The sequence below is a fragment of the Aeromonas sp. s12 genome (assembly GCF_040907925.1).
Lineage (GTDB): Bacteria > Pseudomonadota > Gammaproteobacteria > Enterobacterales > Aeromonadaceae > Aeromonas > Aeromonas veronii.
Genome location: NZ_JBFOCT010000022.1, coordinates 57672 through 115342 on the forward strand (window position 1 = coordinate 57672; position 57671 = coordinate 115342).

48 protein-coding genes (2 of these 48 cut by a window edge) are annotated in these 57671 nt (G+C 58.3%); 25 read left to right on the forward strand and 23 right to left on the reverse strand.

The features are described from left to right. The 5 genes in view from AB5Y67_RS10025 to AB5Y67_RS10045 are tightly spaced (each overlapping or abutting the next) and all read right to left on the reverse strand, a layout consistent with a single transcriptional unit that may run on beyond the window. On the reverse strand, positions 1-1025 hold the 5' portion of the coding sequence (locus AB5Y67_RS10025; RefSeq protein ID WP_199428222.1) for a VWA domain-containing protein. It extends 427 nt beyond the left edge of the window; the window shows 1025 of its 1452 coding nt (coding positions 1-1025); it begins with the start codon at positions 1023-1025; the stop codon falls past the left edge of the window. Next, positions 1016-2008 carry a VWA domain-containing protein gene (locus AB5Y67_RS10030; protein WP_199428221.1) on the reverse strand — a complete coding sequence of 331 codons (993 nt, stop codon included), beginning with the start codon at positions 2006-2008 and terminating at the stop codon, positions 1016-1018. The genes AB5Y67_RS10025 and AB5Y67_RS10030 overlap by 10 nt, the downstream gene beginning before the upstream one ends. Next, positions 2005-2544, reverse strand: a complete 540-nt coding sequence (locus tag AB5Y67_RS10035) for a DUF4381 family protein (protein WP_199428220.1) — start codon at positions 2542-2544, stop codon at positions 2005-2007. Before AB5Y67_RS10035 ends, AB5Y67_RS10030 begins: the two co-directional genes overlap by 4 nt. Then, positions 2529-3431, reverse strand: coding sequence for a DUF58 domain-containing protein (locus tag AB5Y67_RS10040; protein ID WP_325793781.1), 903 nt, complete (start codon positions 3429-3431; stop codon positions 2529-2531). The genes AB5Y67_RS10035 and AB5Y67_RS10040 overlap by 16 nt, the downstream gene beginning before the upstream one ends. Beyond that, the gene (locus AB5Y67_RS10045; protein ID WP_199428218.1) at positions 3422-4372 is read right to left on the reverse strand and encodes a MoxR family ATPase; all 951 of its coding nucleotides are present in this window, start codon (positions 4370-4372) and stop codon (positions 3422-3424) included. Before AB5Y67_RS10045 ends, AB5Y67_RS10040 begins: the two co-directional genes overlap by 10 nt. A gap of 182 nt (positions 4373-4554) precedes the next feature. On the opposite strand from AB5Y67_RS10045, the gene fadI reads away from it, so the two are divergent. Both fadI and fadJ read left to right on the forward strand, forming a co-directional pair. Continuing rightward, positions 4555-5865, forward strand: a complete 1311-nt coding sequence (fadI, locus tag AB5Y67_RS10050; protein ID WP_199428217.1) for an acetyl-CoA C-acyltransferase FadI — start codon at positions 4555-4557, stop codon at positions 5863-5865. Then, a complete protein-coding gene (gene fadJ, locus AB5Y67_RS10055) occupies positions 5865-8012 on the forward strand; it encodes a fatty acid oxidation complex subunit alpha FadJ (protein WP_199428238.1) in 2148 nt (715 codons plus the stop codon). Before fadI ends, fadJ begins: the two co-directional genes overlap by 1 nt. A 168-nt stretch (positions 8013-8180) precedes the next feature. Here the strand turns inward: fadJ and AB5Y67_RS10060 are convergent, their stop codons facing one another. The 4 genes from AB5Y67_RS10060 to AB5Y67_RS10075 all read right to left on the reverse strand — a co-directional run bounded on the left by AB5Y67_RS10060 (position 8181) and on the right by AB5Y67_RS10075 (position 15436). Beyond that, complete coding sequence (locus AB5Y67_RS10060) at positions 8181-9701, reverse strand: SpoVR family protein (RefSeq protein ID WP_005333227.1); 1521 nt, start codon at positions 9699-9701, stop codon at positions 8181-8183. 9 nt (positions 9702-9710) lie between these two features. Then, positions 9711-10982, reverse strand: coding sequence for a YeaH/YhbH family protein (locus AB5Y67_RS10065; protein ID WP_005360363.1), 1272 nt, complete (start codon positions 10980-10982; stop codon positions 9711-9713). 23 nt (positions 10983-11005) lie between these two features. Then, positions 11006-12928 carry a PrkA family serine protein kinase gene (locus AB5Y67_RS10070; protein ID WP_005333223.1) on the reverse strand — a complete coding sequence of 641 codons (1923 nt, stop codon included), beginning with the start codon at positions 12926-12928 and terminating at the stop codon, positions 11006-11008. Positions 12929-13519: 591 nt separating this feature from the next. Next, entirely contained in the window at positions 13520-15436 is a 1917-nt protein-coding gene (locus AB5Y67_RS10075; protein WP_199428216.1) for an ATP-dependent DNA helicase RecQ, read from the reverse strand. 355 nt (positions 15437-15791) lie between these two features. Between AB5Y67_RS10075 and sstT the strand changes: the two genes are divergently transcribed. After that, positions 15792-17042, forward strand: a complete 1251-nt coding sequence (sstT, locus tag AB5Y67_RS10080; RefSeq protein ID WP_199428215.1) for a serine/threonine transporter SstT — start codon at positions 15792-15794, stop codon at positions 17040-17042. 207 nt (positions 17043-17249) lie between these two features. After that, a complete protein-coding gene (locus AB5Y67_RS10085) occupies positions 17250-18242 on the forward strand; it encodes a hypothetical protein (protein WP_021230165.1) in 993 nt (330 codons plus the stop codon). A 266-nt stretch (positions 18243-18508) separates the two neighbouring features. On the opposite strand, the gene AB5Y67_RS10090 is transcribed toward AB5Y67_RS10085, so the two are convergent. From AB5Y67_RS10090 to pabB, 3 genes are all read right to left on the reverse strand, one after another. Further along, a complete protein-coding gene (locus tag AB5Y67_RS10090) occupies positions 18509-19807 on the reverse strand; it encodes a serine/threonine transporter (RefSeq protein WP_005351750.1) in 1299 nt (432 codons plus the stop codon). A gap of 216 nt (positions 19808-20023) precedes the next feature. Further along, entirely contained in the window at positions 20024-20590 is a 567-nt protein-coding gene (locus tag AB5Y67_RS10095; protein ID WP_005351753.1) for a CoA pyrophosphatase, read from the reverse strand. 42 nt (positions 20591-20632) lie between these two features. Beyond that, positions 20633-21916 (reverse strand): aminodeoxychorismate synthase component I, encoded by a 1284-nt coding sequence (pabB, locus tag AB5Y67_RS10100; RefSeq protein WP_234915186.1) that lies wholly within the window; start codon positions 21914-21916, stop codon positions 20633-20635. A 294-nt stretch (positions 21917-22210) separates the two neighbouring features. Between pabB and AB5Y67_RS10105 the strand changes: the two genes are divergently transcribed. After that, on the forward strand, positions 22211-23737 hold the full coding sequence (locus AB5Y67_RS10105) for a fumarate hydratase (protein ID WP_005351759.1): 1527 nt from the start codon (positions 22211-22213) through the stop codon (positions 23735-23737). 203 nt (positions 23738-23940) lie between these two features. Here the strand turns inward: AB5Y67_RS10105 and AB5Y67_RS10110 are convergent, their stop codons facing one another. Continuing rightward, entirely contained in the window at positions 23941-24519 is a 579-nt protein-coding gene (locus AB5Y67_RS10110; protein WP_162506318.1) for a PhnA domain-containing protein, read from the reverse strand. 183 nt (positions 24520-24702) lie between these two features. Between AB5Y67_RS10110 and AB5Y67_RS10115 the strand changes: the two genes are divergently transcribed. The 3 genes from AB5Y67_RS10115 to AB5Y67_RS10125 all read left to right on the forward strand — a co-directional run bounded on the left by AB5Y67_RS10115 (position 24703) and on the right by AB5Y67_RS10125 (position 28896). Continuing rightward, the gene (locus tag AB5Y67_RS10115; RefSeq protein WP_199428212.1) at positions 24703-25923 is read left to right on the forward strand and encodes a methyltransferase; all 1221 of its coding nucleotides are present in this window, start codon (positions 24703-24705) and stop codon (positions 25921-25923) included. 308 nt (positions 25924-26231) lie between these two features. Beyond that, a complete protein-coding gene (locus AB5Y67_RS10120; RefSeq protein ID WP_139411750.1) occupies positions 26232-27695 on the forward strand; it encodes a chitinase in 1464 nt (487 codons plus the stop codon). A 592-nt stretch (positions 27696-28287) separates the two neighbouring features. Next, a complete protein-coding gene (locus AB5Y67_RS10125; protein WP_199428558.1) occupies positions 28288-28896 on the forward strand; it encodes a histidine phosphatase family protein in 609 nt (202 codons plus the stop codon). A gap of 133 nt (positions 28897-29029) precedes the next feature. On the opposite strand, the gene AB5Y67_RS10130 is transcribed toward AB5Y67_RS10125, so the two are convergent. Together AB5Y67_RS10130 and smrB are read right to left on the reverse strand one after the other, a co-directional pair. Beyond that, on the reverse strand, positions 29030-30325 hold the full coding sequence (locus AB5Y67_RS10130) for a sensor domain-containing diguanylate cyclase (protein WP_199415851.1): 1296 nt from the start codon (positions 30323-30325) through the stop codon (positions 29030-29032). A gap of 57 nt (positions 30326-30382) precedes the next feature. Beyond that, positions 30383-30907 (reverse strand): endonuclease SmrB, encoded by a 525-nt coding sequence (smrB, locus tag AB5Y67_RS10135; protein WP_005333198.1) that lies wholly within the window; start codon positions 30905-30907, stop codon positions 30383-30385. Between the two features lie 82 nt (positions 30908-30989). Here smrB and prmB point away from each other — a divergent pair, with 82 nt between their 5' ends. After that, positions 30990-31925, forward strand: coding sequence for a 50S ribosomal protein L3 N(5)-glutamine methyltransferase (gene prmB / locus AB5Y67_RS10140; RefSeq protein WP_005360393.1), 936 nt, complete (start codon positions 30990-30992; stop codon positions 31923-31925). Between the two features lie 12 nt (positions 31926-31937). Continuing rightward, complete coding sequence (gene aroC / locus AB5Y67_RS10145; RefSeq protein ID WP_139494710.1) at positions 31938-33026, forward strand: chorismate synthase; 1089 nt, start codon at positions 31938-31940, stop codon at positions 33024-33026. Between the two features lie 111 nt (positions 33027-33137). On the opposite strand, the gene AB5Y67_RS10150 is transcribed toward aroC, so the two are convergent. After that, a complete protein-coding gene (locus AB5Y67_RS10150) occupies positions 33138-33968 on the reverse strand; it encodes an ABC transporter substrate-binding protein (protein ID WP_199415852.1) in 831 nt (276 codons plus the stop codon). Between the two features lie 348 nt (positions 33969-34316). Between AB5Y67_RS10150 and AB5Y67_RS10155 the strand changes: the two genes are divergently transcribed. Continuing rightward, on the forward strand, positions 34317-35717 hold the full coding sequence (locus tag AB5Y67_RS10155; protein ID WP_005333194.1) for a DEAD/DEAH box helicase: 1401 nt from the start codon (positions 34317-34319) through the stop codon (positions 35715-35717). Positions 35718-35836: 119 nt separating this feature from the next. On the opposite strand, the gene AB5Y67_RS10160 is transcribed toward AB5Y67_RS10155, so the two are convergent. From AB5Y67_RS10160 to cra, 5 genes are all read right to left on the reverse strand, one after another. Continuing rightward, entirely contained in the window at positions 35837-36487 is a 651-nt protein-coding gene (locus AB5Y67_RS10160; protein WP_150389131.1) for a hypothetical protein, read from the reverse strand. Between the two features lie 116 nt (positions 36488-36603). Then, positions 36604-36990 carry an MAPEG family protein gene (locus AB5Y67_RS10165; RefSeq protein ID WP_150389130.1) on the reverse strand — a complete coding sequence of 129 codons (387 nt, stop codon included), beginning with the start codon at positions 36988-36990 and terminating at the stop codon, positions 36604-36606. 218 nt (positions 36991-37208) lie between these two features. Then, positions 37209-37766: a hypothetical protein gene (locus AB5Y67_RS10170; RefSeq protein ID WP_058057663.1), complete on the reverse strand. Its 558-nt coding sequence runs from the start codon at positions 37764-37766 to the stop codon at positions 37209-37211. A gap of 253 nt (positions 37767-38019) precedes the next feature. Further along, positions 38020-39213 (reverse strand): aromatic amino acid transport family protein, encoded by a 1194-nt coding sequence (locus AB5Y67_RS10175; protein ID WP_325793777.1) that lies wholly within the window; start codon positions 39211-39213, stop codon positions 38020-38022. 552 nt (positions 39214-39765) lie between these two features. Next, positions 39766-40752 (reverse strand): catabolite repressor/activator, encoded by a 987-nt coding sequence (cra, locus tag AB5Y67_RS10180; protein ID WP_325793776.1) that lies wholly within the window; start codon positions 40750-40752, stop codon positions 39766-39768. 296 nt (positions 40753-41048) lie between these two features. Between cra and fruB the strand changes: the two genes are divergently transcribed. From fruB to fruA, 3 genes are read left to right on the forward strand one after another with little or no spacing between them, the layout of a single operon-like run. After that, positions 41049-42149 (forward strand): fused PTS fructose transporter subunit IIA/HPr protein, encoded by a 1101-nt coding sequence (gene fruB, locus AB5Y67_RS10185; protein WP_181224128.1) that lies wholly within the window; start codon positions 41049-41051, stop codon positions 42147-42149. Next, a complete protein-coding gene (pfkB, locus tag AB5Y67_RS10190) occupies positions 42149-43138 on the forward strand; it encodes a 1-phosphofructokinase (RefSeq protein ID WP_325793775.1) in 990 nt (329 codons plus the stop codon). Before fruB ends, pfkB begins: the two co-directional genes overlap by 1 nt. Further along, positions 43135-44859 (forward strand): PTS fructose transporter subunit IIBC, encoded by a 1725-nt coding sequence (gene fruA, locus AB5Y67_RS10195; RefSeq protein WP_199428562.1) that lies wholly within the window; start codon positions 43135-43137, stop codon positions 44857-44859. Before pfkB ends, fruA begins: the two co-directional genes overlap by 4 nt. Positions 44860-45586: 727 nt before the next feature. Here the strand turns inward: fruA and rne are convergent. After that, positions 45587-48679 (reverse strand): ribonuclease E, encoded by a 3093-nt coding sequence (rne, locus tag AB5Y67_RS10200; protein WP_199428500.1) that lies wholly within the window; start codon positions 48677-48679, stop codon positions 45587-45589. A 413-nt stretch (positions 48680-49092) separates the two neighbouring features. Between rne and rluC the strand changes: the two genes are divergently transcribed. After that, entirely contained in the window at positions 49093-50037 is a 945-nt protein-coding gene (gene rluC, locus AB5Y67_RS10205; RefSeq protein WP_005351815.1) for a 23S rRNA pseudouridine(955/2504/2580) synthase RluC, read from the forward strand. Continuing rightward, complete coding sequence (locus tag AB5Y67_RS10210) at positions 50037-50600, forward strand: HAD family hydrolase (protein WP_150389125.1); 564 nt, start codon at positions 50037-50039, stop codon at positions 50598-50600. Before rluC ends, AB5Y67_RS10210 begins: the two co-directional genes overlap by 1 nt. Before the next feature lie 100 nt (positions 50601-50700). Here the strand turns inward: AB5Y67_RS10210 and AB5Y67_RS10215 are convergent, their stop codons facing one another. Continuing rightward, entirely contained in the window at positions 50701-51282 is a 582-nt protein-coding gene (locus AB5Y67_RS10215) for a nucleoside triphosphate pyrophosphatase (RefSeq protein ID WP_064340027.1), read from the reverse strand. Between the two features lie 119 nt (positions 51283-51401). Here AB5Y67_RS10215 and yceD point away from each other — a divergent pair, with 119 nt between their 5' ends. The 9 genes from yceD to pabC form a co-directional block, all read left to right on the forward strand. Beyond that, a complete protein-coding gene (gene yceD / locus AB5Y67_RS10220; protein ID WP_013723766.1) occupies positions 51402-51923 on the forward strand; it encodes a 23S rRNA accumulation protein YceD in 522 nt (173 codons plus the stop codon). Between the two features lie 19 nt (positions 51924-51942). Next, on the forward strand, positions 51943-52110 hold the full coding sequence (gene rpmF / locus AB5Y67_RS10225; RefSeq protein ID WP_005300935.1) for a 50S ribosomal protein L32: 168 nt from the start codon (positions 51943-51945) through the stop codon (positions 52108-52110). Positions 52111-52119: 9 nt separating this feature from the next. Further along, positions 52120-53139 carry a phosphate acyltransferase PlsX gene (gene plsX / locus AB5Y67_RS10230; RefSeq protein ID WP_005351844.1) on the forward strand — a complete coding sequence of 340 codons (1020 nt, stop codon included), beginning with the start codon at positions 52120-52122 and terminating at the stop codon, positions 53137-53139. A 7-nt stretch (positions 53140-53146) separates the two neighbouring features. Beyond that, positions 53147-54106 carry a beta-ketoacyl-ACP synthase III gene (locus tag AB5Y67_RS10235; RefSeq protein ID WP_064337923.1) on the forward strand — a complete coding sequence of 320 codons (960 nt, stop codon included), beginning with the start codon at positions 53147-53149 and terminating at the stop codon, positions 54104-54106. Positions 54107-54177: 71 nt separating this feature from the next. Then, positions 54178-55113, forward strand: coding sequence for an ACP S-malonyltransferase (gene fabD, locus AB5Y67_RS10240; protein WP_150390525.1), 936 nt, complete (start codon positions 54178-54180; stop codon positions 55111-55113). A 13-nt stretch (positions 55114-55126) separates the two neighbouring features. After that, positions 55127-55861 carry a 3-oxoacyl-ACP reductase FabG gene (fabG, locus tag AB5Y67_RS10245; RefSeq protein WP_005351850.1) on the forward strand — a complete coding sequence of 245 codons (735 nt, stop codon included), beginning with the start codon at positions 55127-55129 and terminating at the stop codon, positions 55859-55861. A 158-nt stretch (positions 55862-56019) separates the two neighbouring features. Beyond that, complete coding sequence (acpP, locus tag AB5Y67_RS10250) at positions 56020-56256, forward strand: acyl carrier protein (protein ID WP_005300909.1); 237 nt, start codon at positions 56020-56022, stop codon at positions 56254-56256. Positions 56257-56338: 82 nt separating this feature from the next. Then, complete coding sequence (gene fabF / locus AB5Y67_RS10255) at positions 56339-57580, forward strand: beta-ketoacyl-ACP synthase II (protein WP_005360452.1); 1242 nt, start codon at positions 56339-56341, stop codon at positions 57578-57580. Between the two features lie 68 nt (positions 57581-57648). Then, positions 57649-57671 carry the 5' portion of an aminodeoxychorismate lyase gene (gene pabC, locus AB5Y67_RS10260; protein WP_150389124.1) on the forward strand. It continues 784 nt past the right edge of the window, so 23 of the gene's 807 nt are visible here — the first part of the coding sequence; its start codon is at positions 57649-57651; the stop codon falls past the right edge of the window.

Consider the following 57671-nt stretch of genomic DNA (forward strand, 5'->3'; position numbering starts at 1 on the left):
TGATAAGCCTGCATCGCTTGCAGATCTCCCTTCTCTGCTGCTTGCAGATCTTGCGGCGCAAGCAGCTGTGCTCCCACCATCAGTGCGATCATCAACCGAGCGCCGACTCTGGCCAGCAAGGCGAGCGGTAACAAGGGGATTAGCAACCAGGGGCCAAGATCAAGTGGCGCCGGGGTGAGGGCCGAGGTGGTGGTGGGCAGCGGTGCAAAGTGAGGGACATCGCTATCAAGCCATTGCAGCTCACCGCCGAGGCGATTGGCCATGGCGGCAATGGCCTGACTATCGGGGGCGGGCAACTGCGCGGGCATGCGGGCGGCAAACCCCAACTCATTGGCCGGAATGGCGGGCATGGGGGCCGGTTGACCACTGCTGGCAAGCAGAATATCGAGGCGTGCCGACTGGGTGTCGCGGCAAAGAAGGCGTTGCTGGCAGGGCCACAGGGTGGCGATTTGGGTCATCTGATTCTGGGTGAGGTCGTCGGTGATCAGCAGTAGACGCGCTTGTTCTCCAGGGGCCAGCTGCTTCATGGCAAGTTCCACCGCCCGTGCCGGATTGCTGCCCTGCAGCGGCATGATATCGGGGCGCAAATCGGGCAGCAGTAACGCGAGGGCCTGATGATCCCGGGTTGGCGGCATGGCGAGGTAGGCATCGCCTGCGTAGAGGATCAGCGCAATGCGCTCGCCCTTGGCGTGGCTCAGCAGCTGCTGCAACTGCCATCTGACCCGGGTCGCCCGATCTGGTTTGAGGTCGGTGGCGGTCATCGAGCGTGACAAGTCCAGCAGCCAGATATCGAGCGGCGCCGCAGGCTGCTGTTGCAGCTCACCGCGCAGTGCGGGACCACTCAGGGCCAAAATCACGGGCAGGGTTGCCAGCCAGAGCCAGGGGCGCTGAGGACGGGAGGCTGGCAGCAGATAAGCCTGCATCGCAGGTGCGAGCAGCGGGGGCTGGCGACGCTGGCGCCACCCTTGCCAGAGCCAGGGGATGAGTGCGATCAGCCACAGGGGGCGGAGCAAGATCAGATCCATCTGCGTGCACCTCGTGTCAGCCAGCTACGCACCATGCGAAACTCCAGCCTGCCGTGCCCTGACGGCAGAAGCAACAAGCCACAAAGCAGTCCCAACGGCCAGGGGTAGAGCTCGATCACCGGCTGGTACTGGGCAATCGGCATGGGGGCAGGTTCAAGGGCATTGAGGGTCACGTTGATGGCATCGAGATCGCTCTGGGTGCGTGCCCGAAAGTAACGCCCTTGGCCTGTCTGTGCCAGCTCTTTCAGGAGCGGCTCGTCCAGTTCGCTGCTGGGATCGGCCTGACCGCTGCCCGCCTCATCGTAGGGTTGAATAAAGGTATCGGGATCGGCCCCGACCCCCAGCGTGTAGATCCTTATTCCCTGTGCCGCGGCGAGTTTGGCCTCCTGCAGCGGGTCGGCATTGCCTGCGGTATTGCGGCCATCAGTGACCAGCAGCAGGGCGGTGGGGCGACCCGGATCCCCATGCTGACGTGCCAGCTGGATGGCTTCGCCAAGGGCGGTGGTTCGGCCGACCAGATCAAAATCGAGCTCGTCGCTCAAGGTCAACAGCGCCGGGATCTCCTGAGTGAGGGGAGAGAGCAGATAGGCGTGATCGGCAAAGACGATAAGGCCCACCCTGTCTCCGGCCCGTTTGGCGATCAGCGCCTTGATCTGCTGGCGCACCGCCGTCAGCCGTGCTTGCTGCTCGCCGTTATCGAGCATATCAGGGGTGCGCATGCTGTCTGACAGATCCACCGCCAGCAGCAGATCCCGACTCCCTTCATATTGGATCACCGGTTCCCCCCACCACTGGGGGCGGCAGAGGGCGAGGATAAGGGCGCACCAGAGCAGCATGGCGCGCCAGAGCGACAATCCGGCCTGAGGACGCAGCAGCGCAAACCCGGGGTGAGCCAGATAGCCGTGGCGCAGGGGCGGCAAGCCGAAGCGCACCAGCAAGGGGAGCACCAGCGCCAGCGCAAACCAGGGCCAGGCCAGGATCATGGATGCCTCAGTGCGGCTTTACGCCCCGAGCGGGGAGATCGTTGCAAGAAGAGGGTTTGACCCCAACGGCGATAATGTTGCCGAAGCTGTTCGCACTGCTCGCGAGTCGGGTTCTGGCTGCCATAGAGCCAACTGCTCCAGTTAGACGAGAACTGGCTAAAATCGCTGCCACCGTGACGATCAACGAAGGCGAGCCACGCCTCTCCCTGAAGCTGGCGCGCCTCGGGCCAGCGTTGCAATGCTTCATGACGTAGGGCCTCCTGTATGCGTGCCACCAGCAGTGCCGGATCTCCCTCCAGCTGACGACACCAGTGGCGGTAACGTATCACCCTCTTGGCAATCAGGACGATCAGCAGCAGCAATAACGCTGTGATCAATAGCCACAATAGCGCCAGCACTCTGGGGTCAAGACTCTGTTCAATCAGATCCGGCCCCGGGTGGATGTCTCGCATCAGGGCAGCCAGCGGTGGAGTGATGGCGTCGGAGGCTGGACTGGCGCTGTCGAGTTCTGCGGGCGAAATCATCCCTGATGACATAACCCCTCCTGCCACTGCTGTTGCAGCGTCTGGCTGTTATCGAGCAGATAGAGGCGCTGCACCAATGGCAACAGCAACTGTTTGCCGTGGGCCAGCTGCTGCTCGGCGGCTTGCCGGTAGCGGCGGGAGAAACCGGCATGGCATCCATCCAGCCAGCCCTGATAGTGCTGCCCTGGCCGATCAATAGCCACTGGCAGCTGGCCGTCAGAGGGAAGGGCGGCCTCGAGGGGGTCGCGGATCTGCCAATAGTGAATATCGTGGCGCCGGGAGAGCAGCTGCAATTGCTTACAGAGCGCCGACTCGCAGGGTCTGTGATCGGTGATGATCGTCAGCTTGGCTCCGTGAGGCAACTCCACGCCAGACAAGGTGTCGGCTAGCGAGTGAGAAAGGGGCCGACGTGCCAGCCCTTGCTGGTAGTGATGGCAGAGGGATTCAAGCAGAGGCAGCACGCTGCCGCGCTGGTTCTGGTGATGGGGGGTAAGCCCGTGGCAGATCAGGGTGTTTTGCTGCTTCTCCCCTTGCCAGATCAGGGCTGCTGCCAGCTCGCACCCCAGACGCGCCTTGAGCTGCCGTGTGGAGCCGAAATACATAGCGGGAGAGAGATCGAGCAGCAGCCAGTGCGCCTGATCGAGCTCCTCGCTATAGAGGCGGGTATAGGGACGACCGAGGCGCGCCGTCACTCGCCAGTCGATATGGCGTACCTCGTCACCAGCCTGATAGGCGCGCAGCTCGCGAAACGTGAGTCCGGGAGAGCGGCCCGGTTTGCCGCGTTCGCTGCTGCTTCTGCCTGCGTGAGGTGGCTTCCTGGCCTTGGCCCAGAGCCGGATATTGAGCAACCGTGGCAGCGACAGGGCGATATCGGGATGCAGACTGGGATCTAGGGGCATGGCACCTGATCCAGCAGTTGGGCGATCAGGATATCGTTATCCAGATTGTCGGCCAGTGCCTGATAGCTGGGAATAAGGCGGTGGCGCAACACCGGATAGGCTTGCAGCTGGATATCTTCCGGCAGCACATAATCTCGTCCGGCAAGCCAGGCTCGGGCGCGGGCGGAGCGAGCCAGCCCCAGCGTAGCCCGAGGGCTGGCCCCCACGGCAATCAATGGCTCAAGGGCTGGGCAAAGACCACTGCCCGGGCGAGTGGCGCAGACCAGCTCCACCAGATAGTGCTCCAGTCTGCTTTGCATGGTGACCGCCAGCACTTCGCTGCGAGCACGTTGCAAGGTGGTCTGGCTCAGGGTCACCGGCGCCGCGCCGAGCTGTTCCCCGCTGGCATTGAGCTGCAGGATGGCGAGCTCCATCGTAGGGCTCGGGTAATCCACCATCAGCTTGAGCAGAAAGCGGTCGAGTTGTGCCTCCGGCAGGGTATAGGTTCCTTCCTGCTCGATAGGGTTCTGGGTGGCGGCCACCATAAAGAGAGGTGGCAGCCGCCAGCTCTTTTTGCCCACGGTGATCTGGTGTTCGGCCATGGCCTCCAGCAGCGCTGATTGCACCTTGGCCGGCGCCCGGTTGATCTCGTCCGCCAGCACCAGATGGTTGAAGAGGGGGCCCGGTTGGAATACAAAACTGGCATCCTGCGGATGAAACACCTCGCTGCCGGTGAGATCGGCGGGAAGCAGGTCGGGGGTGAACTGGATACGGGCAAAGCGCCCTTCGACGGCGCCAGCGAGCGCCTTGACGGCGCGGGTTTTGGCCAGCCCGGGAGCCCCTTCGATTAACACATGTCCTTCACATAACAGGGCAATCAGGAGCCCTTCAATTAGCTCCTCCTGCCCCAGGATCTGACTGCCAAGATAGTCCCTAAGCGCTCTGAACTCCGCCGCTGCCATGCGATAAACCCGTTGTTTTTATGGAAGTTGATCTTTTTATACTCCAGTTGCTCCCCAAGGGCGAGCAAAGGGGCCTTGCCGTGCTTAATTTAGTTTCAATCAGCTGTATGAAACTTGTGATTGGATTGTTAAGATGTGGCGCAATGAGGTCAGACCTCTGCCTTTTAAACCAAGGAGCCAGGATGAAACAGCCATTGAAACTGACGACTCGCCAGGGCGAACGGATTGCCGTCGTGGCGGGGCTGCGTACCCCCTTTGCCAAGCAGGCCACCGCCTTTCATGGCGTGCCTGCAGTCGATCTCGGCAAACTGGTGGTGAGCGAAATGCTTGCCCGTACCGATCTCGATCCCAAGCTTATCGACCAGCTGGTGTTTGGTCAGGTGGTTCAGATGCCGGAAGCCCCCAACATTGCTCGCGAGATCGTGCTCGGTACCGGCATGAGCGTCAATACCGATGCCTATAGTGTCTCCCGCGCCTGCGCCACCAGTTTCCAGGCGGTGGCCAACGTCACCGAATCCATCATGGCCGGTACCGTAGACATCGCCATCGCCGGTGGGGCTGACTCCTCCTCCGTGCTGCCCATCGGGGTGAGCAAGAAGCTGGCCCGCGCCCTGGTGGATCTCAACAAGGCGCGCAATCTGCAGCAGCGCTTCAATATTCTGCGGACATTGAGGGTCAAGGATCTGCTGCCTGTACCGCCTGCGGTGGCGGAATACTCTACGGGACTTTCGATGGGGCAAACGGCCGAGCAGATGGCCAAGAGCCACCAGATCAGCCGCGAGGCGCAAGATGCGTTGGCTCATCGCTCTCACACTCTGGCCGCGCAGGCTTGGGCCGATGGCAAGCTCAGTGGCGAGGTGTTTACCGCCCATGTGCCGCCCTACAAGTCGCCGCTCGAGCGGGACAACAATATCCGTGAAAGCGCGGATCTCGCGAGCTACGCCAAGCTCAAGCCGGTGTTTGACCGAGTCCATGGCACAGTCACTGCTGCCAATGCCACCCCGCTCACTGACGGCGCCGCTGCCGTGTTGCTGATGCGGGAAGGTCGTGCGAAAGAGCTGGGACTCGAACCGTTGGGTTATATCCGCAGCTTCGCCTTCTCGGCCATCGATGTCTGGCAAGACATGCTGATGGGCCCCTCCTATGCCACGCCGCTGGCGCTGGACAGAGCCGGCATTACGCTCAGCGATCTGACCCTGATCGACATGCACGAAGCCTTTGCCGCCCAGACTCTGGCCAACCTCAAGATGTTTGCCAGCCACGATTTTGCCCGTGACAAGCTGGGCCGCGATCAGGCCATCGGCGAGGTGGACATGGAGAAGTTCAACGTCCTCGGTGGTTCGCTGGCCTATGGCCACCCCTTTGCCGCGACCGGTGCGCGGATGATCACCCAGACCCTGCACGAGCTGCGTCGTCGCGGCGGGGGACTGGGGCTCAACACCGCCTGTGCGGCGGGTGGATTGGGCGTGGCTATGGTGTTGGAGGTTGAATGATGAGCGCTAAGACTTTTTCCCTGGATGTTCGCAAAGATGGCATCGGCATCCTCACCATGGATGTGCCGGGCGAGAGCATGAATACCCTGAAGGCCGCCTTTGTGGAGGAGATCCGCACCGTGTTGGCCGAAGTGAAACGCAACAAGGATTTGATCGGTCTGGTGATCACCTCCGGCAAGAAGGACTCCTTCATCGCCGGCGCTGACATTACCATGCTGGCCGCCTGCACCAGTGCCAAGGATGCCGAGACCCTGTCGCGAGAAGGGCAGGAGATCTTTGCCGAGATCGAGGGGCTGACCATTCCGGTGATCGCCGCCATTCACGGCCCCTGCCTCGGTGGCGGGCTGGAGCTGGCGCTGGCCTGCCATGGTCGGGTGGTGACCGATCACGGAAAATCTTTGCTGGGATTGCCGGAAGTTCAGCTCGGTCTGCTGCCGGGTTCTGGCGGTACCCAGCGTCTGCCGCGCCTCATCGGGGTGGCCAAGGCGCTGGATCTGATGCTGACCGGCAAGCAGGTGCGGGCCAAACAAGCCAAGAAATTGGGGCTGGTGGACGATGTGGTGCCGCCGTCAATCTTGCTGGATGCTGCCATCAAGCTGGCCAAGAAGGGCAAACCGCGCCATCAGTTGAAACGGGATCTGCAGGGCAAGGTGCTGGAGACCAACAAACTGGGTCGCAAGGTGCTGTTCGATCAGGCTAGCAAGGGGGTTAAAGCCAAGACCCGTGGCAACTACCCGGCGCCGGAGCGGATCCTGGATGTTGTGCGCATTGGCGTGGAGGAGGGAATGAAGGCCGGTCTGGCCGCCGAGTCCCGCCACTTTGGCGAGCTGGTGATGACTGCTGAGTCTGCCGCCCTGCGTTCCATCTTCTTTGCCACCACCGAGATGAAGAAAGAGGTCACCTATCAGGGGGCCGAGCCGCGCAAGGTGGCCCATGCCGCCGTGCTGGGCGGTGGTCTGATGGGGGGCGGCATTGCGTTCGTCACCGCTACTAAGGCGGGAGTGCCGGTGCGGATCAAGGATGTGGCAAGCGCCGGGATCGGCAATGCCATGCGCTACAGCTATGACATTCTGGCCAAGAAGCTCAAGCGCCGTCACATCCTGCGCAGCGAGCTGGAAAAGCAGATGAGCTTGCTGACCGGCACCCTCGACTACTCCGGTTTTCACCGGGTGGACATAGTGGTGGAGGCGGTGTTTGAAGATCTCAATCTCAAACACCAGATGGTGAAAGACGTGGAGCGCGAGTGTGGTGAGCACACAGTGTTTGCCTCCAACACCTCTTCCTTGCCCATCAACCAGATTGCGGCAGAGGCGGCGCACCCGGAGCGAGTTGTGGGGCTGCACTACTTCAGCCCGGTGGACAAGATGCCGCTGGCGGAGATCATCCCCCACGCTGGCACCAGTGCCGAGACAGTCGCCACCACTCTGGCCTTTGCCCGTGCTCAGGGTAAAACGCCTATCGTGGTGAAGGACGAAGCCGGTTTCTATGTCAACCGCATCCTGGCGCCCTACATGAACGAAGCGGCGCGACTGGTGCTGGAAGGGGAGCCGGTGGAGGTGCTGGATAGCGCACTGCTGGACTTTGGTTTCCCGGTTGGCCCCATCACCTTGCTCGATGAGGTGGGGATCGATGTAGGGGCCAAGATCTCCCCTATTCTCGAAAAAGAGCTGGGCGGCGAGCAGTTCCAGGCGCCCAAGGCGTTCGACAAGCTGCTGCAAAATGATCGCAAGGGACGCAAGAACGGCAAGGGCTTCTACCTCTATGGCAAGGCGGCACCGCGCAACAAGCTGACTGGCAAAGAGGGCAAGAAGACGGTGGACGAGAGCGTCTATGGCGTGCTCGGCATCAAGCCGTCTGCCAAGCTGGCCCGTCAGGAGATCGCCGAGCGCTGCGTGCTGCTGATGCTCAACGAAGCGGCCATGGCGCTGGATAGCGGTGTGGTGGCCTCGGCTCGTGATGGTGATATCGGCGCCATCTTCGGCATCGGTTTCCCGCCCTTCCTCGGCGGCCCGTTCCGTTATATGGACACGCTCGGGATCGATCATCTGGTTGGCCGTCTGGAGTATTACCAGAAGCGCCACGGCGATCGGTTTGCCCCCTGTGCCCGCCTCAAGGCAATGGCCGCAGAGCAGCAGACCTTCTACTGATAACCGCTGCAGATTGACCGCAAGACAAAGAGGCCCGCACCCCATGCGGGCCTCTTTCTATGTTGTGGTTTGTTCGGGTTGTACTGCTTGGGCTGCGCTCATGCTGGCAGAAACAACCGATTAAAAAACGGCCCACCGAAGTGGGCCGTAGAGATATCTGATTGCGGGTCAGATCCCAGGTTTGCGCTCCGGGCAGCGGCCGATGATATCTGCAGGCAGATCGCCGTTATCCTGTTCCAGCACCACGTCGAATCCCCACAGCTGATGCAGGTGTTTGAGCACCTCATGGCGTGAGTCGCCAAGGGGTATGCGGTTGTGGGGCACATAGCGCAGGGTGAGGGAGCGATCCCCCTTCACGGCGACGTTGTAGACCTGAATATTGGGCTCCAGATTGCTGAGGTTGTACTGAGCCGACAGAGTATTGCGCACCTGACGGTACCCCTCGTCATTGTGGATGGCGGAGACCTTCAGATAGTTCTTCAGATCGTCGTCATCAATGGCGAACAACTTCATGTCCCGCATCACTTTCGGGCTTAAGAACTGGCTGATAAAGCTCTCGTCCTTGAAGTTTTGCATGGCAAAGTGGAGTGTTTCGACCCAGTTGCTACCGGCATAGTCGGGGAACCAATATCTATCTTCCTCGGTCGGGTTCTCGCAGATGCGGCGCAGGTCGGTAAACATGGCAAACCCCAGCGCATAGGGGTTGATCCCCGAGTAGTAGCGGCTGTTGTAGGCCGGTTGATAGACCACGTTGGTGTGGCTGTGCAGCACCTCCATCATGAAGCGATCGCTCAGTTTTCCCTCGTCATAGAGGTGGTTGAGGATGGTGTAGTGCCAGAAGGTGGCCCACCCTTCGTTCATCACCTGGGTCTGCTTTTGCGGATAGAAATACTGGCTGATCTTGCGCACGATGCGCACCACTTCCCGCTGCCAGGGCTCCAGCAAGGGGGCATTCTTCTCGATAAAGTAGAGAATGTTCTCCTGGGGCTCTGCGGGGTAGCGCCTGTCCTCCACGCCAGCCGCTTTATGCTGTTTGGGCAGGGTTCGCCACAGCTCGTTGACCTGAGTTTGCAGATAATCTTCCCGCGCCTTCTGACGCCGCTTCTCCTCGGCCATCGAGATCTTCTGGGGACGCTTGTAGCGATCCACCCCGAAGTTCATCAGGGCATGGCAGGAGTCGAGCAGCTGCTCCACTGCCTCGATGCCATGCTTCTCTTCACACTGGGTGATGTAGTTCTTGGCGAACAGCAGGTAGTCGATGATGGAGGAGGCATCGGTCCAGGCCTTGAACAGGTAGTTGTTTTTGAAGAAGGAGTTGTGGCCGTAGCAGGCGTGTGCCATCACCAGCGCCTGCATCGGCATGGTGTTCTCCTCCATCAGGTAGGCGATGCAGGGATCCGAGTTGATGACGATCTCGTAGGCCAGCCCCATCTGGCCGCGCTTGTAGTTGCGCTCGGTATGGATAAAGCGCTTGCCGAACGACCAGTGTTGATAGCCGATGGGCATGCCGACGCTGGAGTAGGCATCCATCATCTGTTCGGCGGTGATCACCTCGATCTGGTTGGGGTAGGTATCCAGCTTGTAGAAACGGGCGACCCGGGCGATCTCCTGGTGATAGGTCTCCAGCAGATCGAAGTTCCAGTCTGGTCCGTCATCCAGTGGCGCTACACGTTTTTCTGTTTCGATCATGTGACCTCCTCACGCCGCTTGTTTCTTGAACAGCTCGCGGAACACCGGATAGATATCCTCGACCTTGCGAATGTGCTCCATTGCAAAGTGGGGGAACTGGCTGGCTACCGACTCATATTCGTGCCACAGGGTCTGGTGGGCACGGGTGGTGATCTCGATGTAGGAGTAGTACCGCACCCTTGGCATGATGTCCCGCGCCAGAATTTCACGGCACTGCGGTGAGTCATCAGCCCAGTTGTCACCATCCGATGCCTGCGCCGCATAGATGTTCCACTGGTTGGCGGGATAACGCTCATTGATGATGTCATTCATCATCTTGAGGGCGCTGGAGACGATGGTGCCGCCTGTCTCCTGGGAGTAGAAGAACTCGTGCTCGTCCACCTCCTTGGCCTGGGTATGGTGGCGGATATAGACCACCTCGACGTTCTTGTAAGTCCGGCTCAGGAACAGATAGAGCAGGATATAGAAACGCTTGGCCATCTCCTTGGTGGCCTGATCCATGGAACCCGAGACGTCCATCAGACAGAACATCACCGCCTGACTGGAAGGGACGGGCCGTTTGACGAAGTTGTTGAACTTGAGGTCGAAGGTGTCAATAAACGGCACCGCGTCGATCCGCCGCTTCAGCTCGCGGATCTCCTTCTCGAGCAGGGCGATTTCGGCAAAGTGTTCGTTGGGATCGGTGGCCAGCAGGGCCAGCCGATCTTCCAGTTCATGCAATTGGCGTTTCTTGCCTGCTTGCAGCGCCATGCGACGTGCCAGCGAATTTTGCAGGGAACGCACCACGTTGATGTTGGCGGGCACCCCGTTTGAGGTGTAGCCAGCACGGTAGGTTTTGACTTCCATCAGCTGATTGAGCTGGGTTTTCTGCAGCCTGGGCAGCTCCAGGTCTTCAAACAACAGATCGAGATACTCATCCTTGGAAATCTGGAACACGAAATCATCGGCCCCTTCCCCCTGATTGGATGCTTGTCCCTCGCCGGAACCCTGTCCACCGCCCCCTCCTTTGGGGCGGTCAATCTTGTCGCCGGAGACGAACTGATCATTGCCGGGATGCACCATCTCCCGTTTACCGCCGTGCCCCTGATGAAAATGGGGCTCGCCGATATCCTTGGTCGGGATGCTGATGCTCTCACCCTTGTCTACGTCCTGAATGCTGCGCTTGGAGACAGCATCCGAGACCGCTTGTTTTATCTGCTTCTTGTAGCGGCGGATGAAGCGCTGCCGATTGACAGCGCTTTTGTTTTTGCCGTTGAGCCTGCGGTCGATAAAATGCGCCATAACTCCCCCTTGAACAGTCAGGGTCAGGATGACTTGCGTACCCTGAGATACCATTCGGAGAGCAGTCTCACCTGTTTACGGGTGTAGCCTTTCTCCATCATCCGTTCGACAAAGTTATCGTGCTTCTTCTGCTCCTCGGCCGAGGTTTTGCTGTTGAAGGAGATAACCGGCAGCAGCTCTTCCGTGTTGGAGAACATCTTCTTCTCGATCACGGTGCGCAGCTTCTCGTAACTGGTCCAGTTGGGGTTACGGCCTGCATTGTTGGCCCGGGCACGCAGCACGAAGTTGACGATTTCGTTGCGGAAATCTTTCGGGTTGCTGATCCCGGCGGGTTTTTCAATTTTCTCCAGCTCGCTGTTGAGGGATGCTCTGTCAAACAGCTGGCCGGTTTCGGGATCACGGTACTCCTGATCCTGAATCCAGAAGTCGGCGTAGGTGACGTAGCGATCGAAGATGTTCTGACCGTACTCGGAGTAGGACTCGAGATAGGCAGTCTGGATCTCCTTGCCGATGAACTCCACATAGCGCGGGGTCAGATAGCCCTTGATGAACTCAAGGTAGCGATCGTGCAGCTCTTGCGGGAACTGTTCGCGCTCGATCTGCTGCTCCAGCACATAGAAGAGGTGCACCGGGTTGGCGGCCACTTCCGCGTGGTCGAAGTTGAAGACGCGGGAGAGGATCTTGAACGCAAAGCGGGTAGAGAGACCATTCATCCCCTCGTCCACACCGGCGTAGTCGCGATACTCCTGATAGCTCTTCGCCTTGGGATCGGTGTCTTTCAGGCTCTCGCCATCATAGACCCGCATCTTGGAGTAGATGCTGGAGTTTTCCGGCTCTTTCAGCCGTGACAGTACCGAGAACTGTCCCAGCAGCTCGAGGGTGCCCGGGGCGCATTTGGCCTCGGTCAATTCGCTGTTGATCAGCAGTTTCTCGTAGATCTTCACCTCTTCGGAGACGCGCAGGCAGTAAGGCACCTTGACGATGTAGACCCGGTCGAGGAAGGCCTCGTTGTTCTTGTTGTTGCGGAACTGCTGCCACTCGGATTCGTTGGAGTGAGCGAGCAAGATGCCGTCAAAGGGGAGGGCTGAGAGCCCTTCGGTACCGTTGTAGTTACCCTCCTGAGTTGCAGTTAGCAGCGGGTGCAGTACCTTGATAGGCGCCTTGAACATCTCCACAAACTCCATCACCCCCTGGTTCGCTTTACACAGCGCACCTGAGTAGGAGTAAGCATCGGCGTCATCCTGGGCGAAGTGCTCCAGCATGCGGATGTCGACCTTGCCGACCAGTGAGGAGATATCCTGGTTGTTGTCATCGCCCGGTTCCGTTTTGGCGATGGCAATCTGATCGAGGATGGAGGGGTTGACCTTCTCCACCTTGAACTTGGTGATGTCGCCGCCAAACTCGTGCAGGCGTTTGGCCACCCAGGGGGACATGATGGGACGCAGGTAACGGCGCGGGATGCCGTACTCTTTTTCCAGGATCTCCCCATCCTCTTCGATATCGAACAGGCAGAAGGGGTGATCGTTGACCGGTGAGCCCTTGATGCGATAGATGGGCACCTTCTGCATCAGGGATTTGAGTTTCTCTGCCAGCGAGGATTTACCGCCGCCAACGGGGCCCAGCAGATAGAGGATCTGTTTCTTCTCCTCCAGCCCTTGGGCGGAGTGTTTGAGGTAGGAGACGATCTGTTCGATGGCCTCTTCCATCCCGTAGAAATCCTTGAAGGCGGGATAGCGTGCCACGACGCGGTTGGAGAAGAGTCGGCTCAGTCTGGGGTTGGCTGAGGTGTCTACCATCTCCGGCTCACCAATGGCGGTCAGCAGACGTTCGGCTGCGGAGGCGTAGCAGGCTTTGTCCTGCTTACACATATCCAGGAACTCCTGGATGGTATATTCCTCTTCTCTCGCTTTTTCATATCGCTGTTGGTAATGCTCGAATATGCCCATAACTTTGCCCTCGTTATAGTCGCTTACCCTGAAAAAAGTGGATGACTGCTTTTGTGTTGTGCGCTTTTAAAGCCTAGTCAACAGACTCCAGTAATCCATCACGGTTGATAGGTTAAATTCTGAAGAAACCTGCCCGATCCTTGTGCGGGGAGGGTCAGTCAACAACACCGCTATGTTACTGACTGTTAAATTATTTTTGCCACGATAGTGAGGTAAATGTCAAAGACATAAAAAATAAATGTTTATGGGAAAGAGGGAACTTATTGCGAAAAGATTAAGGGGTTTGACGAAAGGCAATGGGGCTGCGGGTTGGCGGGGTTATGAATGAAAACGTCATTACGTGTACGTTAACGTAAATCACTTTGTTTGGAGTTTTGGCTCTAATTTTTACATTGACGCTACATTTCGAGTGCCCTAGATTGGCGATGTGTGAGCAGCAAGACGCTTTAGCAAGAGAGTTGACTGTTGCCTCACCAAGCTCTGTTTAAGCACGTTTCCGTTGGCTTGACCCTCGCAACCGCGAGGGTCTTCTTTTTCTGCGTCTTTAAACGCTTGTTTCTGCTGGTGGCTATTAAAGCCACCAGCACTCATCTAGCAAGGGTAGGCTTGTTGCACTGCCGCCAGGACGCGGGCAAACGGGTGCGCGGCCAACTGGCCTGCGCCCGCCAGCGATTTGGCTTTGATCCGGCTGGTCAGCGGAGTGGCGATACCGCAAAGGAAACGGGCCAGAACACGAGCATCCACGGAACCTGTCTTGGCAATCAGCGGCTCGCACCAGGCGCGGATCCCCGCCTCGTTTGGCATGGCCAGTTGGGGCAGGGGAGGAAGATGTGCCACCTCGCCGCGACAAACCGAACAGTGGCCACAATGAACCGGCGCCACCTCATCGGCAAAATAGCGGGCGAGGCGGTGGCTCAGGCACTCACTTGAGGTGAAAAAGTCGAGCATGGCTTGCAGTCTGGCCAGCTCACTCTGTTCTTTTTGCAAGAAGAGCGCATGGAGCGCGTTAGCCTCCTGCTCGCAGTCCCACCCCTGACGGGTGATCCGGTAGACCTCGGTCATCTGTTTGCTTTCAAGCTCGATCCAGCCTTGCTGCTGCAGGTAGTCGAGCGCCGCAACCGCCCGCTGTCGCTCTCCCTGATAGCCCTGCCAGAGGGCGTCAAAGTCCATGGTGCACCAGCTGCGGGCTTGCGGGGCACAGGCGAACAGCTGCTCCAGAAACTGGCGGCGTTCCGGATTGAAGCGGCTCACTATCTCGCCTTTATCCAGCACAAACTTGAAGCGGTAATCTGCATAGTAGCTGTAGGCCGGGGTGATGATGCCCGCCATCTCCAGATAGACCAGCAGGGTTTTAAGGGGCAACTGGCGGATATTGGTGTCGTTGGATAGGCGCAGCAGGGTGAATTCCCACTCGTTCCCGCTCTGCTTGATGATGGCAAGCAGCTGGAGGATGGCACTCAAATCCGGCGTATCGCCGTAGACGAAGTTCTCCAACACCGGCAGCTGGCTCTGGTTGGCCAGCACGATACAGCGCGATGGTTGGCCATCCCGTCCGGCGCGGCCAATCTCCTGGCTGTAGTTCTCGATAGATTTGGGCAGATCGTAGTGAATGACCCGCCGGATATCCGCTTTGTCGATCCCCATGCCAAAGGCGATGGTGGCGACGATGCAATCCACCTTGCCCGCCATGAAGTCGTGCTGGATCTGGCTGCGCAGCGCCGAGTCGAGCCCGGCATGATAGGCGCGGGCGTTGATCCCTTCTCTAATGAGTTGCTCGGCACAGGCTTCTGCGGTGTGTTGCAAGGTGACGTAGACGATGGTGGGGGCCGCCGGAGCGTTGGCCAGCTCCTGTGCGAGCCAGCTATCCCGCGCGTCGGGCGCCAGGGGAATGACCGCCAGATCAAGATTGGGGCGGTAGAAACCTGTGACCACGACCCCCTCCGGCGCTATGCCGAATTTGGTCTGCATATCCTGAATAACCGCCGGTGTGGCGGTGGCGGTGAGCAGCAGCACCTGCGGGATCTTCAGGTCATGGCGATAGCTCGGCAGCTTGAGGTAGTCGGGGCGAAAGTTGTGGCCCCACTCAGAAATACAGTGGGCTTCGTCAACCACCAGCAGCGAGATCGGCACTTGCTGGATAAAGCGGCGAAAACGCTCGTTCTTGAGTCGCTCTACCGAAATCATCAGGATCTTGAGCTGGCCATCCAGCGCCTGCTGCATCACTCGTCGGCTCTCCTCCGGGCTCTGGCTAGAGTCGAGGGTGGCGGCGCTTATTCCCTTGCTTTTGAGGAAGGCGAGTTGATCGTGCATCAGCGCCAGCAGCGGCGAGATAACCAGGGTCAGGTGAGGTAGGGCGAGGGCAGGCAGTTGATAACAGAGCGACTTGCCGGAGCCGGTGGGAAAGATGGCGGCGGCACTCTGACCAGCCAGTACCCGGCTGATCACCGCTTCCTGACCTGGCCTGAGTGCGGAGAAACCAAAATATTGGTTGAGCAGGGATGGGATCATGGCAAGGCTCCGCGGCAAATGGGGGATGATAGCACAGCGATGCCGGTCACGGGTGACACAGGAATGGTCGTGAGGGTAAGGGCAGAGAGTGTCGATAAAACGTACAAAAATGGGTGGTTGCGCTGTGGTTAAGGTTTTGTTGCGGTTTTTTGTGATGGAAACGGGATATTTTTTGGTGAGTCTCTGGAAAAAAAAGATGGTGAATGGGATATTCCGTCATGCAATCCGGTGACTGGCGGATCGGCCCGACAGAAGGCTGGCCACAGACACCACATCCGGGCGACAGGGGTCTCCCGATGAGTGGTTGCAGACAGGACTCATGATTCATGCACTACGGTGCTTAGGGACTTTTTTGATGACACAACAACACCCCCTCCTTCGGCTGGTCAATAGCACCAGCCTGGTCAGCCAGATCCTGGTTGGTCTGGTATTCGGTATCTTGCTGGCACTGTTTGCGCCCGAGTGGGCGAAAACGGCAGGTCTGCTTGGCAATCTGTTCGTTGGTGCACTGAAAGCGGTAGCCCCGCTGCTGGTATTCGTACTGGTGATGGCGGCCATCATTGGTCACAAGCAGGGTCAGAAGACCAATATTCGCCCGCTGCTGGCGCTCTACCTGTTTGGTACCTTCTCTGCGGCCGTGGTCGCGGTGATTGCCAGCTTCCTGTTTCCCTCCAACCTCCATCTGGTGGCCAATACTGCCGAGATCACCCCGCCGGGCGGGATCACCGAGGTGCTGCAGACCCTGTTGTTCAACGTGGTGACAAACCCGGTCAAGGCGCTGATGGATGCCAACTATATCGGGATCCTGGCGTGGGCTATCGGTCTGGGTATCGCCATGCGCCATGCCAACGAGAGCACCAAGGCGCTTATCACTGACCTGTCTCACGGTGTCTCCGCCATCGTGAAAGCGGTGATCCGCTGTGCTCCGCTCGGGATCCTGGGTCTGGTTGCCTCCACCCTGGCTGAAACCGGCTTTGACGCCCTGTTTGGCTATGCCCAACTGCTGGTGGTGCTGATCGGCTGCATGCTGTTTATCGCCTTCGTGGTCAACCCGTTGATCGTCTTCTGGAAGATCAAGCGCAACCCCTATCCGCTGGTGCTGACCTGCCTCAAAGAGAGCGGCGTGACCGCCTTCTTTACTCGCAGCTCTGCCGCCAACATCCCGGTCAACATGGCGCTGTGTGAAAAACTGCGTCTGCCCAAAGATACCTACGCTGTCTCCATCCCGCTGGGTGCCACCATCAACATGGCGGGTGCGGCCATCACCATTACTGTGCTCGCCATGGCGGCGGTACATACCCTGGGGATGGAAGTGGACATGGCAACGGCTGTGCTGCTCTCCGTGGTCGCCACCATCAGTGCCTGTGGCGCATCCGGTGTCGCCGGTGGTTCCTTGCTGCTGATCCCGCTGGCCTGCAGCCTGTTTGGCATCAGCAACGACATCGCAATGCAGGTGGTTGCTGTCGGCTTTATCATCGGTGTGTTGCAGGATTCTGCCGAGACAGCGCTGAACAGCTCCACCGACGTGCTGTTCACCGCCGCAGCTTGCATGGCCGAAGATGAAACCCTGCTGGAACCTTCCGCGCTGCCCAGCAGCGAGGCGTGAGCCGGTAGCTCGATTTTTCGATTCAGCCCCTCTCTGTGAGGGGCTTTTTATATCAGCGGGCCTAAATGTGTTGAGGAGAGGAGTGCGCAAGAAAACATTCATTTTGATGAAATGTTTGGTTACAAATAGCCGACAGACAGTGCGGGTGCTGCCCCGTTAAAATAGCTGCGGAATAATAAGGTTCAGGCTAAAAAACGAGATTAAATAATGAAAAAAACTACGCTTTCGTGGGCAATTATTGGTGCATTAGGTTTGGTTGGTTGCGGTGGTGGTGGCGGAGATAGTGGTGGTGGTGGTACCACGCCACCGGAGCCGCAACCGAGGGCGCTGCCGGTGGCTGGCGTCTATCTCCCCGTCCTGATGGACGCTCAGGGGCAGTTAATCAACCGTCCGGTCAACGACAGTTATCGTGCGGTCGGTCTTGTCTATCCGGCGTCCACAGAGGGCACGGGTTGGGCGATGAACATTGCTGAGAAAAGAAGTGCCACAGTCAGCACTTATACCTTCCCTCAAGGCTTCTCTTCTCTGAATAAAGGTGAGGGTTACCCACTGACGTTGTCGTTGCTGGTGAACAAAAGCCAACCCAGTACCTTCGACTCGGCTGAGCAAAAGTCCAATACCAATGTCGATGGGTTGGTCAAGGTGGCGTCTGTGCCAGATACGGCGGGAAGCAGCCAGTCACTCTGGGTACTCGATTATCGACCCGTCAAAGCCAAAATCGATTCTGCACTCACTATTCAGAATTGGGGCGGCCAAGTGGCATTGCAGCCGATGGTCACTGCGCCTATCAACGCGGACTCCTGGTACAACCTTGGGGAGAGTGCACTGTTTCAAGATTTCAAAACCGAGCGCAGCAACAATGGCTTGGGGATCAAGCTGACCATCCTGTTTAAAGAAGGGTGTTCTGTAAGCGGTGAGACAGAGGCCAACACTCAAGGTTTGAACAAGCTGACGTTGACTGGTTGGAACAATCGGTCATGCAGTTTCAATACCTTGACAGGGCCTGCTGATATCAAAGAGGGAAAAATTTATGAGGGGCTCTGGGAAAAAAGGATGCGCGAATTTGCCGATCGCAACGCCAGTGTCACTGCATATCTGACCATGAAACCGGGTAGCAATGGTCAGAAAGACACCCTGGTGCTCGGTATTCCGGAAATCACCGGTATCACGCCGTTCCTGTTGGAAGCGCAACCACTCTAATCAGCCAGAGATAGTGCGTGTTTATCAAGAGATGCCAGTCGCTTACCCGACTGGCATTTTTGTTGGTCGAGGTTCGGTGCGAAGCCCTGAAACATCATGATGTGGTTGCCGGATAAGGGTTGTTTCCTTGGTTGTTGTGTGAGTTCAGGTGCTGTGGCTGCAATAACTGCGTGATGAGTGGCAAGACTATTCAGGACGGGACAACGCAATAAAAAAAGCCAGCCGAGTGTTCGGCTGGCTTTTTGCTATCAGCGGCAGGTAGGGGATTAACCGACCAGCTGATAGAGGATGGCGGAGATGGCGATCATCCCCATCACAGCGACAAATACGTTGCTGATATGGCCCTGATATTTCGCCATGGCCGGTACGCGCTTGATGGCGTACATCGGCATGATGAACAGGATGGTGGCGATGATCGGGCCGCCCAAGGATTCAATCATGCCCAGGATGGAGGGGTTGGCAATGGCAGTGCCCCACAGGGTCAGGATGAAGAAGGCGATGATGAACATCTCGACTTTCTTGGCGTTCGGCTCTTTGCCAGACTTGCGCATGTTCTGAACGATCATCCCCTTCAGGCCTTCACGGGCACCCAGATAGTGGCCGAAGAAGGAGGAGACGATGGCGACAAACGCAACCAACGGACCGAAGTAGGAGATGATGGGGCTGGCATGCTGGTTAGCCAGATAGGAGAGCACGGCGATGTTCTGAGCCTTGGCTTCTGCCAGCTGAGCCGGTGTCAGGCTCATAACGCAGGAGAAGACGAAGAACATCACGAAGCCCAGCAGCACCATGGCGGTACGCTTGAGGATGGCATCGGCTTTCTCGACAGCCTGATCACCGTGGTCGCGGCGCTGAGCCAGGGAGAAGCTGGAGATGGCCGGGCTGTGGTTGAATGAGAAGACCAGTACCGGGATGGTCAGCCACAGGGTAGTGGCGAAATCCTTGGCAGAGGGCACTTGCTCCAGCGCAGCACCGGTCCAGTCCGGAATGAGGTACAAAGAGATACCGGCCAGAATGGCGATCAGCGGATAAACCAGCAGCTCGGTCACTTTCAGCATCAGCTTTTCACCGGCCAGCATCACCGACATCATGCCCATGATCAGCACGATGGAGAGGATCCAGCGCGGCGGGGCACTCATCTGCAGCTGGTTGACCATGAAGCTTTCCACGGTGTTGGTGATACCCACGCCGTAGATCAGCACGATGGGGTAGATGGCGAAGAAGTAGAGCAGGGTAATTAATTTACCGGCCCCCACGCCAAAGTGCTCTTCCACCACTTCGGTGATGTCTGCATTTGGCTTTTTGGAGGAGAGCACGAAGCGGGCCAGACCACGGTGTGCCAGATAGGTCATGGGACCTACCAGCAGCGCCATGACGACCAGCGGCCAGAAACCGCCCATACCCGCGTTGATCGGCAGGAACAGGATCCCCGCGCCAACCGCGGTCCCGAACAGACTGATGACCCAGGTAGAGTCGCGTTTTTCCCAACGAGTGGTTTGAGTAGAGCGGATCCCTTGCTCTGTTGACGCCGCAACTCCCTGCGTGCCAGTGACTGTGTTTGACATCTATCTCACCCCGAATGTGTGGTTCTTATTAAGTCGGCGCAAGGATACGGTTTTTCTAATCAAAAATGTTGATCAAATTCATCTTTACGGCACGAAAAACCGCACTTTCTTATGGGAATGTGATCAAAACAAGAAAAATTCAATTATTGTTTATCAATTGGCACGTTATTTTAGTGTTAATGATTAAATCTCGCTCAGCCAAATGTAGGTAAATTGTTATTTTGCGAGATGCTGGGCTAGCTGGTTGATCATGCTGGCGGTAGCCCCCCAGATAAAGTGCTGTTGCCAGGGGATCCAGTAGATGGTGTGTGCTTTCCCCCCTCTGGAAAGGGTCAGGGGGATGTGGTTGCGCCGATCCAGCAGATGGGTCAGCGGCACTTCGAAGGCGTGATCCACCTCATCCGGACTCAGGATGAGGGGATAGTTGCCATCGAGCAGCCCCAGTACCGGCAGTACCTCGAATCGTGACACCGTATTGAGCGGGTTGAGGGTGCCGATCACTTCAATCAGCCGTGCCGGAATGCCGAGCTCCTCTTCGGTCTCCCGCAGCGCCGTGGCAATGAGGTTTTCGTCACCGGGATCCTGTCGCCCGCCGGGAAAGCTGATCTGCCCCCCATGATGACGCAGCCGTGGGCTGCGCCGGGTCAATAACACGCTGAGCCCCTCGTCGCGCATCACCACCGGGATCAACACCGCCGCCGGACTGAGCCCGCCAATGGCGAGGCGATGGGCCGGGGCGGGTCGCTGCAACTGGAAGCGGGTCAGCAGTTCGTGGCGATCCATGGCGGGGAGCTCTCCTGTGCGTTGGCCTGACAGTGGGGAGGATTACAGCGCCGACAGCGGCGGCAGGATGCGGGCAACCTTGTCATAGGTCTCCTGATATTCGCTGTCGGCGTCGGAGTCGGCGATGATGCCGCCACCGGCCCAGCAGTGCAGGCGACCCGCTTCGGCGATCAAAGTGCGAATGCAGATGCTGGTGTCCATCCGACCATGCTGGCTGAGGTAGCCGATGCTGCCGCAATAGGCATTGCGGCGCTGGGGCTCAAGCTCTTCGATGATCTCCATGGCGCGGATCTTGGGGGCGCCGGTGATGGAGCCACCAGGGAAACAGGCGCGCAGCAGATCGACCCCTTGCCAGCGTGCATCCAGCTCACCATGGATGGTGGAGACCAGATGATGTACCGCCGGAAACGACTCCACCGCAAACAGATGAGGCACGCTGACCGAGCCAGGCCGGCTGACCCGACCTATATCGTTGCGCAGCAGATCAACGATCATCAGATTCTCTGATCTGTCCTTGTCCGCCTGCGCCAGCTCCCGCGCGACTTGCCGATCGGTGGCCGGATCGGGGTGGCGAGAGCGAGTGCCCTTGATGGGTTTGGTTTCGATATGACGGCCATCGAGCAGCAGGAACCGCTCGGGGGAGAGGCTCAGCAGCGCGCTCTCCGGCAGGCGGATAAAGGCTGAGAAGGGGGCCTTGTTGGCGGTTGCCAGCAGGCAATAGGCCTGCCACTCATCCCCCTGATAGGGGGCGCTGAAACGCTGGGTCAGGTTGATCTGGTAGCAATCCCCCGCGGCGAGATATTCCTGAATGCGGGCAAACTTCTCGCCATACTCGGCACGGCTCATATTGCTCTGCCACGCCCCCAACAAGGCAAAAGCAGGGGCCGGTTTGGCCTGCTGCTGTTCAAACCAGGCCAGCCGGTTGGCAAGGCCTGCTTCATCCCCCCAGTGCACCAGCTGCCAGTCGCCGGTCGCCACATTGCGCAGCAGCGCCCAGTCGTAGATGCCTACCGCCATGTCCGGCACCGCGATATCGACGGCGGCCTGCACCGGCAGTCGTTCGAAGCGGCGGCCGAGATCATAGCCAAACAGGCCGAGGGCGCCGCCAATAAAGGGTAGGTGAGTGGCACACAGATCCAGCTCCCCCAGCAGCTGTTGCTGGGTATGGGCCAGCAGGGCGAGGGGATCTTCGTGGTGTTGGCTGATATTCGCTCCGACACGCAGAGTGGTCACCTCGCCACGGGTTTCGAGGGTCGCCAGCGGATCGGCAGTGATGATATCAAAGCCGTTATCGGCACCGAGTGGCCCCGCCGACTCCAGCAACATGGCCCACGGCTGATGTTGCAGGCGGGCAAAAAGCTGATGGAGTTCAGCACTATGGTCTAGATGATGGATATGAAGTGTTGGCGTCATTTTATGTTACACAGGCAACAGTTTGGTTCCCGAACCCTAGTCGGTGCTGGTGGGCAAGCGTATCATAGGTGTCGGTGACTTAAGAAAAAACTGCCGTGTCGTTCGTTTTTTGCTGGTTGATAGTTTTTAGCCAGCACGTCAGCACGGCCCATCATATGGAAGCCCTTGCCCTGCTCTGTGGCAGAGACAAGGACCAGTGAGGATGATATGAGCATTATAAAAAAACAGGATTTCATCGATTCTATCGCAGATGCCCTCCAGTACATCTCCTATTACCACCCGTTGGATTTTGTTCAGGCTGCCAAAGCGGCGTATGACCGTGAGGCCAACCCGGCCGCCAAAGATGCGCTGGCCCAGATCTTGATCAACTCCCGCATGTCCGCCGAAGGTCATCGTCCGCTCTGCCAGGACACCGGCATCGTGACCTGTTTCGTCAAAATTGGCATGCAGGTCCAGTGGGACAGCGACATGACAGTGCAGGAGATGGTGGACGAAGGAACCCGTCGTGCCTACACCAATCCTGACAACCCGCTGCGCGCCTCGGTGCTGGCCGATCCGGCCGGCAGTCGCAAAAACACCAAAGACAACGCCCCTGCCGTGGTCCATATCGACATGATCCCCGGCAACAAGGTGGAAGTGAGCATCGCGGCCAAAGGCGGCGGCTCCGAGAACAAATCCAAGATGGTGATGCTCAACCCTTCTGACGATATCGTCGAGTGGGTGCTGAAAACCGTGCCGACCATGGGCGCAGGCTGGTGCCCCCCCGGCATGCTGGGCATCGGCATCGGCGGTACCGCCGAGAAAGCGGCGGTGCTGGCCAAAGAGGCCCTGATGGAGCACATCGACATTCAGGAGCTGATCGCCCGTGGCCCGCAAACCACCGAAGAGAAGCTGCGGGTCGAGCTCTACGACAAGGTCAACAAGCTGGGGATCGGTGCCCAGGGTCTGGGCGGCCTCACTACCGTGCTGGATGTGAAGGTGAAATCTGCGCCGACTCATGCCGCCTCCAAGCCGGTGGTGATGATCCCCAACTGCGCCGCCACCCGTCACGTTCACTTCGAGCTGGATGGCTCAGGGCCCGCCGAGCTGACCCCGCCGAAACTGAGCGACTGGCCGGAGATCACCCGTGAAGCGGGTGGCAACGTGCGCCGCGTCAACGTCGATGGCATCACCAAGGCCGAACTGGCCAGCTGGAAGAGCGGTGATACCGTGCTGCTCTCCGGCAAGATCCTCACCGGTCGCGACGCCGCCCACAAGCGTATCGCCGACATGCTGAAAAATGGCGAAGGGCTGCCTGAAGGGGTCGATTTCACCAACCGCTTCATCTATTACGTTGGCCCGGTTGATGCGGTGCGCGACGAAGTGGTTGGCCCGGCTGGCCCCACCACCTCCACCCGGATGGACAAGTTCACCGACATGATGCTGGGTGAAACCGGCCTGATCGGCATGATCGGCAAATCCGAACGCGGCCCGAAAACCGTCGAGAGCATTAAGCAGCACAAGGCCGTCTATCTGATGGCGGTGGGCGGCGCCGCCTATCTGGTTGCCAAGGCTATCAAGAAGGCGCGCGTGGTGGCCTTTGCCGATCTCGGTATGGAAGCGATCTACGAGTTTGAAGTGGAAGATATGCCGGTGACTGTTGCGGTCGACTCCGAAGGCAACAATATCCACGAAACCGGCCCGGCCTACTGGTCTGCCAAGATTGCAGAGCTGGATGGCAAACTCTCCTCCTGAGTGACCGTTTCCGCTGCCGGTTAACGGCATCGGCTATGTAAACAAGGCGCGTCCATCCGGATGTGCCTTTTTGCTTTGGCTGGCTTGTTATGGGCTCAGGTTGGCCGTTTGCGGCAAGCGGGTATAAAAAAGGATGGCGTGACGCCATCCTTTTTCGTCGTACTTGTGCTCTGGCAGTAGACAGCCGAGCAATCGCCCTTGGCTTAGGCCTTTTTCAGGTAGGCGGCAACCAGTACGATCTGCACGCCGTTGACTTTGCCTTCGATATGAAGCGGGTTGTTGGTCAGACGGATGCCCTTGACCAGGGTGCCGCGCTTGGCGGTGAAACCGGCGCCTTTCACGTCCAGATCCTTGATCAGGGTGACTGAGTCGCCCTCTTGCAGCACGGCGCCGTTGGAGTCAACGGTCGGTACGCTGTCGTCATCTTCGTCAGCAATACCAGCTTCAGCCCAGGCCTTGGCTTCGTCTTCCATGTACATCATGTCCAGCAGATCCTGAGCCCACACTTCACCCTTGCCGGAGAGTGCTTTCAGCTGACGCCATGCCATCACCTGCACCGCAGGCACCTGGCTCCACATGCTGTCGCTCAGGCAACGCCAGTGGTTGACCACCAGAGTATCCGGTTGTTCCAGCTGACCACGGCAGGTGTCACAGATAGCAACGCTGTGATCATCGTCGTTGGCGGGGGAGTGAGGCACCACGAAGGCGGTCAGCGCCTGCTCGGCGCTGCACAGTTCACACTTGGCGCCCGCGCGCGCTTGCAGAATGGCGTTGATGGTCATGTTGTTGGTCCCATAGATAGTGTAAAGCGTCCCGCGTTGGGCGGGGCGCGTGAAAGAGGGGGCGGAATATAGCATAAAACCCCGCACTTTGTCAGGTCTGCCCTGGGTCGCAGGGTCGGCGGTGCTGTTGCGCGGCGCTGATCGTTTGGTATTGAGAGTGCAATTTGAAGCGGGATCGCTAGAATGAGCCTCCTTTTTGACTGCAAGGCAGGGGCATTCGTGCTGGCTCAACGTTTTCAACAACTGGATCGACTGCTCACCTGCTACCGACGCTGGTGGCAATATCAGCCATATCATCATCTGACCATGGCCTTTGCCGATGAGGCGCCCGAACTGGCGGCGTTGCTCAATGGGCTGACGCTCGGCCAGTTGGCAGAGCTCGATGCGGATATGGATGCACTCAGCAGTCTTCTTGCCCCCTGGATTGCCGAGGGCGCCGAGCTGCAGCAACTCAGCCAGCTTGCCCCGTTTACCCCTGAGCCCATCACTTGCAGCAAGGAGATGGCGCTGCATATGCCGGGGCGCAAGCAGGCCCAGATCGAGTCGTTCACCGCCTGTCTGCCGGCCCATCAGGGCCCCTATCTGGAGTGGTGTGCCGGCAAGGGGCATCTTGGGCGGCTGGTGTCACTTCATCGACAGGCTCCGATCCTCAGTCTGGAGTTGCAAGGGCAGCTTTGTGACGAAGGTCGGCTGCTGGCCGAGCGGGATGGCGCCAATATGACCTTTACCTGCGCCGATGCCTTTGCCCCCGAGTCGGCGGTGCTGATCGCCCCCGAACATCATGCCATGGCACTCCATGCCTGCGGCGAGCTGCACACACATCTGCTGGAGCGGGTGGCCGAGCGCGGTGCCCGCGGAGTGACCATCTCTCCCTGTTGTTACCACCTGATCCGCAGCAGCCACTATCGCCCGCTGTCGGCCGCGGCCAATGCCAGCGAGCTGGTGTTGAGCAAGGCGGATCTCAAGTTGCCGCTACAGGAGACGGTGACTGGCGGTGCGCGGATCGCCCGCCTGCGTGAGCAGGAAGTGGTGTGGCGGCTCGGGTTTGACTGCCTGCAGCGTCAGGTGCGCGGTGTGGATGAGTATCTGCCGGTGCCCAATATGCAAAAGAGCCTGTTGACCGGCACGTTTGAGGCATTCTGCGTTTGGGCTGCTGAACGCAAAGGGATTGTGCTGCCCGCCGGGCTGGACTACCCCGCCTGGTTGGAACACGGGGAGCGCCGCTTTGGTGATGTCGCCCGCATGGAACTGGTGCGCCACCTGTTTCGCCGTCCCCTCGAGATCTGGCTGGCGCTGGATCGCGCGCTCTTTTTGCAAGAGCAGGGCTATCGGGTCGAAGTGGGGGAGTTCTGTGCCAAACCCATGACCCCGCGCAATATCCTGATCCGTGCCGTGCGTGCCTGACATCCGGCTATTTTGAGCATTTTTCTTGAACATTGATGATGGCTGACAGGTTGAGCCTGCCAGCCATTTTTTTTCATCACGAACAATGACCGTATGGCTGGTCACCTGGCCGTCTCAACTGTTCTAAAAATGGGCGACAGATCACGCTCTGGTGTTTTCGTTTGGGTTCCTTTTCTTTGTTTCAGCTGCACTGAACATCACAAGGTGAAATGGCTCACAAATTCTGCTTATTTCTTAATTCTCATCGTGAATTTAGTTGTTGAAACACCTACTCTTGGAACGCATTAATTCAAACAAGGACGATAAACATGTTCAAACCCAAGCGTTGTGCCTGGCTGATCGCTGCCGCCTGCGCATTGCCAAGCTATGCCGCAATGAGTGCAGCCATGAATATTCAACCCGACCCGCAAAATGCGGGAGGATATGTGATTGCGGCCCCGGATCTGGCCGCCATGGAAAAAGCCAAGACGGCTAATCCCATGTATGCAATATGGGCCAAGGCATTGGCGACCCGATCCAATAAAATAGTCGATGCCATTGAACCGGGTCTGGCAAGCAATCCTGACAACGTAAAACGGGTTGAACGAGTATTTCCCCAATCTGAATGGGAATATTTAACCCAGATGGCAGCGCCGGAATATACTTATGTCCGCTTCTTGCGAGCCATCGGTAAATTCCCTGCGTTCTGTGGTGAGTATACTGACGGGCGTGATTCTGATGCGATCTGTAAAAAATCCATTGTGACGGCCTTTGCGCACTTCTCTCAGGAGACCGGTGGCCATATTGCCAAGGAGAACGTCTCCGATAACCCGCTGGGGTTGGAGGAGTGGCAGCAGGCGCTGGTGCATGTGCGGGAGATGGGCTGGTCAGAGGGACAGACCGGCTACACCACAGGCTGCGGCCAGAACGACTGGCAGAACAAGAAGTGGCCATGCAGCACGGGTCAGGGGTACTTCGGCCGCGGCGCCAAGCAGCTTTCTTACCACTTTAACTACGGCGCCTTCTCCGAGGCGATGTTTGATGGCGATGCCTCCGTGCTGCTCAACAACCCGGGTCTGGTGGCGGACTCCTGGCTTAACCTCGCTTCTGCCATCTGGTTTTTCCTCACCCCGCAGGCCCCGAAACCGGCCATGCTACACGTGATTGATCGTACCTGGGTACCCTCCAAACGGGAAGCTGACGCCGGTATCGGCTATGGCTTCGGTACCACCATCAACGTCATCAACGGCGGTATCGAGTGTGGTGAACAGAACAAGGACAAGGGGCAGCCTGTCAATCGCATCCGCTACTGGGAAGGGCTGGCCAACCACTACCAGATCCCGATCAAGGCGGATGAGAAGAACACCTGCTGGCAGCAGACTCCCTATGGCAGCCTCAATCTCAACGGTGCTACCGACGTGCTCTACACCAACTGGGATGGCAACTGGAAGTACTATCCGGATCGCCCGGGCGGTTACTCCTTCGAGTGCGAGCTGGTGGGCTTTCAGACCGCTTATTCTGCGCTGGTGCCGGGTGATTACGAGAAGTGCGTGACCAACTTCTACGGCTCCCACGCCAACTGGCCGAAAGTGCGGATCGTCGCCAAGCTCGATCCCGCCCCGGTCGATCCGGTTGACCCGCCGGTTGATGGTCAGCCTGCCTGGGATGCCAGCAAGGTCTATACCGCTGGCAGCAAGGTGAGCTACAAGGGCGCCGTCTATCAGGCAAAATGGTGGACGCAAGGGGATGATCCCGCCAAAGGTGGCCCCTGGGCGTTGGTGACGACCCAATAAAGAGACAGTCCATCCATTGATAAGGAGAGGGGGCTCAGCCCCCTTTTAATATATTTTTTGCGCAGGGGGCAATATGTGCAGCGATTAAAAAAAGAACCGTCAATCTGGAGGGGGAACTGTATTTGTCAGCCAGCTTTTCTTTTCCATTTAAAGTGACGTAAACGATCCATATTAAATTTTATTGATGGCTGGATTTAATGTTTTAACCTTGCTACGCAGCAATATTAAAAAGCGTTGAGTGATGTTTTGCTAAACGATGGGTTCGCAGAGCACACCCATGATGCCATCCTTCTCGTATTTATGATGAGTGTGTCTATTCTTCCCATCTATCAATGCATGGTATCACCTTGGCGACATTTATTTCACAGAGAGAAAAATGAACATATTGGATGTAAAAGTCGTATGTATCTATTTGTTTACGGATGAGAGTATGTAGTTCGGCGGATGTTTTATACTGCGAGCGAGGTAATCTTGCTCGATTTAAAATAGTTGTTAAGGTGCGCAGATGAATGGGGATTGTCGTCTCGTTATCCGAATGGGAAGTCGTATGCGGTTTAATCACTAAGCAGATAGCAGGAAAGAGGAGTGCACCATGGAACTGGTGGTGATCCGCCATGGCGAGACGCAAGCCAATGCGGAAGGACGGTATCAGGGTGCACTGGATATCGGGCTTAATGAGAGTGGCCAGAGGCACATTGCCCGATTGGCTGACGAGGTAGCGGCCACTCAGGCCCCGTTCGATCGGCTGCTGGCGTCCCCTCTGCTGCGAACAAGGGAGAGTGCTGCCATCTTGTCTCGCCAGTTGGGATTGCCTGTGGAGCTTGTGTCAGCCTTTCGTGAGAGGGATGTCGGCCTGTTTGAAGGGCTGACGCAGGCAGAAGCAAGGGATCGCTATCCCGAACTGTGGGCGCGCAATATCACCCGGCGCTGGGCTGAAGCTCCTCCCGGTGGTGAAACCATTGATGAGGTGATTGCCCGGGTCTCACTGGGACTCACGGAACTTGCTTCGACCATGCAAGGGGAGCGGATATTGCTGGTGGCGCACGGTGTGGTCGCCAAGGTGATCCGCGCCGTAACGATTGCCGGTTTTGATGACTTCTTCGAATGGCAATTGCCCAACGGCGGCATGCTGTCGGTGAGGCTATCTCAGGCTGATGGCGGCCCACTGCGCTTTAGCCGTCCTCTTGATGGTGGTGATTGAAAAGTGCACCAAAGGCAGAACGAAAAAAGCAGTGCTACTGAAGAGAGTCGCGCTGCTTTATTGTGTTCGCTGCGGTTGGTTATCTCTGCAGGCACAGGTTAGCAGTGTCACCAGAGGGCAGGGGCGCGCGCCATCAGGTCGGCTCCGGTTCCTCTTTGCGGCAGCAGTTGCGTCCCTGTTTCTTGGCCAGATAGAGGGCGGTGTCGGCTCGTCTAACCATCTTCTCTACAGTGTCATGGCTGCCCTTGCTGGCACTGATACCGATACTGATGGTGAGGGAGATCTCAAGAGCCCCGTCCAGTGCATGGTGCTGGGATTCGATGGCTAGCCTGATCCGCTCGGCGCTGGCCCAGGCGAGCTCGAGGGAGGTTTCCGGCAGCAGCACGATAAACTCTTCGCCACCCCAGCGACCCAGCATGTCCACCTCACGCAGCTGTTTGCTGATCCGTTTCACCAGACTCAGGATCGCCAAATCTCCCTGTTGATGGCCAAAGGTATCGTTTACTTCCTTGAAGTGGTCGATATCGATCAGCAGCAGGCTCATGGTATGGCCGAAACGCTGGCAGCGCTGCATCTCGGCGTTGACCAGCTCGTTGAAGCGGCGCCGGTTGGCAATGCCGGTGAGGGGATCCGTGGTAGCCGCGACCTTCAACTCCTCCACCAGTCGGGCTCGCTCCGAGATATCCCGCAAGATGGCGGTCATCTCGGTGGTCGGGCCCAAATTGATCTTGGCGATGGTCACCTCCAGCGGAAATTCGCTGCCGTCTCGGCGCAGACCCATCACCGAGGCGCGAGCATGCATTGGGCGCGAATTGATGGGGGAGCTGCTGAAGGCTTTGAAATAGGTTTCGTGATTGGCGCGAAAACGCTGGGGAAGCAGGGTTTCCAGCCGCTTGCCGAGATAGCTCTCGTCGATGCCGAACATCTCGCAAGCGGCGGTATTGATAAGCTCGATGCGCGATTCGCTGCTGACACTGATGATGCCGTCATAGGCGGAGTTGACCACTGCCTCGAAGCGGCGGCGACTGGTGGTGAGCGCCTCTTCCAGCTGCATCTTGGCGGTGATGTCGATGGCGGTGACGATGATCCGGTTGATCCGTGCCTGCTCGGGGATGATTGGGGAGAGAATAAAGCGCCACCAACTCGTGCGCGACAGGCTGTCGATGGGCAGCTCGCTCTCGAGCCCGGTCTGCATGCGCACACATTCGTGCATTGGCGGCTCGATGGTATTGGTGATGTAGCGGGGAAACATCTCGCTCAACTGTTTGCCAATGCTGCCAAGGACATCCAGCTCGAACGCCTTGGCAAAGGTATCGTTGGCAGAGACCAGCACAAAGTGATCATCCTTGTCGAGGCTGAACACCGCCACGGCAGCGCCGATGGCGTCGAGAGATGACTTTATGTCGGCATGGGAACCCTGTGTAAACATGCGACCTCCACGGCGAATAACATATTGATATTCAGTATAGTGTGGTCGTTTGGCTAACTACTCTTCGATATCCAGCAAGACCAGAATGGCGCTGTCGCCGCCCCATTCGCGGGGGGCCTGATGGAAGGCGCGCACATTGGGGTGCTGGGCTAGCCAGCTGGGAATGCGCTGCTTGAGAATATGTTTGCCGATGCCGTGCATCACCGAGGCGACGTGAATGTTCTCTTTTTGGCAGAGGGTGAGCAGGGCCGCCAGCTCCTGTTTTGCCTGCTGCTGGTTCATGCCGTGCAGATCCAGGTAGATCTCCGGCGGATAAATCCCCCGCTTGAGCTTTTTCAGCTCAAATTTTGACACATCTTCCCGCACGTAACGGGTCGGCCCATCATCGTCGAGATGGGGCTGATACTCATCGCTGAAATAGTGGTCAACCCCAAGCTTTTCGCGGGTTTCGCGCAATTCGCGTTTCTGCTTGACCGGGCGTAACTCGGCCCTTATGGTATCTTGCTTGATTTTCCGGGTACCTTTTATCGCATCGCGGAACAGCAGGGTTTCCTCGTCTGTCGGTGAGGGCGTTTTTTTCATCAGATGCTCATGTATTAGGTATGCGTCTTGCCCGCAACGTAAACGGGGCTCGGGCCGGATATTACTCGACTTGGAGGTGGATTTGGACAAGATATTTATCGATGAGGTGGTTGCCGAGATGCACACCATCCAGGACATGTTGCGTTGGGCCATGAGTCGTTTCAACGACGCCGGGATTTTTTACGGTCATGGAACCGACAACGCCTGGGATGAAGCTGTGCAGCTGGTACTGCCCGCGTTACATCTGCCACCGGATGTAGACCCGGCCATGCGCCACTCCCGTCTCACCAGCAGCGAGCGTCACCGTATCGCCGAGCTGATTATCCGCCGCGTACAGGAGCGGGTACCGGCCGCCTATCTGACCAACAAGGCCTGGTATGCCGGTTGGGAGTTCTACGTGGACGAGCGGGTGCTCATTCCCCGTTCCCCCATTGCCGAGATGGTGGCCAACCGTTTCGCGCCCTTCCTCAAACATGAACCGACCCGGATCATGGACCTGTGCACCGGCTCCGGCTGTATCGCCATCATCATGGCCCACGAGTTCCCGGAAGCGGAAGTGGATGCCATCGACATCAGCATCGATGCGCTGAACGTGGCCGAGCGCAATATCAACGATCACGGGCTGGAGCAGCAGGTCATTCCGATCCGCTCCGATCTGTTCCGCGATCTGCCGGCGGGCGACAAGTACGATCTCATCGTCTCCAATCCGCCCTATGTGGACTCCGAAGATATGTCGGATCTGCCGGACGAGTTCCGTCACGAGCCCGAGCTGGCGCTGGCGTCCGGCTCCGATGGTCTCAAGCTGACCAAGCGTTTGCTGGCCCATGCGGCAGATTTCCTCAAGGATAACGGCGTGCTGGTGGTCGAAGTGGGCAACAGCATGATCCATCTGGAAGCCCAGTTCCCCGAGATCCCCTTTACCTGGGTTGAATTCGAAAACGGCGGCCACGGCGTCTTTGTGATGACCCGTGACGAGCTGGTGCAGTATCAGGATCATTTCGCCATCTACAAGAACTAAGCAGGAGCGCGCATGGCAGGGAACAGTTTTGGTCAACTCTTTCGGGTCACCACCTTTGGCGAGAGTCACGGCCTGGCGCTGGGCGCCGTGGTTGATGGCTGCCCGCCTGGGCTGGAGATAAGCGAAGCGGATCTGCAGGGGGATCTGGATCGGCGCAAGCCGGGCACTTCCCGCTACACCACGCCGCGCCGCGAGCCGGACGAGGTGAAGATCCTCTCCGGGGTGTTCGAGGGCAAGACCACCGGCACCTCCATCGGGCTGCTCATCGAGAATACCGATCAGCGCTCCAAGGATTACTCCGACATCAAGGATCTGTTCCGCCCGGGCCATGCTGACTACACCTACCACCAGAAGTATGGTCAGCGGGACTATCGCGGCGGTGGTCGCTCCTCGGCACGCGAGACCGCGATGCGGGTAGCGGCGGGGGCGATCGCCAAGAAGTACCTGAAACAGGTGCACGGCATCGAGATCACCGGTTTTCTCTCCCAGCTCGGCCCCATCAAGGCCGAGGCGTTTGACGCGGCGCAGATTGAGCAGAATCCCTTCTTCTTCCCCGATGCGGGCAAGTTGGAAGAGCTCGATCAATACATGCGTGACCTGAAAAAAGAGGGCAACAGTATCGGTGCCAAGGTGCAGGTCATTGCGCGCAATGTGCCGGTGGGTCTCGGTGAGCCGGTATTTGATCGCCTCGACGCCGACATTGCCCACGCCATGATGGGCATCAATGCGGTGAAAGGGGTGGAGATCGGTGACGGCTTCGCCGTGGTGGAGCAAAAAGGTTCCGAGCATCGCGACGAGATGACCCCGGCGGGCTTTGCCAGCAACCATGCGGGCGGCATTCTGGGCGGCATTTCGTCGGGTCAGGATATTGTGGTGAGCATGGCGCTCAAACCGACTTCCAGCATCACTGTGCCGGGCAAGACCATCAATACCGAAGGCGAGGCAATCGAGATGATCACCAAGGGTCGTCACGATCCTTGTGTCGGCATTCGCGCCGTGCCCATCGCCGAAGCCATGCTGGCGCTGGTATTGATGGATCACCTGCTGCGCCATCGTGCCCAGAATCAGGGGGTGTTGACCCAGACGCCGCAGCTGCGCTGATCGCTTTTGCTGCTTATCGACTGATCACCATCAGTCAGGAGATCAAGTTCGACAATACCAAAAAGGCGACCTTCGGGTCGCCTTTGCTATTTCAGGTGGCGGCTTATCCCGTCAATGCTTGCGGAGGGTGCGGGTCAACAGATCCGCGGCGCCCGGATCGGCATTGAGGCGACACCTTGGGGGCGAGAACTTGTTGTGGGGTTTGGGCAAGGCATGAATGGCCTCGTTGACTTTGAGGATCTGTTCTTCGCTCACGCTGTTTTTGGCAAACATCAAGCTGACCGGCTGGTGGTGTAGCAACAGTTGGCAGCTGATAAACTCTTCGGCCCCCAGCTGGGCCAGCCGGTAGCGAGCATATTGCCACTCCATGATGATGCCATCGAGGCGGCGAGCCAGCAGCAGATCGATCATCCGCTCATCGGCGTTGTATTCGGTCGCCATTTTAAGCGCCGGGCAGCTATCCATCTGATGCATGGGGCGAGTGCCGCGCAACTTGCCTATCTTGAGCCCTTTCTCGTTGCACAACGCGGGCAGATTATCGAGCTGCGCCCAGCGATCCTGATGGCCGGGAATCGGGTCATTGCTCAGCAGCACATAGGCACTCTGGCGGTAGGGGGTCGAGAAGCGGGCATAGCTCTGGCGCTCCGGCAGAGGGAGGGCAGCCATCGCCACATCCAGCTGATCGTGTTCTACCAGATGCAGTGCCCGCGCCCAGGGAAGCTCGCGAAACTTGGGGGCAAAGCCCGCCTGGGTGAGGATCTGGCGGGTCAGGCTGACATCCAGCCCATCCAGCTCACCCCGGTTGTTGATTTGGCTGAAGGGGGGCCAGTGACTCCAGGCCACGGTCAGGGTCTGACTGGCCTGCAGCATAGGGCTTAGCAGCAGAAGCAGCAGGCCAATCCTTGCCTGCCAGCTGCCGCGGGGACGATATGGCGTGGTCATAGCTAAACCTCGTTATTGTGTTCTTCTATCCCGTGCTTTTGCCCCGCGAGTCATGCCTGCGAGGGCTGATATTGTGTTGCCAGTTAATAGTGTGGTGCGTGTTACATCAATCAACGGGATTATTCGGGGGGCAGGAGGGGGATTTTCTGTTCGTGCTGGGAGGAACATCACATTTTTCTCGTTTATCCCGGGCAACTCCGTTAGACTGCGCCTCTATTCTTTCCCCTTTGCTCTGCTCCCCGGGGAAATCGTTGTTTTCTCAATAGGCCCAGATCTTGTGAGATGGCATCGGCTCAGCAGAGGAGCCCCACCACAAATCCCCGGCGCCCCTATCTCTAGCAGGTAACTATGAGTTTTACTTCCCTCGGTCTGGCCGAACCCTTGTTGCGTGCCGTTGCCGAACAAGGCTACGACACCCCGTCTCCCATTCAGCAGCAAGCGATCCCTGCCGTTCTGGCTGGCCGCGATCTGATGGCGGCGGCCCAAACAGGGACCGGCAAGACCGCAGGCTTTACCCTGCCGATGCTGCAACGTCTGATGGAGAGCAAGCGCAAGGTTTCTCCGAACCGCATTCGTGCGCTGGTGCTGACCCCGACTCGCGAGCTGGCCGCCCAAGTGGGCGAGAGCGTGCGTAACTACGGCAAACACCTGCCGATGCGCAGCCACGTCGTGTTCGGCGGCGTCAGCATCAATCCGCAGATGATGGCGACTCGCCGTGGTCTGGACGTGCTGGTGGCCTGTCCCGGCCGCCTGATGGATCTTTACAACCAGAACGCCGTCAAGTTCGACGAAGTGGAGATCCTGGTACTGGACGAAGCGGACCGCATGCTCGACATGGGCTTTATCCGCGACATCCGCCGCATCCTGGCCCTGATGCCGAAGAAGCGCCAGAACCTGCTCTTCTCCGCCACCTTCGCCGACGAGATCCGCGAACTGGCCACCGGTCTGCTGGATAACCCGGCGGTGATCGAAGTCGCCCCGCGCAACAGCACTGCCGAGCGTATCGAGCAGCTGGTGCATCCGTGCGACAAGGCCAACAAGATCGCGCTGCTGAGCCATCTGGTCACCAGCAACAACTGGCAGCAGGTACTGGTGTTCACCCGTACCAAGCACATGGCCAACCGCGTTGCCGAAACCCTTGATAAGAACGGCGTCAGCGCCGCCGCCATCCACGGCAACAAGAGCCAGGGTGCCCGTACTCGTGCGCTGGCCGGCTTCAAGGATGGTAGCGTCAAGGTGCTGGTGGCGACCGACATCGCCGCCCGTGGTCTGGACATCGACAAGTTGCCGCAGGTAGTCAACTTCGAGCTGCCGAACGTGGCGGAAGATTACGTTCACCGCATCGGTCGTACCGGCCGTGCCGGTGCTGCCGGTCACGCCATCTCGCTGGTGGCTGCCGATGAAGGCAAGCTTATCAAGGCGATCGAGCGTCTGACCAAGCAGAACATCCCCTGCGAGCAGGTGGCCGGTTTTGAAGCCTCCCGCGAGACCCTCGACAACATCGCCCGTGGTATCGGTGCGCCGCTGCGCAAAGAGCCCCGCGATCCGAGCGAGCAGCGCCGTGCGCCGCGTCCGCAAGGTCAAGGCCAGCGTCAAGGTGCCGGTCGTTCCGCCTCCAATGGCAATGCGGGTGGTGCACGTACCGGTAACGGTGGCAAGCCCAAGCCGCAAGGTGGTCAGCGTCCGGCTGATGGCGCTGGCAAACCGGCTCAGGCCCGTCGTCCACGTCGCTCTACTCACAACCAGTAAGCGGCTCGGGAGTTTGACTCCCCAGCTATGCGGTTGACTGAAAAAGCCCTGCCAATCTGGCAGGGCTTTTTGTTTTTTCAGCCATACAATCGGCTCTGTGTGGTGCAGCGAGAGCAACGCTAGATGGCGGAGAGGTACTGCTTTTGCATCGCCAGCCAGCGGCCGTTATTGATAAACGCCAGCTGTACCTTGAGCAGGGCTGCAATTTCCGCCCGGTGCTTTTTATCGAGATAGAGAAAGACCTGCTCTTTGGTGATCTTCTGCCAGGGGGACGCCAGTGCAGGTTGAGAGGCAGGGCGCATCTTGATGAGCCAGTCCACTTTGCCTCGATGCAGTTGGGCAAGCCCTTGCTTCTCATCGTTCAACCAGATGACCTGATAGTTGCCGAGGAAGCGTTCGCACCACTGGATGCCGCGCAGGCAGCCAATCACGGTACCCTCGGTAGGGGGCCAGCTCGGGTTATCCCTTGGCTGACCATAAATCGCCGCCTCCGAGATGGGGGCACCGATCTGCAGCAAGTGGGGATAGGTCTGATCAAAGCCCTTGATCCTGGCCATATCGCCATCGACGGCATGGTCTGCCTCAATCAACTTTTCGCAGCGGGCATAAGTGCAGGGGATCAACTGAAAGTCGATGCCGGCTCGGCCAAACCAGTCATGAATAAAAGGGCGCAATATCGCAGTGTGTTCGACCGCAGCCGCCAGCTTTAGCGGGGTTGCGTGGGCAACGGGAGTCAGCCCGACAAGCAGTAACCAGCCAATCCACTTCATATCGCACTCCTGAATCGGGCTTGTTTAAGCAGCACTGTTGCGACTATCTGTGCAGTGAAGAATAGCCGATAGGGATGGCTGCCAGACCGTTTCGCCAGCTATTCGTGACGGCCGGGTCAGGGGAGCAGCGCCGTGATCAGGATATGGGCCGCGCTCACCAGGATCACAGTGAAGGTCAGCCCCATTCCCGCCACCCGATAACGGAAGTTCTCCGGCGTGCGGCTCATGCCAAATGCATGGCAGAGGCGGCCAAGCAGCAAGGCAATCCCCAGCAAATGAACCAGCCAGGGGGCATGGCTGCCGGTTTCAACGAAATAGATGAGCAGCAGGGCGAGGGGGACATACTCGGCAAAGTTGGCGTGTACCCGCATGGCGCGCAACATGGCGGGGTCATCCCCATGCCCCAGCGCCACCTTGCGGCTATGGCGGGTGCGAATGGTTCGAATGCTCAGCAACACAAACAGCAGGGCGAGCAGGGCCGCGTAAACAGGCAGTATGGTCATGGTATCTGGCTCCTTGTGTGATGATATCGAGTAGCTGGTGTTGAGACGCGATATTGCTCGGCATCTCAATGGCTTGCCTTGAGGGTAGCAGCAAACTGCTTTAGCACGACCGTCATCCACTCACTTGCCATCTGCCAAGCGCAGGCGCAAAACAAACAGCCCTGCCGAGGTGGCAGGGCTGTATTTTGACCGTGTTGATGGTGGGCTGCGCCCCGTCATTACCCCTCGTAAGGGAGGGAGGAGTGGTGCAGCACGATACGCACCTTGCCATCATCCCCCTTCTTGAAACCCCAGGTCTTGTCGACTGTAGTTTCTTTGTTGTCGCGATCTACCAGATGCACCTTGCCCATGGTCAGCGCCATGTCGCCGTTGATATAGACGGCGGCATTGTCATAGCGATAGCTCTGCCAGTTTTTCAGGGCGAACCCTTTGTCGGTGGGGTAGGCGCTGTTGTTGCCGACAAAGTAGGCCAGCGCCCCCTCGCGGTTGGTGCGAAAGGTCTGCTCGCCACCGGCCAGGGTGGGTTTGAACAGCACCGGCCCCTGCTGGTAGCCATAAGCACTATCGAGCACCGACTCGGCGGTCGCCTTGGCGCGCTCAATCCCACCGGCGCGATAGTCATCGCTGATCTTGATGAGCGCCGCGCCCCAACCATCCTGCGCGGCCTTGATCTCCGCCTCGGTAATATTGTTGTTGGCGATTTCGGCGGCGCTAAGTGCGCCGCTGGCGGCAAGCAGGACGAGGGCAAGGGTGCTCTTCTTGAGGTGCAACATCATTGTTTTCAAACTCCTGAACGCGATAAACGAGCGGGCAGTGTAGCGAAGGGGCATGAACGGTTTTTGAACTGATTATTCAGGGTTGGGTAGTAAAAAGGTCGGTATATAGCTGAAGGTTTGGGTGTTTGTTTGGTAAGGGGCGTTCTCTTAGTTAATGGCGGATGCCTGTATCCAACTTGATTTCTTTTCCAACAAAAAGCCCCGCCAAGTTAATTGGTGGGGCTTGGCTATTTGGGGCATTCAGTATCGGGGATTACAGCGCTGGCAGCATTCCAAGGCTGACGCTGATCTGTACGCCAACAATCAGCACGCCCATGGCGGCGGCCACTCCCAGCGCCACCACGCCACCCGGGGCGCGGTAGTGATGGGCAGGCGCCTGTTTGCGGCTCTGCCATACCAGCGCCACCGGCAGCAGTACCGCGAGGATCGCCAGCGCAATGGCAGCGTAGCCGAGCGCCATGATAAAGCCCTGCGGGAAGTAGAGGGCAAACAGCAATGGCGGCACGAAGGTGATAAGGCCAGTCTGGCTGCGGCCCTGCCAGTTGTCCTTGCGGCGGGTTGCTTTGGCCATAAAGTCGAACAGCCCCAGCGCCACCCCGAGGAAGGAGGTGGCGAGCGCCAGATCGGCAAACAGGTGCATCGCCTGATTAAATGCAGGCCAGCTCACCAGCTTGCCGACGTTGGCCAGCAGGCTGTCCAGCGCGCCACCGGTTTGCAGCAGGGCTTGCTGGCCGAGCAGACCCAGGATCGCTACCTGCCACAGCACGTAGAGGATCAGCGGCAGGGCTGAGCCCCAGACAAAGACACGGCGCAACTGCTTGGGGCAGTCACCGAGGTAGAGCATCACACTCGGAATGGAGCCGTGAAAGCCGAACGAGGTGAAGATGACCGGCAGGCCCGCCAGCAACAGGCCCTGACCCAGCGGCATCGAGAGCAGATGCTGCCCTTCGGTGCGGGGTAGCAGCAACGCCAGCACCACCACCATGATCACCAGTTTGACGGTGAACATCAGCCGGTTGAGGTAATCCACCGAGCGGGTGCCGACACAGACCATGCCGCCAAACAGCAGGGTAAAGGCCCATGCCGCCTGCTCCTGGGTCAGGGTCATGCCCGCATCGGCCAGCGCCTGTGCCAGCAGGCTGCTGCCGCCGCTGATGTAGGCGGAGGCCAGCGAGTAGAACAGCATCAGGATACAGAAGGAGGCGATGCGCTTGCCCCAGGGGCCGAGCAGATGATCCGCCAGCTGGTGCAGGTACCACTTGCCGGTGTTGAGGCTTGCCTCTACTTGCAGCATGGCGGTGAAGGCCATCAGGGCCCAGAGGCCGACCATCAACATCAGGGTGGCGGGGCCGCCGAGGGAGGAGGAGGCCAGCGGCAGGGCCAGCATGCCGGCACCTATGGTGGTGCCGGCAATCAACAGGGTACAACCCAGGGTTTTGGTATTCATGTTATCCATCCGAACGTAGCGGTGTCAGTGCAAACAGGCGATGTCAGCAGTGACGTCAACAAGAGGGGCCGATTGGCGTTATCAGAAGGAGCCTCCGGTGATAGGGCCGGAGGCTAGCAATATCGGAACGAGAACATCTGTACCTAAAACCTGTCAGTTGTAAAAGATGGTTGCCACGTTAGCGGATCAAAATAGCGGAAACAACCCCTTTTATACGGATCTTGTGCTGGCTTGTGGCAACAAGTGGAAATAAATGATGACAGCAGTAGCTAATTGCAGAAAAAAGCACCGAAAAAATGACTGGCAGGGGGCTCATTTATACAGACCAGCCAAGTGGCAACAGTACGGATAAGGGAGCGAGGAGGGGGGCGTTGAGTTGTGCGGCGAACAGGGTGCGGAGGCCGGTTGTTTAGTCGGCCAGGCGGTAGAGAAAGTAAAGCGGGCGGGTAGGGTTGTGGGGGAAAACGATAAGGCTGCCGATGCTGGCAGCCTTATTGTCATCTGTTCGCTTTACCCACCCATTGACAGCAAATCGGGTCTGCAGCGGTCAGGTTAGCGACGGCGCTTGAGGGTGCGGCTCACATAGTGCAGCCCGCTCTGGTAGTCGCCGTTCACCGCCTTGAGCGCTAGCTCCAGCGCCTGGCTCGCCAGGGCATCGTGCTGCTGGGGCAGGGAGTTGATGCCAAAGGGGAGAAAGTCAAGCAGCCGATCGTCCCCGAAGGTGGCCATGGCGAGCTGGCTCATATCGATCTCTTGCTCCAACAGGTAGTCGAGTACCCCCTCCATCAGGATATAGGAGGTAGTGATTAGCGCTTCGGGCAGTTGACCCAGCTGATGGTGCAGATCTTTGATCAGGCGATACCCCTCGGTGCGCGAGAAGTGATCCCCCTCGCACAGGTGGCGAGCCGCGCTGTGACTGGCGACCGCCTGCTCGAAACCGGCTTTGCGCTCCTGACTGATCGTGAGTGCCGGCAGCGCGGTGATCAAGGCGATATGGCGCAGAGTCGGGGTGAGCAGGGAGCTGGTGAGATCAAAGCTCGCTTTCTCGTTTTCACTGGCGACGGTGACGAACTTGTCGGCTGCCATCGCCCGGTCGATGGCGAGGATTTGGCTGCCTTGCGCCTGCAATTTGCCGTAGAAGGGGTCGTCTGGCGGCAGGCAACTGGCCACCAGCAGGGCGTCCACATGGCGGCTCACCAGCATCTGGGCCAGCTCTTTTTCTGTGGCGGGCTCATCTTCCGAGCAGACGATGAGCAGCTGATAGCCCTGCGCCCGGGCCCCCTGTTCCAGCCGTTTGGCCAGCTTGGCGTAACTGGCGTTCTCAAGGTCGGGCAGGATAAAGCCCAGAGTCTTGGTCTGGCCGCCGCGCAGGGAGGCGGCGCGGCTGTCCGGCTGGTAGTTATGGGCGGTGACCACGGCCATCACCTTGTCGCGGGTGGCCTGGCTGATGCGGTATTGGTCGGCCTTGCCATTGATCACATAGCTTGCCGTGGTGCGCGAGACACCGGCGAGGGCGGCGATTTCATCCAGTTTCATCATATTGGCTCTGTTTGAGTTGCAAGGCCCACGGTCACTGCCGGGTGAGGGCACCGAAAAGTGTGCGCGGGATCATATCATTGAAAAGCACTCTTTGTGGGTACTTGATCAATTCGCTGAAACGATTCAGTCTGAGTGTAAGTGAAACGATTCAGCCTGTCAGCAGCGAAGAGACCCAGTGGCCTGAAAATCGGGCCCCGATCACAGTGAACCGTGTTCGGGTCTATTGTCAGCTGGCGAGTTACCCGAATGTTCAATTGTGACGTACCGGCGTGGCCGGAACCTGATGGAGAGTCTCTATGTTGAAGTTGGCGCGAGAGCAGATCTTGCTGGGGCAGTCGGTGGCGACCAAGTCGGATGCCATTGCCCTGCTGGCAGGCAAACTGACCGAAGCCGGTCTGGTGGAAGCGGGCTATGTGGATGGGATGCTGGCCCGTGAAGCGCAGCATGCCACCTATCTTGGCAGCGGCATCGCCATTCCCCACGGCACCACCGATACCCGTCATCTGGTGAAGAGCACCGGCGTCATGGTGGCCCAGTTCCCCAATGGTATCGAGTGGGACGAGGGGCAGATCGCCTATGTCGCCATCGGTATCGCCGCCAAGTCCGACGAGCATCTGGGCATTTTGCGCCAGCTCACCCATGTGCTGGGTGATGAGCAGGCGGCAGCCCAGCTCAAAGAGGCCACCGACGCCGACACCATCATCAACATCCTGACTGGCGCCACTGCCGCCAAAGAGGTGCAATACCTGACCCTGGCTGACTTCCCGGCCGATGATCGCGACCAGCTGTTGCTGGGGGCTGCCGCCCGCGCCAAGTCTGCGGGCTGGGGCGATGCCGCCATGGTGAGCGCGCTGCTGGCAAGCGAACCTGCCTATCTGGGCGAGGGCGTCTGGCTCGCCCGGGCGCAAGCGGTCCAGACTGGCTGGGTGCTGGCAACGCCCAGCAGCGAAATTCGCGCAGGGGAGCTGCCGGTCAGCGCCATGCTGCTACTGTGCGCCGCAGATAGCGGCCATCTGCCGCAGCTGGAGAATCTGGCCAAACTGGCGGCTGCTGGTCAGCTGGCGACGCTGGCGGGCAATGACGCTCTGGCCATGCTGCAAGCTGGTCCTGCGAGTGGTCTTTCCGAAACCTTCACCATCATCAACCCCCACGGCCTGCATGCCCGACCGGGCGCCATGCTGGTCAAGGTGGCCAAAGAGTTTGCATCTGACATCCGGGTTGCCAATCTGGATGGCAGCGGCGAGGCGGTCTCCGCCAAGAGCCTGATGAAGGTGATCGGCCTTGGCGTCAAGTGCGGTCACCGTCTGGCATTTCGCGCCGAAGGGGCAGATGCCGAAGCCGCCCTCAAGGGGATCGGTGAGGCCATTGCCGCTGGTCTCGGTGAGGGGGCGCATTGATGAAGATTGTCACCATTACTCTCAACCCCGCCCTTGATCTCACTACTCGCCTTGAGGCGATGAGCTTGGGTGAGGTGAATCTGGTGAGCGAGGCCAACCTGCGTGCGGCGGGCAAGGGGATCAACGTCGCCATGGTGCTCAAGGACTTGGGCCGTGAAGTGGGTGTGACCGGCTGGCTGGGCGCTGACAATGAGCGGAGCTTTGTCTCCCTGTTTGCAGAGCGGGCGCTGGGGGATCACTTTGTCCGTGTCGCGGGCAGTACCCGCATCAACGTCAAGATCTCCGAGCAATCCGGTCGGGTCACCGATCTCAACCTGCCGGGGCTCACCATCCAGCAAGGGGAAGTGAGTGCGCTGGAGCAGGCCATCGACCAATTGGCACCTCACACCGAGTGGTTCGTGCTGGCGGGCAGCCAGCCCAAAGGGGTGGCTCCCGATTACTGCGCCCATCTGATCCGCCTGCTCAAGGCCAAGGGCAAGCAGGTGATCTTCGATTGTAGCGGTGCGGCCTTAAGTGAAGGGATCAAGGCGGCGCCGACCCTGGTCAAACCCAATCTGGAGGAGCTGAGCCAGTGGGCGGGCCGCCCCATCAAGACTCTGAGCGAGCAGGCCGAGTGTGCCCGCGCGCTGCAGGCAAGCGGCATCCCCAACGTGGTGATCTCCAACGGCGCCGATGGCCTGATCTGGTTTGCCCCGGATGCCGTCTGGCAAGCCATTCCGCCGCGGATGCAGGTGGTCAGCACGGTCGGTGCTGGCGATTCCCTGGTGGCCGGTCTCGCCCATGGTCTGAGCTTTGGCTGGGCGCCGGAGCAGACCCTGCGGCTGGCCACCGCCGTCTCGGCCTTGGCGGTCAGTCAGGTTGCGGTCGGCTTTGACGATATCAATGTGCTCAACCCCTTACTTGAACAGGTGCGCGTAAAGCGTCTGGATGCGCTGGCACCGGTTCAATGCCATACCCCCTCAATGGAAAACTCAGGAGATGCCCAATGAAAGCAATCTTGGTTACGGCTTGCCCGGCGGGCATTGCCACCAGCTTTCTCGCTGCAAAACGGATAGAACAGCAGGCCAAACTGGCTGGCTGGGAGCTCACCCTCGACGTCGGCTCCAGCGTGCAGCCTCGCCAAGTACCGAGCAAGGAGCAGATTGCCGCCGCTGATCTGGTGCTGGTTGTCGCCAGTGCCCCGGTGGATCTCGCCGCCTATGATGGCAAGCGAGTCTATCAGGGCAGCATGGATCTCGCCCTGCAGGATCCCGCAGCCTTGCTGGAGGCAGCAACCAGCGGTGCCAGCGTCTATCGTCATCAAGCCGCTCCCGCAGCAGCTAAACCCGCCGCCGCTGGCAAGCGCATCGTGGCAGTGACAGCGTGCCCGACTGGCGTTGCCCACACCTTTATGTCGGCAGAAGCGCTGGAGACCATGGCCAAACAGCTGGGTTATCAGATCCGCGTCGAGACCCAAGGCTCGGTCGGTGCCCAGAACGCCCTGACTGCCGAGGAGATTGCATCTGCCGATCTGGTATTCCTCGCCACCGATATCGAAGTGGACATGGCCCGCTTTGACGGTAAGCCGGTCTATCGTACCAGCACGGGCGCGGCATTGAAGAAAACCCGCGCCGAACTCGACAAGGCGTGGAACGAGGCGACACTCTATCGCCACAGCGGTGCCAGCCAGCCCAAGAAAGAGGAAAAAGCCGGCCCCTACAAGCACCTGCTGACCGGCGTCTCCTTTATGCTGCCCATGGTGGTGGCGGGCGGTCTTATTATCGCGCTCTCGTTCGTGTTCGGTATCGAGGCGTTCAAGGTGGAAGGCACGCTGGCCGCGGCTCTGATGAAGATCGGTGGTGGCTCCGCCTTCGCCCTGATGATCCCGGTGCTGGCCGGCTACATTGCCTACTCCATCGCTGACCGTCCGGGTCTCGCTCCCGGCATGATCGGCGGCATGCTGGCAAGCTCGCTGGGCGCCGGTTTCCTTGGCGGTATCGTGGCCGGTTTTCTGGCCGGTTACAGCGCCAAGTACCTGAGCGACAAGGTGCGCCTGCCGGTGACCCTGGAAGCGCTCAAGCCGATCCTGATCATTCCGCTCTTTGCCAGCCTCTTTACCGGTCTGGTGATGATCTATGTGGTGGGTGGCCCGGTGGCCGGCATCATGAATGCCATGACCGAGTTCCTCAACAACATGGGCTCTGCCAACGCCGTGCTGCTGGGTGTCATCATCGGTGCCATGATGTGCTTTGACATGGGCGGCCCGGTCAACAAGGCGGCCTACGCCTTCGGTGTCGGCCTGCTGGCCTCCAAAACCTATGCCCCGATGGCTGCGGTGATGGCCGCCGGTATGGTGCCGGCGCTGGGGATGGGGATCGCGACCTTCCTGGCCCGCACCAAGTTCATCAAGGCGGAGCAGGAAGCGGGTAAAGCCTCCTTCGTACTGGGACTGTGCTTTATCTCCGAGGGGGCCATCCCGTTTGCCGCCAAGGATCCGATGCGCGTCATCCCGGCCTGTATGGTTGGTGGCGCCCTGACCGGCGCGTTCTCCATGCTGTTCGGCTGCGAGCTGATGGCACCCCACGGCGGTCTGTTCGTGCTGTTCATCCCGCACGCCATCAGCAACGTCATGATGTATATCGTGGCGATTGCCGCAGGCTCGCTGCTGACCGGCGTCTCCTACGCCATGCTCAAGCGCGGTGAAGAGCAGGCCAAGCTGGCCACGGCCTGATAGCTCATCCTCGATAACAGAAGATGAACAATGCCGCCCGGTTGCAAAACTGGGCGGCATTTTTATATGCCTTTTAAACAAAATCGTTGAGCAGCGGTGACTTAGGTTTCGCATATCAGGGCCAAATACTTAACTCTATGGGGAAGGGCCGTAACCAATATCCCGTGTATAGATTGTGCTGCCGCTAGGATAGGGGGAGCTGGCTAGTTCTCGGAAAGCAAATTTATATCAACCGACTGTTACCTATATGTGCATCTGTGTAGATGCAACCTGAGTTGATCATCAGTTAAACAAGACCTGAGGCAGGTTTGCTTTATGTCGAACCTCCTCATTTCTGCGAAAGGAGGATTCAGGTCTCGGTACAACCGAATGCCCTGGTTGGCAAGTATGCATTGAACCAGAGGGTTCCATATCAAATGGATCTTGAACCCCACACCAGACCATTGTAGATCGTCATATATACAACTTTTTGTATGCCAACAAACAAGATTTTACACAGACAAACTCAATTCACATCATGCTGAACATAGAAGTAGAAAATGGACTTTCTCTGTTACGTCAAAAAGTAAACACGAGTTAGCGCAGTGTTCAATGATAGAGAGATAACAGACAAAGCGGCTTTGCAGAACATGGGTATTAATGTGTCTGTGAGTGCACAGTGGAAAAGAGAAATAAAAAAGCCACACCGGTTGGTGTGGCTTTTGTTTAGGGGGTCAACCCGGGTTGTTTAGGGGCGACCGGCCGGGCATGTGGCCACGTTGACGGCGGCAGTGCTGCCACCATGACGACCTGATGTGCTCACCTCGTTGCGTACCAGCGGCGGGTAGTTAACCGGCTCACGAGCAGGCAGGGCAGGGGCTTCGGCAGGGGTTGCCATCGGGGCGGATGCTTTGCGGGCACGAGCCAGCAGGCCAGCACCGTGAGCTACCTGTTTGGTCACGACCGGAGTCTCTTCCACCGCAACGGCAGCGACAGGAGCCGGGGCTTCGACAACCGCAACTGGCATTTCGACTGCAGCCGGTACAGCTTCCACGACAGGGGGGCTGACAGCAGGGGCTTCTTCAACAACCGGAGCGGTTTCAACCACGGTAGCGGCAGTCTCGTCTACAGCGGGAGCGGCGACAACGGCAACTTCCGGCTCTGCTGCAACCACGACTTTTGCGACAGCTGCAACAACCGGGCTAGCGATCACATCGGCTTGAGTTGCTTCGACCTGGGCAGCAGCCTGCTCGGCAGCTTCTTCAGCAACGACTTCGACAACCACATGCTCGGTCAGTGCCGCAGAGGCTTGCAGGGCTGCAGCGACGGCTTCAGCGCTCGGGATGGTAACAACAGGCACTACCGGCTCTTCAACCTGCGCTTTGGCAATATCTGCCTGGGCTGCGGTGGTCAGAGTGGTGGAATCTTGCTGTTCTTCGTCACGCTGGCTGCGGGCATCTTCATTGATGCGCTTGCGGCGCTGACCTTCGATACGCTGGCTGCGCGGAGTGCGGCGTGAACGGCGCTGGCCTTCACTCTGCTCTTCCTGCTCGTTACCCACGGTAGCATCGATCACTTCAGCTTGCGCTGGTACTTCGTCAACCGGCAGGGCAGGGGTGTCAGCAGCGGCGACATCGACGCGGATCTGCTTGCGCAGTTGGCGACGTTCGCGGCGCTCTGCTACTTTCTGCTCTTTTTCCTGACGTGGCTGGGCGGCAGTTGCATCAACGGCGTCTACCGCTTCAACAACGACTTCGGCGCGCGGCTCACGGGGTGCTCGAGGTTCACGGGCTGGACGTGGTGCACGTTCCTGGCGCGGTTCGCGAGGCTCGCGTTCCTGACGGGATTCACGTTCCATGCGCTGTTCGCTACGTACCTCACCACGGGCTTCACGCTCCTGACGAGGCTCGCGCTCTTTGCGGGGACGGCGATTGCGGTTTTCACCGGCTTCGCGGTTGCCACCTTCACGCTTCTCGCCAGCTTCTGCATTGTTGCGGTTGCCACGATTGTCGTCACGACGAGGACGCTGACCACGGCCACGACCTTCTTCGCGCTGGTGACGTTGACCTTCATCCTTGCGTGCTTCACGAGCAGCAGGTTTCTCGGTGGGCGCTTTCACGTCGGCAGGGGCTGCATCGCTGCTGAACAGGCCGGTAATGCCTTTGATCAGCTTGCTGAAGAAGCCGACTTCGGCAGGGGCCGCAACAACGGGAGCCGCCGGCTGTTGCGGTGCAACAGGGGCCGGTTGTGCCGGTTGGGCAAAACCTTGCAGCAGCGGTTGCTCACGCTCGATCACCTGAGCTTGCTTCGGTTGGTAGACCGGCTTGGCAATCTCGGTTTTCAGCTCGTAGCTGGCCGCTTCCGGGATCTCGTTCTGACGAATGCGGGTTACTTCGTAGTGCGGGGTTTCCAGATGCTGGTTCGGAATGATGTAAACACGCACATCATTGCGCTGTTCCAGACTGGCGATGGCGGCACGCTTCTCGTTAAGCAGATAGGCGGCAACATCCACCGGCACCTGGCCGTGAACCTGCTCGGTGTTGTCCTTCATGGCCTCTTCTTCGATGAGACGCAGGATGGACAAGGCGAGAGATTCGTTGTCACGGATCACACCCTGACCCTGGCAACGGGGGCAGATATGGCTGCTGGATTCGTTGAGCGAGGGGCGCAGACGCTGGCGAGACATCTCCAGCAGACCGAAACGGGAGATCCGGCCCAGCTGGATGCGGGCACGATCCTGATGAACCGCTTCACGCAGACGGTTTTCCACTTCGCGCTGATGGCGAACCGGGGTCATGTCGATGAAGTCGATTACGATCAGGCCACCCAGATCGCGCAGACGCAATTGACGGGCAATTTCGTCGGCCGCTTCCAGGTTGGTTTGCAGCGCCGTCTCTTCGATATCGCCGCCCTTGGTGGCGCGGGAGGAGTTGATATCGATGGAGGTCAGGGCTTCGGTCGGATCGATAACGATGCTGCCACCGGAGGGGAGGCGCACTTCACGCTGGAAGGCTGATTCAATCTGGCTCTCAATCTGGAAGTGGTTGAACAGGGCTACTTCACCCTTGTACAGCTTCACACGGTTGAGGAAATCGGGACGTACCAGCTCGATATGGGCCTTGGCGCGTTCAAAAATCACCGGATTGTCGATCAGGATCTCGCCCACATCGCGACGCAGATAGTCACGGATGGCACGCACGATGACGTTGCTTTCCTGGTGGATCAGCACCGGCGCAGCGCGCTCCTGGGAGGCTTTGTGGATGGAGTCCCAGTGATTAAGCAGGACGTTCAGATCCCACTCCAGCTCTTCCGGAGACTTGCCCACACCGGCGGTGCGCACGATCAGGCCCATGCCTTCCGGCACGGTCAATCCGCTCAGAGCTTCTTTCAGTTCGGTCCGCTCATCACCCTCGATGCGGCGGGAGATACCACCTGCACGGGGGTTGTTGGGCATCAGTACCAGGTAGCTACCTGCCAGGCTGATAAAGGTGGTGAGGGCTGCACCCTTGGTGCCACGCTCTTCCTTGTCGATCTGGACGATAACTTCCTGACCTTCGCGGACCACTTCTTTGATGTTGGGACGACCCTGATAGGAGTAACCGGAGGGGAAGTAATTGCGGGCGATCTCCTTCAACGGCAGGAAACCGTGGCGCTCGGCGCCGTAGTCAACAAAAGCAGCTTCAAGGCTGGGTTCTACGCGGGTGATCTTACCCTTGTAAATGTTCGCTTTCTTCTGCTCGTGTCCCGGACTTTCAATATCCAAATCGTAGAGCTGTTGTCCGTCAACCAGCGCTACGCGCAACTCCTCTTCTTGAGTTGCGTTGATAAGCATTCTTTTCATTGAGTTCTCATTATTGTGTCATTTTGATTTCCTCCATCTGGGTCCTGCCAGCGCCGGCCTCGGGTCTTCAGCATACTGGGGCAACCTCCCGGTTGGGGTATGCATGAGGCGCAAACTAAGGGCGTTCTGGTCATCACTTCTCGAGAAGGAATGAATAAGGATGCCGAAATGGAGACAAATAAACGGTGATGTTTGTGTTCTCCATGCGTTGTACCTCGCACCCGGGAACCGTTATGTTCTTGTATACACGGTGTTTCGGGATTGGGTGGCATACTTTTTGGCCACTTAGTACAAGGCTTGAACACAATGACAAAACCTTGTTTATTATCCCATTTAAACCTCTTTTATAGCAAGGCGCCATTTTTCAACAAACCATGCAGCCAAGGGGCGCTGGCAGTGTTAAAATCCGCGCCATGACACAGATACAACAACAAGTGCAGCTGCTCACCATCGAAGCTGAGCATGACGGGCAGCGCATCGACAATTTTCTCAAGACTCAGCTAAAGGGCGTCCCCAAGAGCCTGATCTATCGCATCCTTCGCAAAGGCGAAGTGCGGGTAAACAAAAAGCGCATCAAACCGGAGTACAAACTCTGCGCAGGTGACGAGGTGCGGGTGCCCCCCGTGCGCGTTGCCGAGAAGAATGAGCTGCCTTCGGCAAACCTCGGGGTTATCCAGCGTCTGGAGAGCCAGATCCTGTTCGAAGACGATGCCATGATCGTGCTGAACAAGCCCTCCGGCATGGCAGTACACGGTGGCAGCGGCCTGAGCTTTGGTGTGATTGAAGGGCTGCGTGCACTGCGGCCGGAAGCCCGCTTCCTCGAATTGGTTCATCGACTGGATCGCGACACCTCCGGTGTATTGCTGGTTGCCAAAAAACGCAGCGCCCTGCGCAGCCTGCATGAGCAGTTGCGCGTCAAGACTATGCGCAAGCAGTATCTGGCGCTGGTTCGCGGCAAATGGCAGGCTCACGTCAAGGTGGTCAATGCGCCGCTGCGCAAAAACGACCTGCAGTCTGGCGAACGGGTGGTGCGGGTCAGTGCCGATGGCAAGCCCTCCGAAACCCGGTTCCGTATCGTGCGTCAATTTGCCGAAGCGACTCTGGTCGAATGTAGCCCGATCACCGGTCGAACTCACCAGATCCGCGTGCACACCCTGCATGCCGGTCATCCGATCGCCTGTGACGATAAGTACGGTGAAGCAGCATTTGACGAGAAAATGCGCAGCCAAGGTCTGAAACGGCTCTTTTTGCATGCCTGGAAGCTCAGCTTCACCCATCCGGCCGATGGTCGCGAGATGCAGGTCGAAGCGCCGCTTGCACCTGAACTCGACAACTTCCTCAACGGCTTGCCACGCTGATGCAGGATATCCGGCTCGCCATTTTCGATTGGGACGGTACCCTGATGGATTCGGTGGGCCGGATTGTGGCCTGTGTGCAAGAGGCCGCCAGATATTGTGAGCTGGCGGTACCTGCACCAGCTCAGATCCGGCAGATCATCGGATTGAGCCTCGATGTCGCCATGTCCCGTCTGTTCCCTTTAAGTAGTGGCTGTGCCTTTGATGAGCGCCAGATTGCCGCACTCATCGATCGCTATCGTCATCACTATCTGCACGATGCCACCCCCAGCCCGCTGTTTGCAGGGGCAGGGGAGTTGCTGCATGATTGGCGGTCACGAGGGCTGCAACTGGCCGTCGCGACCGGCAAATCACGCCGTGGGCTGGATCGGGTATTGGATGAGCTGGGGCTGTCACCCCGGCAGGCCGTCATGATCGGCGACTCTGTTCACGATATGGCGATGGCCGAGGCAATTGCCATGCCGCGCATTGGCGTTACTTGGGGTGTAGATAGCCGCGATGCCCTCAGTCGTCACGGGCCAGTGGCGGTGGTGGATTCTATGGCGGCTCTTCGCGGGCTGTTATAGACGCCTCTCTTTAAGAGACATCGATCTGATTGATAACAGAAGCCCGGTCTATTGACCGGGCTTTTTATATGCTCGATCTAGCTTATCTATTCGTCCGCGATCAGGGCAGGGCAATACCGTGGCGCTCCAGCAGCTCGATCAGGCCGATCAGCGGCAGACCGATCAAGGCGTTAGGATCGCGCCCTTCCAGCCCCTTGAACAGCACGATCCCCATCCCTTCGCATTTGAAACTGCCCGCACAATCGAGGGGCAGTTCAGCCTCTACATAGCGGCGAATGGCGGATTCGTCGAGATCGCGAAAGTGGACCGTAAACGGTTCAATCAATTGATGAATCTCATTGGTTGCAGCGTTAAGTACGCACAGCCCGGTGTAAAAGGTGACGCTGCGACCTTGAGCCGCCATCAGCTGGGCGATGGCATTGTCGATGCTGCCCGGTTTGCCGAGGATGTGATTATCGCAGACACACACCTGATCAGATCCGATGATCAAACCGTGATCACGTTGCCCGGCGATGGCATCAGCCTTGGCACGAGCCAGTCTGGCCACCAGCGTCTCGGCGGATTCGCCAGCCAGTGGTCGCTCATCCACATCGGGGGCGGCACATTCAAAGGGGAGACCGAGCTTCTCCAGCAGGGCTTTGCGATAGCGAGAAGTTGAGGCGAGGATCAGATTCTGTGGCATAATCGAGTTACCGATGAAAGCAGGTACCGGCATTCTAGGGACTTGTGACGTTAAAATCATCGGCGGTAAGGACTTTTTCCTTTGACTATCAGTTGTTGGACCTATATTATTCGCGCCCTATGCAAAAGGTGAAGTTGCCCGTTAAGGTTGATCCAGTCCGTAGTGCCTTGAAGCTGCTCGATTACATCGGGATAGTGGAAAAGTCGCAGATGCCCAGGCTGGAGGAATCAACCGCTGGCTTGCAGAGTGATATCGATGTATCACTGCACTTTGGCAAAGATGTCCAGAAGTTGACCGTTATGAAAGGCACTGCCCATGCCAAGGTTGACCTGGTTTGCCAACGTTGCGGAGAGACATTCGAACACCTCTGTGAAGCTGAATTTATCTACACTCCGCTGTTCGAAAGAACAAACGAGGAAGAACTGCCGGAAGCTTATGAGCCCATTGAGTTGGACGAAAACGGCGAGATAGATCTTCATCAAATCCTGGAGGATGAACTCATCCTCTCGTTGCCTCAAGTCGCTATGCATTCTCTGGATGCATGCCCGAGAGGAAACATGGAGATGACCTGGGGTGAAATCGAACCTGCTGATGAGCGGCCGAATCCCTTTGCAGTTCTTGAAGAGCTTAAACGTAAGTGAATTTAGGAGTTAGCCTACAATGGCCGTACAACAGAACCGTAAAACCCGTGCCAAGCGTGGCATGCGTCGTTCCCACGATGCGCTGACCACCGCTGCCCTGACTGTTGATCAGACCAGTGGCGAAATTCATCGTCGTCACCACGTGACTGCCGATGGTTTCTACCGCGGTAAAAAGGTAATCGCTTAAGGATTGCCTTTGTCTACGCAAACTGTCGCGCTAGACATCATGGGGGGAGATATTGGCCCCTCGGAAACAGTGCCTGCCGCCGTGCAGGCACTGTCTCTTTTACCTCAGCTAAAACTGATCCTGGTCGGCGACCAGCACCAGACCTCCTCTCTGCTGCAGCAACATGGTTTGCTGAATCATCCCCGAGTCCGTTTCGTACATGCATCCCAAGTGGTTGGCATGGGCGATAAACCGATCGTGGCGCTGCGTACTCTGAAAGACTCCTCCATGCGGGTGGTACTCAATCTGGTGAAAGCCGGTGAGGCCGATGCCTGCGTCAGTGCCGGCAATACCGGTGCGTTGATGGCGATGGCCAAGTGCGTGCTCAAATCCCTGCCCGGGGTCGATCGGCCGGCACTTATCAAGGCGCTGCCGACATTGAGCGGCAAACGCACCGTGATGCTGGATCTAGGCGCCAACGTCAGTTGCGATGCGGATACCTTGCTGCAGTTTGCCGTGATGGGCTCCGTCGTGGCCGAAAAGGTAGAAGGCATTGCATCCCCCCGTGTTGCCTTGCTCAACATCGGCGAGGAGGAGATCAAGGGCAACGATCTGGTGCGCCACAGCGCCGAATTGTTGCGTCAGTGCCACGCGCTCAATTATGTCGGGTTCGTCGAAGGGGATCGCATCTTCAGCGGTGACAGCGATGTGATTGTCTGTGACGGTTTTGTCGGCAATGTCGCCCTCAAGACGGCAGAAGGGGTGGTGCGGATGATGGCCCAGCTGGCCGGATATCCCCGCAAGAAACGCACTTTTCTTGGTCGGATCGCCGGATTTATGTTCAAACGGCGTTTTTCTTACCTGAACCCCGACCAGTATAACGGGGCAAGTCTGTTAGGATTGCGCGGCATTGTGGTAAAAAGTCATGGGCGGGCCGAACGGCGCGCCCTGTGTAATGCGATCCTGCTGGCCGCACAAGAGGCCAAACATCAACTTCCACTGCAAATAGCAGATCGCCTTGAAGCTGTCTTCTCTGACAGGGATCTATAAGAACTCTATGCATAGCAAAATTCTGGGTACTGGCAGCTACCTGCCGAGTTCAGTGCGTACCAACGCCGATCTTGAGCAGATGGTTGAGACCAGTGATGAGTGGATCGTGGAACGCACCGGTATCCGTGAGCGCCGTATTGCCGGGGCTGACGAAACCGTTGCCACCCTCTCTTACCAGGCCGCCCTGCGGGCCCTGGAAGCAGCCGGTCTGACCGCTGCCGATCTCGATATGATAGTGCTGGCCACTACCAGTGCTGAAAATGCCTTCCCGGCTGCTGCCTGCGAGCTGCAGGGGCTGCTCGGCGTACCGAGCATTCCTGCCTTTGACGTGGCTGCTGCCTGTGCCGGTTTCACCTACGCACTCTCTATTGCCGATCAGTTCGTCAAATCGGGCGCCGCCCGCCATGTGCTGGTCGTCGGGGCCGATGTACTCTCCCGCATGTGCGATCCACAAGATCGCGGCACCATCATCCTGTTTGGTGACGGGGCAGGGGCTGTGATTGTCGGTGCCAGCGAGACGCCGGGTATCCTCTCTACCCATCTTCATGCCGATGGCCGTTATGGCGAGCTGCTCAAGCTGCCGCACCCTCGTCGCGGCATGCCGGGTGCCGAGCTCGAAGCCTACATGTACATGAAAGGCAACGATGTCTTCAAGGTCGCGGTCACCCGTCTGAGTGAGATCGTCACCGAAACGTTGGCCGCTGCAGGTATCGAGCCGAGCGAGCTGGACTGGCTGGTGCCGCATCAAGCCAACTTCCGCATCATCAGTGCCACCGCCAAGAAGCTCGGTATGAGCCTCGATAAAGTGGTGCTGACCCTCGACAAGCACGGCAATACCTCTGCCGCTTCTGTTCCGGTCGCCTTCGACGAAGGGGTGCGGGATGGCCGGATCAAACCGGGTCAGCTGGTACTGCTGGAAGCCTTTGGTGGCGGTTTTGCCTGGGGCTCGGCGCTGGTTCGCCTCTGATCTTCGGCGGGATGGTGCGCCCATCATCCCGTCACCGATTTCATTTTTGTCTTATCTAAAAGGAATCAATGATGACCCAATTTGCCATTGCCTTCCCGGGACAAGGTTCCCAGTCCGTTGGCATGCTGGCCGAGCTGGCCGAACAACATGCCGTGATCAAGGAGACCTTCGCCGAGGCGAGTCAGGTGCTGGGTTATGACCTGTTTGCCCTGGTGATGAATGGTCCGGTTGAAGATCTGAACAAAACCTGGCACACCCAGCCTGCGCTGCTGACGGCCTCTGTCGCCCTGTGGCGCCTGTGGCAACAGCTGGGTGGGGCAACCCCCGCCGTCATGGCGGGTCACAGCCTGGGTGAGTACTCCGCGCTGGTTTGCAGTGGCGCACTTGATTTTGCCGATGCGGTCAAACTGGTCGAGCTGCGTGGTCTGGCCATGCAGGAAGCGGTACCCGAAGGCACCGGCGCCATGGCTGCTATCATCGGTCTGGATAACGAATCCATCGCCGCCAACTGCGAAAAAGCGGCACAAGGGCAGGTGGTCTCTCCGGTCAACTTCAACTCCCCGGGCCAGGTGGTTATCGCCGGTCACAAAGAGGCCGTTGAGCGCGCCAATGTGCTGATGAAAGAGTCTGGCGCCAAGCGTGCGTTGCCGCTGCCAGTCTCCGTGCCGTCTCATTGCGCGCTGATGAAACCTGCCGCAGAAAAACTGGCAGCTGCGCTGGACGGGATCGAGATCAAGGTTCCAACCATCGCGGTCATCAATAATGTCGACGTATCCTGTGAACAGGATCCGGCCGCCATCAAGCAAGCGCTGGTACGTCAGCTGTTCAGCCCGGTTCGTTGGACCGAGACTGTCGAGCGGATGGCCAATGAGGGTGTTACCCTCGAGATCGAGATGGGACCGGGCAAAGTGCTGACCGGGCTCGCCAAGCGCATCGACAAGCGCGTGGAAGGTATTCACGCCAACGATGCCGCCTCTTTCGAGCAGGCGCTGGCCCAGATCAAGTAAACAGGAGCAAGTGATGAGCTTTACCGATAAGGTTGTGTTGGTGACCGGTGCCAGTCGTGGCATCGGCCGTGCGATTGCCGAAACATTCGTGGCCCGTGGCGCGAAAGTGGTCGGTACCGCGACCAGCGAGAGCGGTGCCGAGGCGATCAGCGCCTATCTGGGTGACAATGGTTGCGGCATGGCACTGAACGTGACCAGCCAGGAATCCATCGAAGCCGTCTTCGCCGCCATCAAGGCGCGCTTTGGCGACATCGACATCCTGATCAACAACGCGGGGATCACCCGTGACAACCTGTTGATGCGGATGAAAGATGACGAGTGGAACGAGATCATCGATACCAATCTGACCTCGCTTTATCGTCTGAGCAAACCGGTGTTGCGTGCCATGATGAAGAAACGTCACGGTCGCATCATCAGCATTGGCTCCGTGGTGGGAACCATGGGCAATGCTGGTCAGGTCAACTATGCTGCCGCCAAGGCCGGTCTGGTTGGTTTTACCAAATCGTTGGCGCGGGAAGTGGCATCCCGTGGTATCACAGTGAACGCGGTTGCTCCCGGTTTCATCGAAACCGACATGACCCGTGCCCTGAATGACGATCAACGTGCCGGCATCATGAGTCAGGTGCCTGCCGCCCGTTTGGGTGATCCAAAAGAAATTGCCGCAGCTGTGGTATTCTTGGCTTCTGATGAAGCAGCCTATATCACCGGCGAAACCCTGCATGTTAATGGCGGGATGTACATGGTGTAATCAATTTGTCGTAAGATCTGTTCAAATTTGCGATAGTACGCCGAAGTTTGGCACATTTCGTGGTTTGACCAGCGGCAAGCTACTTGCAAACTCACGTCAATTGAATAAACTACCCCAACCAGACGCAAATAGCGTATTTTTAAAGGAAAATTCAGGTCATGAGCAACATCGAAGAACGCGTAAAGAAAATCATCATCGAACAACTGGGTGTTAAAGAGGAAGACGTTAAGAACGCTGCCTCCTTCGTCGACGACCTGGGCGCTGACTCTTTGGATACCGTTGAACTGGTAATGGCGCTGGAAGAAGAATTCGATACCGAAATTCCTGATGAAGAAGCCGAGAAGATCACCACTGTTCAAGCGGCTATCGACTACATCACCGCTAATCAGGAATAAGTTCCTGTTCTAAGAGAAGCGGCCCAAGGGCCGCTTCTTTTGTATTTGTTCCCTTTCAAAACACCTCTCGGAGACTACCTCAGTGTCAAAACGCAGAGTCGTGGTGACCGGCTTGGGGATGCTTTCCCCGGTGGGTAACACTGCCGAATCCAGCTGGCAAGCACTGCTCAACGGGCAGAGCGGCATTTCCCTTATCGAACATTTTGATGCCAGCGAGTTTGCAACCCGCTTCGCAGGTCTGGTCAAGGATTTCGATCCCGAGCAGTACGGTATCAACCGTAAAGACGCTCGCAAGATGGATCTCTTCATTCAATACGGCATCGCGGCCGGTATGCAGGCGCTGGATGATTCCGGCCTGACCATCAATGAAGAGAATGCCGAACGTGTCGGCGTGGCGATTGGCTCCGGTATCGGCGGTCTGGGTCTGATTGAACAGAACCACGAAAGCTTGGTCAACGGCGGCCCGCGCAAGATCAGTCCCTTCTTCGTTCCGTCCACCATCATCAATATGGTGTCCGGTCATCTCTCCATCATGAAAGGTCTGCAAGGGCCGAACATCGCCGTGACTACCGCCTGTACCACTGGTACCCATGCCATCGGCATGGCGGGCCGGATGATTGCTTACGGTGATGCCGACGTGATGGTCGCTGGCGGTGCGGAGAAAGCCTCCACCGCGATGGGGATGGGTGGTTTTGCTGCCGCCAAGGCACTCTCCAACCGCAACGACGAGCCGCAAAAAGCGAGCCGTCCGTGGGATAAAGATCGCGATGGTTTCGTGCTGGGTGACGGTGCCGGTGTACTGGTACTGGAAGAGTACGAGCACGCCAAGGCCCGTGGCGCCAAGATCTACGCCGAGCTGGTCGGTTTTGGCATGAGCGGTGACGCGTACCACATGACTGCGCCTCCTGCAGATGGCAACGGTGGCGCTCGTGCCATGAAAAATGCAATCAAGGATGCCGGCATTGCCCCCGAGCAGATTGGTTACATCAACGCGCACGGTACCTCCACCCCGCTGGGTGATGTGGCTGAACTGCGTGGCATGAAGTCGGTGTTTGGTGAGCACGCCAAATCCCTGATGGTCAGCTCCACCAAGTCCATGACCGGTCACCTGTTGGGCGCCGCCGGTGCCATCGAGGCGATCATCACAGTGTTGGCCCTGCGTGATCAGGTGGCTCCGCCCACCATCAACCTGGACAACCCGGATGATGAGTGCGATCTGGATCTGGTACCCCATGTGGCCAAGCCAGGTAGCTTCGAGTACGCCCTTTCCAACTCGTTTGGTTTTGGCGGCACCAATGGCTCACTGATCTTCAAACGCGTATAATTTGCCGCAGGGCAAAGACACAGGCCCGATACTGCCGGTATCGGGCCTTTTTTATCGGAGGGATCCCTTTGCTTATCAATGGAATGAAGCT

Excerpts from the sequence above, each read along its gene's own strand:
- AB5Y67_RS10030 (WP_199428221.1), bottom strand. The coding sequence starts at position 2,008 with ATGATCCTGGCCTGGCCCTGGTTTGCGCTGGCGCTGGTGCTCCCCTTG.
- AB5Y67_RS10035 (WP_199428220.1), bottom strand. The coding sequence starts at position 2,544 with ATGTCATCAGGGATGATTTCGCCCGCAGAACTCGACAGCGCCAGTCCA.
- AB5Y67_RS10040 (WP_325793781.1), bottom strand. The coding sequence starts at position 3,431 with ATGCCCCTAGATCCCAGTCTGCATCCCGATATCGCCCTGTCGCTGCCA.
- AB5Y67_RS10045 (WP_199428218.1), bottom strand. The coding sequence starts at position 4,372 with ATGGCAGCGGCGGAGTTCAGAGCGCTTAGGGACTATCTTGGCAGTCAG.
- fadI (WP_199428217.1), top strand. The coding sequence starts at position 4,555 with ATGAAACAGCCATTGAAACTGACGACTCGCCAGGGCGAACGGATTGCC.
- fadJ (WP_199428238.1), top strand. The coding sequence starts at position 5,865 with ATGAGCGCTAAGACTTTTTCCCTGGATGTTCGCAAAGATGGCATCGGC.
- AB5Y67_RS10060 (WP_005333227.1), bottom strand. The coding sequence starts at position 9,701 with ATGATCGAAACAGAAAAACGTGTAGCGCCACTGGATGACGGACCAGAC.
- AB5Y67_RS10065 (WP_005360363.1), bottom strand. The coding sequence starts at position 10,982 with ATGGCGCATTTTATCGACCGCAGGCTCAACGGCAAAAACAAAAGCGCT.
- AB5Y67_RS10070 (WP_005333223.1), bottom strand. The coding sequence starts at position 12,928 with ATGGGCATATTCGAGCATTACCAACAGCGATATGAAAAAGCGAGAGAA.
- AB5Y67_RS10075 (WP_199428216.1), bottom strand. The coding sequence starts at position 15,436 with ATGATCCCATCCCTGCTCAACCAATATTTTGGTTTCTCCGCACTCAGG.
- sstT (WP_199428215.1), top strand. The coding sequence starts at position 15,792 with ATGACACAACAACACCCCCTCCTTCGGCTGGTCAATAGCACCAGCCTG.
- AB5Y67_RS10085 (WP_021230165.1), top strand. The coding sequence starts at position 17,250 with ATGAAAAAAACTACGCTTTCGTGGGCAATTATTGGTGCATTAGGTTTG.
- AB5Y67_RS10090 (WP_005351750.1), bottom strand. The coding sequence starts at position 19,807 with ATGTCAAACACAGTCACTGGCACGCAGGGAGTTGCGGCGTCAACAGAG.
- AB5Y67_RS10095 (WP_005351753.1), bottom strand. The coding sequence starts at position 20,590 with ATGGATCGCCACGAACTGCTGACCCGCTTCCAGTTGCAGCGACCCGCC.
- pabB (WP_234915186.1), bottom strand. The coding sequence starts at position 21,916 with ATGTTGCTGGAGTCGGCGGGGCCACTCGGTGCCGATAACGGCTTTGAT.
- AB5Y67_RS10105 (WP_005351759.1), top strand. The coding sequence starts at position 22,211 with ATGAGCATTATAAAAAAACAGGATTTCATCGATTCTATCGCAGATGCC.
- AB5Y67_RS10110 (WP_162506318.1), bottom strand. The coding sequence starts at position 24,519 with ATGACCATCAACGCCATTCTGCAAGCGCGCGCGGGCGCCAAGTGTGAA.
- AB5Y67_RS10115 (WP_199428212.1), top strand. The coding sequence starts at position 24,703 with ATGAGCCTCCTTTTTGACTGCAAGGCAGGGGCATTCGTGCTGGCTCAA.
- AB5Y67_RS10120 (WP_139411750.1), top strand. The coding sequence starts at position 26,232 with ATGTTCAAACCCAAGCGTTGTGCCTGGCTGATCGCTGCCGCCTGCGCA.
- AB5Y67_RS10125 (WP_199428558.1), top strand. The coding sequence starts at position 28,288 with ATGGAACTGGTGGTGATCCGCCATGGCGAGACGCAAGCCAATGCGGAA.
- AB5Y67_RS10130 (WP_199415851.1), bottom strand. The coding sequence starts at position 30,325 with ATGTTTACACAGGGTTCCCATGCCGACATAAAGTCATCTCTCGACGCC.
- smrB (WP_005333198.1), bottom strand. The coding sequence starts at position 30,907 with ATGAAAAAAACGCCCTCACCGACAGACGAGGAAACCCTGCTGTTCCGC.
- aroC (WP_139494710.1), top strand. The coding sequence starts at position 31,938 with ATGGCAGGGAACAGTTTTGGTCAACTCTTTCGGGTCACCACCTTTGGC.
- AB5Y67_RS10150 (WP_199415852.1), bottom strand. The coding sequence starts at position 33,968 with ATGACCACGCCATATCGTCCCCGCGGCAGCTGGCAGGCAAGGATTGGC.
- AB5Y67_RS10155 (WP_005333194.1), top strand. The coding sequence starts at position 34,317 with ATGAGTTTTACTTCCCTCGGTCTGGCCGAACCCTTGTTGCGTGCCGTT.
- AB5Y67_RS10160 (WP_150389131.1), bottom strand. The coding sequence starts at position 36,487 with ATGAAGTGGATTGGCTGGTTACTGCTTGTCGGGCTGACTCCCGTTGCC.
- AB5Y67_RS10165 (WP_150389130.1), bottom strand. The coding sequence starts at position 36,990 with ATGACCATACTGCCTGTTTACGCGGCCCTGCTCGCCCTGCTGTTTGTG.
- AB5Y67_RS10170 (WP_058057663.1), bottom strand. The coding sequence starts at position 37,766 with ATGATGTTGCACCTCAAGAAGAGCACCCTTGCCCTCGTCCTGCTTGCC.
- AB5Y67_RS10175 (WP_325793777.1), bottom strand. The coding sequence starts at position 39,213 with ATGAATACCAAAACCCTGGGTTGTACCCTGTTGATTGCCGGCACCACC.
- cra (WP_325793776.1), bottom strand. The coding sequence starts at position 40,752 with ATGATGAAACTGGATGAAATCGCCGCCCTCGCCGGTGTCTCGCGCACC.
- fruB (WP_181224128.1), top strand. The coding sequence starts at position 41,049 with ATGTTGAAGTTGGCGCGAGAGCAGATCTTGCTGGGGCAGTCGGTGGCG.
- pfkB (WP_325793775.1), top strand. The coding sequence starts at position 42,149 with ATGAAGATTGTCACCATTACTCTCAACCCCGCCCTTGATCTCACTACT.
- fruA (WP_199428562.1), top strand. The coding sequence starts at position 43,135 with ATGAAAGCAATCTTGGTTACGGCTTGCCCGGCGGGCATTGCCACCAGC.
- rne (WP_199428500.1), bottom strand. The coding sequence starts at position 48,679 with ATGAAAAGAATGCTTATCAACGCAACTCAAGAAGAGGAGTTGCGCGTA.
- rluC (WP_005351815.1), top strand. The coding sequence starts at position 49,093 with ATGACACAGATACAACAACAAGTGCAGCTGCTCACCATCGAAGCTGAG.
- AB5Y67_RS10210 (WP_150389125.1), top strand. The coding sequence starts at position 50,037 with ATGCAGGATATCCGGCTCGCCATTTTCGATTGGGACGGTACCCTGATG.
- AB5Y67_RS10215 (WP_064340027.1), bottom strand. The coding sequence starts at position 51,282 with ATGCCACAGAATCTGATCCTCGCCTCAACTTCTCGCTATCGCAAAGCC.
- yceD (WP_013723766.1), top strand. The coding sequence starts at position 51,402 with ATGCAAAAGGTGAAGTTGCCCGTTAAGGTTGATCCAGTCCGTAGTGCC.
- rpmF (WP_005300935.1), top strand. The coding sequence starts at position 51,943 with ATGGCCGTACAACAGAACCGTAAAACCCGTGCCAAGCGTGGCATGCGT.
- AB5Y67_RS10235 (WP_064337923.1), top strand. The coding sequence starts at position 53,147 with ATGCATAGCAAAATTCTGGGTACTGGCAGCTACCTGCCGAGTTCAGTG.
- fabD (WP_150390525.1), top strand. The coding sequence starts at position 54,178 with ATGACCCAATTTGCCATTGCCTTCCCGGGACAAGGTTCCCAGTCCGTT.
- fabG (WP_005351850.1), top strand. The coding sequence starts at position 55,127 with ATGAGCTTTACCGATAAGGTTGTGTTGGTGACCGGTGCCAGTCGTGGC.
- acpP (WP_005300909.1), top strand. The coding sequence starts at position 56,020 with ATGAGCAACATCGAAGAACGCGTAAAGAAAATCATCATCGAACAACTG.